This window comes from Pedobacter polaris (assembly GCF_005116505.1).
In the GTDB taxonomy this organism is placed as follows: Bacteria; Bacteroidota; Bacteroidia; order Sphingobacteriales; family Sphingobacteriaceae; genus Pedobacter; species Pedobacter polaris.
In genome coordinates, this window is record NZ_SWBR01000002.1 from 1,211,104 (window position 1) to 1,268,774 (window position 57,671).

The following is a 57,671-nucleotide window of genomic DNA, read 5'->3' on the forward strand; positions in this document are numbered from 1 at the left end:
AGTCCTGGGCGTTGCACTTCTACATAAGTATTAAAACGTTCGTCAATTAGTGGCATTACTTTTAAGGTGTTGATGTCTATTGTACAGATATCAATTCTTTTTAAATCTCTACTGGTACGTGAAAAATAAAATTTACTATTATCTCCCAACCAAATTGATGGTCTAAATTCATTGTCTCTATCTTTTACCAATGATTCCTTACCCCATGTAGAAATGCTCTGATCTTTGAATGCGGTGGTATTTATTGTTTTATAAGTTTTAGTTGCAAAGTTGAATAGGATAAATTCATCGATTGGCGATTCCTTTTCACCTGGCATTTGATATTTGTAGGTTTCTAAAGTTGGTCTACCTGTAGCTGTACTATTAATTACCCATAAATCTTTTACTTTTCTAGAATCTGTTCTGTCTAAAACAAAGTGTTTCGAATCTGGCGACCAAAGTACATAAGCACCACGCCTCTTCTTGTCATTTTTTACAACAATTTCATTGTCTTCACCATCTCCATCACTACCATAAGAATAAAATTTTACACCATCTTTAGTTAACTGGTGTTCTACAATTGTACTATCCTCTTCATTTTTTACAGCTTTTTTGTAGTTCTCTTTATCCATCCAGTATAAATTGTAATTACGAGAGAAAATTATTGCCGATGAATCTGGCGCTACAGAACCCCAAGATGGTTTAGCTTTAGGTTTTTCGTAGTTTTTAACTTCAGTTAATTTGTTAGTAGCCAATTCGTAATTGAAAGAAAAGATTTTCTTTTGCATAGAATCAGCTGCTTTTTTATCTTTTCTATCTTTTTTTAGCTCTTCAATTGTACTTTTAATTTCGAAATTGATGCTTTTTTCATCTTTTGCAAATTTCAGGTTTTCAATAGGTAAATGTTGCGCATCAAAAGGGTCACGGATAATCATGGTAATTTCTGAAGCCAACTTATTATTGTCAAAAAGCACTTTTTTACTTCTCGTTGCTGGCTCAACAATATACCATTGTTTCCCATTTGGTGTTTCGTATTGATACCAAAATCTGTTTGTGAGTTTTAACCAATGTGGGTCTACTGCTGTAGAGTAAATAATTTTTCTCAGTTTAGCTGGTGAGAAACGAGCAGCTGCCTGATAGTTTGCCTTTTCTGGAGTTTGTGTTGTTTCTGTTAATGATATTGTTTTAGTTTGTGCAACAACGTTAGCAGTGCCTAAAATCGAAATCATAGACAAGATAAAGTAGAATTTCTTCATTGATGATTGTTGAATGGTAAATAAAAAGCCTAATTTATTTAATAAAGTGTATTTACTGGCTGATTTATTTGTAATAATGCAGATAGAAAAATTTATAACACTTCTTAAATTAGTGAACATTAAAGAATTTATCCACAGTGTGAAAGATTTCTAACATAAATCTATTGGCTTTTCATAGTTTTGCACAATACAATTTACTATGAACAAGAACTTTTTAACTCTCATTGCAACAGCGTTGATTTTAACACTTGGTTGCCAGTCTAAATCACAATCTCCAAATGGAGAAACCAAAGACAATACAGAAAATGTAGCAAATGCAGAAGGAGAATCTACTCCAAAAGTTGATGCCAGTAAAGTGAAAGTGGCTGATGCAAAAACAATCTTAGCTCGTAAACAAGTACCTATTTTATGTTATCACCAAGTTAGAAATTGGAAAGAAAGAGATGGAAAAGTTGGGAAAGATTATATTGTAGAAGTTCAGAATTTTAAAGATCAGATTAAAATGTTGGCTGATAGTGGTTACCATACTATCTTGCCAGATCAACTTTATGCTTATTTAAATGAAGGAGCTAAATTGCCCTCTAAACCAATTATGTTAACTTTTGATGATACAGATTTAGATCAATTCACAACTGTTAATCCTATTTTGAAAAAACATGGATATAAAGCTGTTTATTTTATAATGACAGTTTCAATTGGAAAAAAAGGAAAATTTGTTGATTACATGTCTTCAGATCAAATTAAGAAACTTTCTGACGAAGGAAATATAATTGGCAGCCATACATACGACCACAAAAACTTCAAAAAATATGCTGGAAAAGATTGGGAAGAGCAATTGGATAAACCAACAAAAAGATTGGAAGAAATTACTGGCAAGAAAATAACAGAATTTGCTTATCCATTTGGGTTATGGAATGCAGAAGGTATCCCACAGCTTAAAAAACGTGGGTTTAGAATGGCTTATCAATTATCAACAAAACGTGATGAAAAAGATCCATTGTTTACTATTAGAAGAATAATTGCTAGCGGATATTGGAGTCCAAAAACTTTAAGCAACAGCATTAAGAATAGTTTTTAGCCGATTTGTCATTCTGAGTAAAACGAAGAATCTATTAAATGAGTTCTAAAAATAGATTCTTAGCAGGCTCAGAATGACAAATAACTTATATCACCTCTTTAATCTGATATTTCTTACCGTTAAAGTCAAAAGAGCTACCTTTCTGTTTACCTAACAGCAGCTTCCCGATAGGAGAAACAGCAGAAATAGCAAAAATGCTCTCATCTTTTAAGTGTAATTGACCTGCACTAATGCTCAAATAGAATTTCCCCTGATCTGTAACTACTAGACTTCCGTTTCTTGCCGAATCTGAATGAGGCATATCTTTTAACGATGCGAGCACTTTCTGGTTTTCTTCAGCATCAATTAACAATCTTTTATTTCGATCAATATCTTGTTGCATCATTTCTCTACTGGTTTCGTACTTATCTCCAGCACTACTTTTCGTATCGTCATTACTAGCTTCACGGGCTTGTTTCAAAGCTGTTTCTGCAGTTTCTATGCGTTCATTAATAAATTTTAAACAGAGTTGATATAAGGAAGATTTAATTTCTTGCATATTTTATTTGGTTGGACTAGCTTAAATATATCAAAAATATTCAATTGTTCAATAGTGGTTTATTGTTTAGTAAATGTTAAGAAGGAATTACTTTTCAAGCCATTTAACTTTTTCGGTAATGGGTGTTCTATTCGCATTTCTTGATTCCTCATTATGATAGCCCATATAAAAAAGTCCAAAACACTTTTCATTTTCGGCAAGACCAAGAAAATCTCCCAAATCATCAATTAATGGTGGCGAGCTCCAATACGCTCCAACACCTAATGCCTCTGCAGTTAATGCCATATTCTGAACCGCACACCCTACTGCAGCAATTTCCTCCCATGCAGGTAATTCATTTGGGTGAAACTGAATATTGATGGCTAAAATGCAATCTGCCTGATTAGCCTTCTCAGAAAAACTAGCATGCTTTTTCTGCAAGAATTGATTTTCAGGAACATTACTTTTGTATAAATCACCTAATGTTGCTCCTAACCTACCTTTTGCTTCTTTTCTCATAACCACAAAGCGCCACGGTTGGGTTAATTTATGAGTTGGGGCATAATTTGCATTTTCTAATATTTGCTCAATTACAGCAACCGGAATTTCTTTTTGAATATAACTTATTGGAAAAATACTTCTCCTATTTTTGATGATGTTTGATAAAACTTCGTAATTACTCATATCCAAAATTAAAACATTAAGATGCTAATTTTGATAAAAGATGGTTTTATTGCTTTACTGTTGCATTGTAATTGCAATTTTAACTGTTGCTACCAACTATTTTAGCTGCTTTCTAATCTGTTTTGCTTTGGCATAAAAAGCAATACTTTCTTTATCCACTAGAAAATCCATGGTTTGTAGCAGTTCATCTTTTATCCAATTATGCTTAGCATTTAAGTTAGCCAAAATATTTAAACAATGAGATTTAATGGCTACAGGAACTTTTTCATCAATTAACCAACTAAAAACTGTTTCTACTAGTTGTTCAGTATTATGCTTTTCGATTAATTCTTTTATAGCTAAAGGACTCCTCCTACTAGTCAGTAAAGCTAAAATTTTACCATAATGCCTGCGACAAGAAAGATTATTTTGAGTTGAGAATACACTTAGGAAATATGCTGTATGTGGTACAAATCTTTCTATATGACTAATATATATGTTTTCTAAAATCCAAGATGCCCTAAAAGCAATTTGATCTTCTTTGTGAAATGTAAGGTCTATTAATTCTTTGATGGAGAAATTATTTTCGGCAGCAATTTTAGTAAGATCGTTAACTTTTGTTTTATTTAAAGTTGTTTTAATTGCTGCAAGAAGTTGTTCCCTTTCCATGCTCAGATTTAACGATTTTGCTTAATGCCCACTTTTAGCGCAGAAACTTTTTTAAATAATTAATTAAACCAAATTGTAAACTAGTTACCAACGTGTATGGCTTTAATTTTCTGGAACGAATACTTTATTCCCGAAAATATCTTTTTTATACGTGCCAATTTTCTTACCGTTTTTATCTTCTATGACTGTGTTCCCGAAAATATCAACTTTTTGTTTTGATATAAGATTACCTCTTTCATCCTCGATGATTATATTTCCAAATGAATCGATTTTTTGCTTACCAATTGTACGGCCATTCCCATCTTCTATAACCAAATTACCAAAAATATCTTTCTTGTGAACACCTATAATATTGCCACGATCATCTTCAATTATAGTACTACCAAAAACATCGATTTTTTGTTTAGTTACTATTTCCTTTTTTCCATTTCCAGGTACTATTCCTCCGAAATGGTCATCTCTATCTTTTTCTAAACTTTGGCCTTTTTCAGTATTGAGTATTGTACTACCATGAAAATCCTTAGTTTGCTTCCCGATAATTTTACCCGCTTCATTTTCTAAAATCGTATTGCCGAAAAAATCTTGTTTTTGCTTGGCGATGGTTTTGCCATCTTTATCAACTACAATGGTATTCCCAAAAAAATCTTTCTTTTGCTTGCCGATGGTATTATCTTTCTCATCAACCAATATGGTATCGCCAAAGAAATCTACTTTATATTTGTATTGAGTAGTTTGGCCGTAAGCCATGGAAATTGTAGACATAATAATGCCTAACATTAATTTTTTCATCTCGTTTTCATTTTGTGTGTACTACTAAATTACAAAAATTACATTGAGTAAAAATCGGTTAACGGTAAATTAGTTTTGCTAATTTAAACTTTGGGTTTAAGCAATTTGCCAAAAGCTTCTCCATTTGTAAAACAAACCCAATTGTAGCGAACATGAACCTGATTTTCTTCGGGCGAGTAAAGCGGTAAGTGGGGCTGCCTAAGCCATAATAAATTGCCAATCGTTTACAAAAAGCCCCAACCTTCTCTTTACTAATGGCATTACCAATTAAAACTATAATCTTAGTTTTTTCCATAAAAATTTGCTCATCAATATTTTAATACTTAACTTTAAGTGAATTTAATTAAACTATTTATTATGAAAACAATATTATATCCAATATTAATATCAGGGGCATTGATCGCTTCGATTATTAATCCAGATAATTCAGTACAAAAAACAAAAATACTTTCGGATAATTCAAGATTAACTTATAACGTTAACGAGAAAAATAAATTAGAAGGAGCTTATTTTGTAGAAAATACTCAAAAGAATGTTTGGATAAGAGGAACTTACAAAGAAGAAAAAAGAAGCGGTAACTGGTACGCATTTAACAGCGATAAAACTGTTTTTATGAGATATAACTATGATTTAAAAAAGATGTTATATCTTGATACTGTTGCTATTAAAAAAGCGGACATTACCATTACGGATAAAAACGAAGAGTTTGCAAAGAATGCTTCTGCGCCATTTCCTATTTGCTCAATAGATCAATATACTTCTTTATTGACTGAGGCGGCAAAGGCTTCATATCCAAAAGAGATTATCATTTACAATCAGCCCATTGATATTACAATTATTGCTACGGTAAAATCTGCAAAAGATGTTAAATATGTTGCTTCTTATTCACATAAAGGAGAGAGATATGCCTATAACATTAATACTAAAAATATTGATTTTGATATTGACTGGATTCCTTCTACCTATAATGGTAAAGATGTAGAGGCTGAATTTAAAGTGCAAGCCAAAATGGAATTTTCATCTAATGGTGCAGGTAAACAAAGATTTGTTTGGAACTACTAACTTCGAATGACTTTTAAAAAGCAATCTTCGGATTGCTTTTTTTTTGTCCTTTATTTTAGCTACTCATGAATAGTTAGCAAAACCAAACCAACTCTTCACAAAAACGTCATTCATTTACCAAAGAAATTAAAACCTTTTTACCTCTACCTTTCTAGCCTCAACCTTTTTCCGTACCTTTGCATTTTATTTCTAAGCAATATGATTTCAGTTTCTAACCTTTCCCTTCGTTACGGCAAACGCACTCTTTTTGAAGATGTTAACCTAAAATTTACACAAGGCAATTGCTATGGTGTAATTGGTGCCAATGGCGCAGGTAAATCTACCTTTCTAAAAATTTTAAGTGGTGAAGTGAACCAAACATCTGGTTCAGTAGCTTTTACACCAGGCGAACGCATGGCTGTTTTAAAGCAAAACCACTATGAGTTTGATGAAAATACAGTAATTGAAACAGTAATGATGGGTCACAAGGAATTGTACGACATCATGATTGAGAAAGATGCAATCTATTTGAAAGAAGATTTTAGTGATAAAGATGGTGAACGTGCTGGCGAATTAGAAAATCTTTTTGCTGAAAAAGATGGCTGGAACATGGAAAGCAATGCAGCTACTTTGTTAAGCAATTTGGGTATTAAAGAAGATTATCACTATAAGCAGTTAAAAGAATTAGATGGTAACCAAAAAGTACGTGTTTTATTGGCACAAGCTTTATTTGGTAACCCTGATATTTTATTATTAGATGAGCCTACCAACGATTTGGACATTGACACTATTGCTTGGTTAGAAAATTTCTTAGCAGATTATCAAGCTATTGTATTGGTAGTAAGCCATGATAGGCACTTTTTAGATGCAGTTTGTACCCATATTGTGGATATAGATTTCAGTAAAATGAACATTTATTCTGGTAACTATACTTTCTGGTATGAAAGTAGTCAGTTGGCGTTAAAGCAACGTAGCGATCAGAATAAAAAACTAGAAGAAAAAGTTAAAGAACTTCAGGAGTTTATTCAACGCTTTAGCGCAAATGCTTCTAAAAGTAAACAAGCAACTTCACGTAAAAAGGCTTTAGATAAAATTGACATCTCTGAAATTAAAGCATCTAGCAGAAAATACCCAGCTATTTTATTTAATAATTTAGGTAGAGAAGCAGGCGACCAAATTTTGCAAGTTGAAGGATTAACTAAAGTTGGTAATGATGGCGAAGTTTTGTTTAAAAATGTAACCTTTATGGTTAATAAAGGTGATAAAGTTGCTGTTCTTTCTCAAAATAGTTTAGCAACTACCGCTTTTTATAATATACTGTCTGGAAGGGATAAAAATTATACTGGAGAATTTAAATTTGGTGTAACGATTAGCCCAGCAGACATTCCGAATGATAACTCTGATTATTTTGAAGGAAAGGATGAAAATTTAGTTGATTGGTTACGTGAATATTCTGGAACTGATGCTGATGAGCAATTTGTAAGAAGCTTTTTAGGTAGAATGCTTTTCTCTGGAGAAGAAGTACTTAAAAACGTTAAAGTACTTTCGGGAGGTGAAAAGATGCGCTGCATGTTCTCTAGAATGATGTTACAACATGCCAATTTCTTAATGTTTGATGAACCAACCAATCACTTGGATTTAGAATCTATTACGGCCCTAAATAACGGAATGAAAGATTTTAGAGGTACAGCATTATTTACTTCGCGAGATCATGCGCTAACTGAATCTGTGGCAACAAGAATTATCGAACTTACACCTAAAGGAAGCATTGATAGAATGATGACTTATGATGATTACATCAATAGTGAAGATGTTGCTAAGTTAAGAGAAGAGATTTACAAATAGAATATACTTATATACAGAAAGCCTTGATGATTAGTCAAGGCTTTTTTTTATGTTCTATCTTTTCAGCAAACTTTTTAAGCTTTTTCCCCCTGTATTCTCTATCATTTACATAGTTATGCCAATGGCGATAGCGATAAATTAATAAAACGATAAGCAATGGAATTGCTGTAATCAATAGCAAGATTTTTAAACTCATATATCTTGGTTCTTATTTTTGTTTTTATCTCCTACCACTTCATTTTTTAAAATTTTGTAATCGTATTCTTTAATTTCAATTTTTTTAAAAGTTCCAAATCTAAAGAGTCTTGAAATGGGATCTTGATTTATTTGCCACTCTAACAAGTCCTTCGATTTATTATATTTTCTTTTTTTACGCAGGATTGTATACCCAATATAAGTACGATACAAGATGTAAAGTATAAAAATTATAAAAACAACTGTTAGCAGAAATACTTTCATTGCCTTGCTTTATGCCAAGTTAAGAAAATGAATTAATATTTAGTAGTAGCAAATACTTTACAAGATAAAATCTTCAAATCATTATCATCTCTTATTTTTGTAAAGAGAAACAAAAAGCAAAATCAAATAGATGATTTCAATCAAATCTGTTGCCCATAGTTACAACAATAATCAACAACTCAGCTTTAAAGACTGGCAAATTAATGATGGTGAACAATGGTTGCTTTTAGGAGAATCTGGAAGTGGAAAAACTACATTGTTACACATATTAACTGGTATTTTAAAACCACAGCATGGTGAAGTTAGCGTTAGTGATACTTCGATCTACAATTTATCTAGCAAAAACCTAGATCAATTTAGAGGCCGTAACATTGGCATTATTTTCCAACGCCCACACTTAATAAAAAGCTTAACCATTGCCGAAAACTTATTGTTAGCCCAAAGCTTTGCCCAATTACCTGAGGACCATAGAAGAATTGATGAGGTTTTAGAATCATTAGACATTCTACATAAAAAAAATGCCTATCCAAATGAGTTAAGCCAAGGGCAATTGCAACGGGTATCTATTGCTAGAGCCGTAATTAATAAACCGGCTTTACTTATTGCAGATGAACCAACTTCTAGCTTAGATGATAAAAATGCAGAATCAGTTCTGCAGTTGTTAATTCAACAATCTGGATTAAATAAGGCTACTTTAATAGTTGCTACGCATGATAAAAGAGTTAAAGATGCCTTCACTAACACTTATAATTTAGTATGAGCCCATTAAAAATAAGTTGGAAAAGTTTATGGTCTAAACCTTTATCGGCATGGCTAAATATCATGTTAATTGCATTTGGAACTAGCATTTTAACAATTTTACTTTTGGCTTCTAGTCAAATTGAAGATAAACTAAACAACAACTCAAAAGATATTGACCTAGTAGTTGGTGCTAAGGGAAGCCCATTACAATTGATATTGAGTAGCATCTATTACATCGATTTCCCAACTGGAAACATTCCATTAAAAGAGGCTAATGAATTGTCGAAAAATCCATTTGTAAAAAGAGCTACTCCTCTAGCCTTAGGCGATAATTACAATGGGGTTAGAATTGTTGGTACGGATAGTAACTTTGTTAGTCTTTATAGCCTAAAAACACAAAGTGGAAAATTTTGGAAAGCTGATTTAGAAGCAACAATTGGTTCTATAGTAGCAAAAGAACAAAATCTAAAAGTTGGTGACACTTTTTATGGAGCACATGGATTAACCGAAAATAAAGATCAGCATAAAGATCATAAATATAAGGTGGTAGGAATATTAGCACCACAAGGCAATGTAACTGACAACCTAATTCTAACAAATATTGCAAGCATTTGGAAAATGCATGAGGAACCTCATGAACAAAAGGAAGACGAAGAACATGACCATGGGAAAGAAGAGGCTGTAGAAATCCAAAACAGAGAAATTACTTCGCTATTAATCCAGTATCGTTCACCAATGTCTGTAGCAATGTTTCCGCGAATGGTAAATCAAATGACAAGTTTACAATCGGCATCACCAGCTATGGAAAGCACGAGGCTTTTCTCTCTAATTGGTGTAGGTGTAGATACTTTACAATGGTTTGCCGTTTTGATTATGCTTATCGCTGCAATTAGTGTTTTCGTAAATTTGTACAATTCATTAAAAGAAAGAAATTACGATTTAGCTGTTATGCGAACCTTAGGAGCATCAAGATCTAAATTATTTGTTATTGTGATACTTGAAGGACTTATAGTAACTATTGCTGGTACAATTATTGGAATAGCATTAGGACATTTTGTTTTAGAGTTAATAGGCAACTATCAAGAAAGTAGCCAGGCAAAATTAAGTGGTAGCATTTTTATTACAAGTGAATTCTACTTATTGCTTGCTGGATTAGGTATTGGTATATTTGCATCAATTATTCCGGCGATACAAGCTTACAGTTCGAACATTTCGAAGATATTAGCTAAGAATTAAATACTATGAAAAAATTAAGTTTAATCATTATACTACTTGCAGGTTTTGGCTTTGGAGCAAAAGCACAGCATGACCCTAGTGATCAAATCCTATCTACCAACTGGGATGTAATAGGAAGCGTAGATTTTAAAACAGTTAAAGAAACTGAAATGTATGCCATTTTTGGCAATGAGATAAAAAAATATGCCAACAAGCCATTTGAATTAGAAGGTTATATTGTTCCAATTAAAGATGGAATGAAGCAAACTAAATTCATGTTGAGCACACTCCCCATCAATCAATGTTTTTATTGTGGTAAAAATGGAGTTCCAATTATGGTTCAAGTAGAATTGAAAGAACCAATTAAATTTACTTACCAAACAGTAAAAATAAAAGGCACATTAAAGCTAAGTACTGCTAATGCAATGGACAACCCTCCAATTAGCTTAGTTGGCGGAAAAGCTTTGTAGTAAATTTTAAGAGGCTTTATGATTAAAATAATGCCTAAAAAATGATTTTGAAAACGTTAGTTGGTGTTTTATAGCTTAGCAAGCTCCGCTTTTCTTACTGCCATTAAAAATGGCATTTATATAATCGGGTTTAAATCACAAAGCTACTGGTTTTTGGCAAATGCAACCCCTCATAGCACCAAATTAGAAGTTTATAAACCCAATAGCAGTGTAAATACTTTTACCAAATACGGCCACAGCGGGATTTAGGGGTAAAAGATTGGAACGGATAGCGGGACCGAACTACACCTATAAAAAACTGGCATTGCTTTCTAAAAAAATTAAGCACAAAAAAAGGCGCTCCGAAAAAAGAACGCCTTTATAGTATTTTTATTAATAACTAGTGACCTGAATGACCATCAGCTCCATGAGCGTGACCATGACTTAATTCATCAGCAGTTGCTTCACGTACTGATAAAACTTTACCAGCAAAAATTAAGTTTTTACCAGCCATAGGATGGTTCAAGTCTACTGAAATATGTTCTGCGTGAACACCAGTTACACCTGCACGGAATTGATTTCCTTGATTATCCTGTAAAGGAATTACATCACCAACATTTGGCAATTCGCCACCAGCCTCACTAAACATACTAAGTGGCAAATCTACATGAGCAGTAGCATCTAATTCTCCATAACCATCAGCAGGAGAAAGTTCAAAACTATATTCATCACCAGCTTTTAAGCCAGCTAAATGTTCTTCAAATTTAGGTAACATCATACCTACGCCGTATAAAAATACTAATGGCTGTTCTTCGTTTGCTTTTTCAACAAAAACTTGCTGACCTTCTGGAGTAGTAGTGTGTAGTTCATAAGTTATAGACACTACCGTGTTAGAATTAATGTTCATCTTAATATTTTAATTGATAAATTTTACTGCCTCGGCAACCGTACTTACTGGCAGTTGGCAAGTTTTATTTCGGCAAATATTGTTGATATTGAATGCTTGCTTTAAATAATTTGTGCAAAGATAGCCTAATTATTAGTTTAACAAAAAACGTGATTAATTGTTGCAAGAAATATTACAAAATTTCACAAAATTGTTTCTTGTATTGTTGATGGCCACCAACAATAAGAGTTTCTGGAAAGAACGCCATCATAGGGTTTGGCAACGAAATAAATTCAGCATGATGAGCTTGATTAAAAGAACTTATCTTCTATTTTTAATTTGCTCATCTATAAATTCGTCCCGAATTTGCGCCAATTCCTTTTGCTTTTCTGCAATTTTAGCAACTGCACTATGTTTTTCAGCTTTATCTCTAATTGTTGAATAGTCTTTTTTAAGTTTAGCTATTTCTTTCACCAAAGATTTTCTCTTTGCAATAATACCTTCTTCTTTTTCTAACATGGTGCAAGCTAACTAAATTTAAACTTATAGTTTTTTACAATCAATTTATAAACTTTATCGCTTCAGCAATTGTGCTAACAGGTAACTGACAGGTTTTATTTACACAAACGTATATTTTTGTTTCCTTGCTTTCTTTACCTTTTAATAAGGGAAGTTCACTTTTCGTTCCGCCCAGTGTAATTTTATTAGGAATATAGAATTTATTAAGCTCATTTTTAACATTTTGCAGGTCTACCCCTACTAAGGCAATTTCATTTATCCCATAAACTTCATTAAGTAGTTGGATACACCAGTTAGAATAAGCAGAGCCATAAGCCTTTATCCTTGGCAAAACAGATTTTAACATGTTTGAAGCTTGATTTCGATAATTCTCATTATCATAAAATAAACCTAATTTTTGTAAATTCTGTGCCATAACGGAGTTAGATGCAGGTATTACGTTATCCATAACTTCATGTTTACGTGCAATTAATTCTTCACCATTACCTGCCGTGTAAAAGAACATATCATTTTCTTCATCTTTAAAATTTGCCAGCACATAATTTGTTAATGATTTTGCTTCTTCTAACCATTCTTCATTAAAATCAACCTCATACAGCGCAATTAAAGCTTCAATCATAAAAGCATAGTCATCTAAAAACCCTATAATCGTAGCTTTACCATTTTTAAAATTGCGATATAAACCACCATCCGGTGTAATCATATTGTTTAAAATAAATTCGGCTGCTAATTTTGCTCTATCATAATATTCTTTGTAATCTAGTACCTGTGACACATCGGCCAAGGCCTTAATCATCATTGCATTCCATGCTGTTAAACATTTGTCATCTAACCCTGGTCTAACTCTTTTGCTACGCTCATCTAATAGCTTTGCTTTAGCCAATGCAACTTTATCATATAATGTTTCAGCATCAAGCTGATGTTTAGCTAAAAACTCTTCATCGCTATAAGTCCTTCTTAAGATATTGGTTTTTTCTTCTTCCCAATTTCCTTCAACTGTAACATTAAAATAATCGCCAATTAAGGTTGCATCATCTCCAACAACCTTATCAAAACTAACTTTATCCCAAACGTAAAATTTACCTTCTACCCCCTCGCTATCGGCATCTAAAGCAGAAAAGAATAAACCATTTTCAGCACTCATTTCTCTAAAAACCCAATCTATGCTATCTACTATTACCTGTACAAATGGTTGAAACTTTAAACATTGGTAGGCTTCGGCATATAAATTTATTAGCTGTGCATTATCATAAAGCATTTTCTCGAAGTGAGGCACATGCCATTTGTCATCTACGGAATATCTTGCAAAACCACCTCCAACTTGATCATAAATGCCGCCCATAGCCATTTGCTCAAGTGTATTGCAAGTTGCCATAAAGGTTGCTTCTTCTGCCGCCAAAAAGCTATATCGAAGCAAAAAACTCCAATTATTTGGCAATGGGAATTTTGGCGAACGATTGTATCCTCCAAGATTAATATCAAAATGACGTTTCCAGGGTTCTATTATTTCTGTTAATTGAGCTTGTTCAAAAGCAACAGCTGTTGTAGATGGAATTATTTTTTCTGATTGGTTGATTCCATCAGTTAATCGCTCTGCATAGTTTTTTGCTTTTTCTGGTTCATTTTTCCAGAGATCTGCTACATTTTCTAAAATGTTAATCCAATCGTTTTTCCTAAAATAAGTACCTCCATAAACCGGCTTTTGATCTGGCAAGCATATTGCATTTAAGGGCCAACCCCCATTTCCGTTCATCAATTGTACGGCCAACATGTAAATTTGATCGATGTCTGGTCGCTCTTCCCTATCTACCTTAATGCAAACAAAATTTTTGTTCATCACTTCGGCCACTTCAAAATCTTCAAAACTTTCATGCTCCATCACATGGCACCAATGGCAAGCAGAATATCCAATGCTCACTAAAATAAGCTTATTTTCATTTTTTGCTTTTGCTAATGCTACCGGCCCCCACTCATGCCATTCAACGGGATTATACGCATGTTGCAATAAATAAGGAGAGGAAGCGTGAATAAGGTTATTAGGTTCTTGCATGGAATTGAGTAGTGAGTGTGAGACAAAATGTAAAGCTATAAATTATCTACAAACCTATTTAGATTTAGTTTTTCATCTGGCTGTAATTTTGTTATTTAACGGTGATGAAGCGATCATGATTAATCTATTTTATTGTGTGATTGAAAATCATGATGGTTTGCTTTTTTAATTAACTTTACGATTAGAATTCATCGCAATACAAATATGAAAATTACACATACAGAAATATATCGCTTTAGCATACCAATGGAACCTTTTGTAATAGCAACAGGTACTATGCATTTTGCTCAAAACGTTTTGGTAAGAATTTATACTGATGCTGGTATTCATGGTGTTGGCGAATGTTCTGCCTTTCCTATGATTGTAGGAGAAACTCAAGAAACCTGTATAGCAATGGCTAAAGATTTTGCTCAAATTCTTAAAGGCAAAAATCCTTTAGAAATACCAGAAAGGATGCAAGATCTGTTAGCTTATGCTGATCATAATGCAACAATTAAGAGCGCCTTTGACATGGCGTTATTCGATATTGCAGCTAAAAATGCTAAGCAACCATTGTATCAGTTTTTAGGTGGGTACAAAAGAACCATAGAAACTGATATGACCATTGGCATTGATACACCAAATGGAATGGCACAAACTGCTTTAAAGTACCAGAAAAATGGTTGCAGGATTATTAAAATTAAACTCGGAAAAAAAGTTGATGAAGATATTGAACGAGTAAAACAAATAAGGGCAGCGGTAGGCGATGAAATGATTTTACGCTTAGATGCAAACCAAGGATGGAGTTTTGATGATGCGCTTTTTGCTTTGGGTGCATTAGAATCGCAAAATATTGAATTCTGTGAGCAACCAATGAGGACTTGGTATGATGATCAATTACCAGAGTTAGCTCTAAATTCTCCTATTAAGTTAATGGCTGATGAAAGTTGCTATAACCACCATGATGCTAGAAAGTTAATTAACAGCAAAGCATGTGAATATTTAAATATAAAATTTGCTAAATCTGGCGGGATATTAGAAGCACAAAAAATACATGAAGAAGCTTTACAACATGGTGTAAAATGTATGATTGGCAGTATGCTAGAGAGTAGAATTGCTTTGAGTGCTAACTTACATTTTGCCTTGGCTAGCCCTAACGTCATCTATTTTGATTTGGATACCTGTTTACTTGGACATTTGGTTGACCCTGTTGTTGGTGGATTAACTTATGATGGTTATTTTTTAGCTGTTCCAGAAACAATAGGAATTGGCGCAGATGCAGATCCTGAATTTTTAAAAACTTGTGAGAGTTGGATTGTATAATAGTGGTAGCCACAGATTTAATTCAAAAAAATAAGTAAAATCATATATAAAATTTTAATCTGTGGTCATCCCTCTTACCTGTGGTTTAATATTTTATAGATTTTTCGTCGTCTTTAAAAACCTGTTCGTCGATAATTACGAAGTTTTCGTATAATACTACCTAGTTGCATGCAACTTTTTTTGATTGTGGTCGTCTTATCTACAAAACACAAACAAATTATAGAAATCATGAAAACTTCAATCAAAACATTATTTGCTACTGGCTTAATCGCGTTAGCACTTTCAACATCAACAGTTTATGCAAACAACGTAGTAAGTGGAACAACTATTTCGGCAAGCGCTGTAAATATTGCATCAGTAAAAAAATTAGTTATAAGTGGCAACGTAGAAGTAACGATTAGCCAAGATCCGCGAGCTAAAGTTTTATACACCAATGATGGAACTGGAAACGTTTCTGTTAAAAAAGTAGGTAGTTCTGTTTATATAGATTCTAAAAATAATGCACACGATGCTAAAATCACTATTTATGTTGATGATATTTATAGAATTGAAGCTTCAGATAATGCTACTGTCTTTACCAATAGTGAATTGACTTTAAAATATCTTCAAGTATTTTTAAAAGACTCTGCTAAATTAGAATTAAACTCTAAAACTGAAAACTTATATACTTCTATCAAAAATACTTCAAAATTAACTTTAAAAGGTGCTACAGATTTATACAAAATTGATATGGATAAATCTTCTAGAATTGCTTTAGAGAAATTTAATTCTAAAAAAACTGACATGACCAGCTGTGATGTGTATGTAGCATCAAGAAACTAAATCAACATCATATTCTATAAAAAAACCTGTCATGACCTGATAGGTTTTTTTTATGGAATTAACATTTGGTGAAACTTTAAGCTGTCGCCATTAAAAGCATTAAAATCTACAACATGGTTGATGCCATTTATCCGAGCTTTATCTGAGTGTTGCCAAAAATTCCAAGCTTTATTAGGCAGTTTAAGCTTTGGTTGATAATAATGAGCTACCCAAAGCGGATAATCATCATAATAACCCATCAAATGGTCTTTATAGAATTTTAAACCAGAATAAATAATAGGTTTAACTTTTGTTTTATGCTCTATCTGTATAATAAAGGCATTTAATTCTTTACGCATCTTTTCTGCTGATACGCCATCTAAACTTTCGATATCAACTACTGGTGGTAAATCTCCTTGTTCGAAACTTGCAGTTTGCAAGAAAAAATTAGCCTGCCATAGGCCAGAACGTTTTGGTCTAAAGAAATGATAAGCACCAACTTTTATTCCCGCTTTTGGAGCTTCTCGCCAGTTACGCTGAAAATATGGATCTACATTTAATAGCCCTTCGGTTGCCTTAATGAAAGCGAAGGTAACTTTAACATCATCCTCCTTCATTGCTTTTACTTTTTGCCAATCTATTTTTCCTTGGTAATAGGAAACATCAATACCATGAATAGTGTGTTTCTTTGGAATTTTGATATTAAAACTCTCATATGTTCTGTAATTTTTGTCTTCGCCTGGATGGCGCACCCAGAACCAAGCAGATGAAGCTACTTTTAATACATAACCATAATAAAATGGAGAAAGTAAAACCAATAATAATCCAGCAATCGCTATTTTCCATTTCGTAGCGCTAGATTTGTTTATTTTTTTACGGGCGCTTGGCTTTCTTATTGTTGGCTTTCTCTTTATTGGAGGCATTTACAAATTTGCTAAAAATTTGTGGCATGGGGCTTTTTGGGTCATTGAAATTTATTGCTTTTTTTTGAAAGCCATGCTCCATAATAACAGATCAATGACAATTGATACAACCATTTTACCGTCGGTATAGGCTCGGTATACCGTCGGTTAACCGTCGAAATAGGCTTTTCGACGGTTAACCGACATCCGATTGACGGTGAAGCGACGGTGAAATGATAAGATTTTAGAGAGAAACCAAAGCTGAAAACCGTAAACTAAAGGTAAATGTTGTGGCTTTGATACATTAACAGCTGTTGAATATCAAATTGAATTTAACATTTGGATATTAAACGTTTATATTCGTTTTTAAATAAAATAGAGTTGCGCTAAGCAGCGAGTTAGGTGTAATATATGGCGCATACCCATAGTTGTGCAACTTGCAAAATTTTTAAGCTACCTGCTGACCTTTACAGCACTGAAAGCTTTTAAAGAATATTATTCAGTGATTGATATTCGCAAATTTCAAACTTTAGCACGATTTTTGTTTTTGTTGTTTAAAATTATTTATATTTGTACCGTTATGAAACCTACTACTGAACAAATAGCAAAAATGAAAGCTGGTTTTATGAAAGCTGTTAAAGAAAAGCAAGCTTTCGTGAAGCACTTTGCTAATGGTGGAAAAGTGGAAGATTTTAAACCACAAGAAAATCGAACAGTTGTCAGACCACTCTGAAATTATCCCCTATACTTTAATAAGCCAAGAAGGCACTGATGTGTCGTACACCTTTATTACTGACCATAATATTCAATATGTTGTGCGCTATGTATGCTCAACTGATTATTACTTTGATGAATCTTCAGACATCGGCGATTCAGAAATTTTAGAATTTCAGTTTGTGCCAATAGATAAGGGAGTAAAAGCTATCCCAGATTTACGTATAGTAGAAACTCTCGTTACTTCGATGAAAGATGTATTGAATTCAAGAAAAAATGCAATCTTATACATCTGTGATGGAAAACAAGCTGCAAGAAGTAAACTTTTTGATAAGTGGTACAAAAATTACTCTTGGGAAACGGTAGTAAAACATGACGGAAAATTGGTCTATCCTGATTCTCCAGAAACAGAATATGTTTCACTTATAGTTAATACCCAAAATCCTTATGCAGATAATATTATTGATGCGTTTAGTTTCATTATGGAATCTGATAAATAATCTTAAAAAATCTATAAATCTGTTATAAAAAAATTTACAAATAGTTTTGATATTATAACCGAAATTGATATGTCACCAATACCAAATGTAGAATAAATGAAAAATACTGCACCTAATAAAGGTTTGGCAAATTAGCGAAATAATCTTTGACCGTTCCAGTTTTTTAGTAAGTTTATCTCAAGCCACTAACTCTATAAAGTTACAAAAGTTGGCGGCGATTTAAAGGAATCGCTTTAATAAAAAAACACTTTGGAATGAAAATTAAGAATATAATCTCATTAATTATTTTTGGCTTATTTAGTTTGTCAATATATTTTTCTATAGTTGCTAATTTTCCTTATGTCTTATATTTTGTTATTCTAGTGCCAATATTGTTTTTTGGATGCGTGATATTATATAGATCTCTGGGACGTGAGGAGCGAAAGTGGGAAAGAGATAATGCCCAAAGAGAATGGTTAAAGAAGCGAAAACAAGATGAATGGGATAAATTGACTCAAGGCAAAAAAGACAAGATTTTTAAAGGAATAAAAACATCGTTAAAAGCAAAAAGAGATAAGGACGCAAAAGAATATAGGCAACGAATAATCGACAACAAGAATGCAGAGAAATTAGTTGAAGAAAATAGACTTATAATAATTAACGAAGAAAACGAAAAACAAGAACGCTTTAGACAAGTATTGGAAGCTAAAGAAAAAGAATCTAAAGAGCTAAAAATTGAAAAATATTTGGTGCATCTACAGGAAGAAAAAGTGGAGATAGACTCACTAGACAAGCATAACAATATTAGTTTAACATACGATGTTGCCTACTTTAAAGCACGATGGGACGATGAAGTTGGATTTGAAATTGTAGTTAGCATCGAGAAAAACAACATTAATAATAAAATTCATTATTTAGAAAATGTATTTGATTTTGGTGTGCATTTACAAAAAATTGATAAAGAATTTCTTACCATTGAGGAAGCACTTAAGCAATTTTATGTAATTAAGGAACCACGTTTCTACTTTTATAAATTAATATATATAGACTCTTCACAAATTTTTTCCTTTACTAAAAAATTAATCAATGCATTAAATATCAACCAACATAAAAAAATTGAAAATTTAAATACGGATTATTTTAAATGTCATTTAGGAATTGAACTAAAGTTAATTGAAGACGCCAACGAAAAAGGATTACAGGTTATAAAGTTGATTAAAAGTAAAAATACACTAAATGAAATTAAATCGTTTTTCATTGGTAATATAAGTATTGAAGGAAGTATGGTAACAATCAATGATGAGAATAATAATATTATTTATCTGACATCAAATGAAAATGTGACTGTCGAAACTGAAATTATTGACGAAAGCTATTATTGGTATTTTAAAAAATAAAAATGTATTGTCAACAATTGCTACACCTAACATCGGTTTGTACAAGGTTCAACAGCAGTAATTCTATTAAGTTTTGTGCTAAAAACCACCACATCGCCAAGCCGCAAAACGTTAGCGGTCATTACAAACTAACTTGATACAAACAACACATCACTTAGTAGACAAATGGAAAGTTTAACAATTAAGCAAATGGTTAATAAATATTCGGTTTTGATATGTTTGGTCATTTCCGTGATTTTGATAGTAATAGCAACCTTATTTTATCCAGGGGGCTCATTGCTCGACAAGAACTCTATAGGGTTTGGCTGGTCAAAAAATTTCTTTAGCAATTTATTTGCACCAAAAGCGATAAATGGTTCAGAAAACCCTGGCAGGATTTGGGCAATTATTGGAATGGCATTCCAATCGGTTGGTTATGGAATTTTTTTTATCAATATGTCAAAAAAAATACCTTCAAAACAATGGGCCAAAATTTTAAAATTTATTGGGGCTACCAACATCTTATTTATTTTCTTAATTGCAACACCCCTGCATGACCTTGGAACAATATCGATCGTTTTAACTTTGGTTGGTTTATTTACCATTACGATATTTATCCTAAAGTCAAAACTTCATTTACTTAAATTCTGCTGTATTATTTGCTTATTGACCTTTTATTGTTTCTTTATCCTATTTGGCTTTGGGTATTTGGAATTAGCAATCATAATGCAGAAAGTATATAATGCAAGCTCGATACTATTAGTTTTAGGATTAGCGTATTTTACCAAATATGAAGACTTTATACAAATTAAATCGGGAGGACAAAAAACATAAGAAGAACTTTCATGTACAAAAAAATCCCTATCTAGCAAAGCTAAACAGGGATTATTGTTAATAGATTATACCAAACAATTATACTTATTTACTTAATTCGGCAAAGTATTTATGGAATAAAGGCAAAGTTTCAATGCCTTTGTAGTAATTATAGATATCGTATTTTTCATTTGGAGAGTGTAATGCGTCGCTATCTAAACCAAAACCAAAAAGAACTGATTTTATACCTAATACATCTTCAAATAAAGCCACAATCGGGATGCTACCACCACCTCTGGTTGGAATTGGTTTTTTACCAAAACTATCTTCAATTGCTTTTTCTGCTGCGCGATAAGCTACGCTATCAGTTGGGGTAACTACTGGTTCACCACCGTGATGAGATGTAACTTTAACTTTTACACCTTTTGGTGCAATACCTTCAAAATGTTTAGTGAAAATCTCAGCAATCTCTTCAGAACTTTGATTTGGCACTAAACGCATAGAAATTTTAGCATTTGCCTTACTAGGCAATACTGTTTTAGCACCCTCACCAATGTAACCGCTCCAAATACCATTAACCTCTAACGTTGGTCTAGTTCCAGTGCGTTCTAAAGTAGAATATCCTTTTTCTCCCCAATCTTCATCAATTGCTAAATCTTCTTTGTATTCATTAAGATCAAAAGGTGCTTCATTTAATGCCTTTTTCTCAGCATCTGTTAATTCAATAACTTTATCATAAAATGCAGGAATAGTGATATGGTTATGCTCATCATGTAAAGAAGCAATCATTTTACATAAAATTGTTGCCGGATTTGCTACTGCACCACCGTAAACCCCAGAGTGCAAATCTCTATTCGGACCAACAACTTCAACTTCCATATAGGCTAAACCACGTAAACCAGTTTCTATAGAAGGATTTTCCATGCTGATCATAGAAGTATCAGATATTAAAACTACATCAGCCTTTAATCTCTCAGCATTAGCTTTAACAAAAATACTTAGGTTTGCAGAACCAACTTCTTCTTCACCTTCAATCATAAACTTAACGTTACAGGCTAAAGTATTGGTTTTCATCATTAATTCGAATGCTTTAACATGCATATAGAATTGACCCTTATCATCACAAGCACCACGAGCATAGATTTTTCCATCACGAACAGTCGGCTCAAAAGGAGGAGTTTTCCATAATTCTAATGGGTCTGCAGGTTGCACATCATAATGCCCATAAATTAAAACCGTTGGCAAACTTGCATCAATCATCTTCTCTCCATAAACTATTGGATAACCAGCTGTTTCACAAATTTCTACTTTATCTGCACCTGCATCTTTTAACTTCTGCGCTACAAAATCTGCAGTTTTTAATACATCGCCTTTATATTTTGGATCGGCACTTACCGATGGAAAACGTAACAATTCAAACAACTCATCTAAAAAGCGTTGTTTGTTTTCTTCTACATATTTCTTGATTTCTTGCATAACATTAATATTTTAAACAAATATAGGAAACTGTTTAAAAATGAAACCATATACACACAGAGGATTTTGTTTAGTTTGATATATAGAAACAAGTAACATTAACAAACATACCCTCTGAGAATTTTGTATCCATCACTTAAACTTATTTAACTATGTGCCTATGTGGTAAAACGATATTTAAAAAAATCGTAAATCCTGTCCTTGCAAAATGATTGATTAGTATATTTAACCAGAAATCATAACTATGCAAGAATTTACTAACGAGACAATCGATTTAGAAAACCTTCCAAAATATCAAGATGTTGTACTTACAGCTCCAAATCCGAAATATTGGAATGTAATTGTTATTAACCTTAGTATTATATTATTACTGGTTGGTGGCGGATTAGCAACACTTTTCTATCTTGTTGATGACGAAAAACCTAACCCACTTTATTTACTTGCAGGATATTTACTCTTTTCTGCCTTATTATTTACAATTCACAGGCTAAGTTTCAAAAAAAGAGGCTATGCCTTACGTGAAAAAGATATTATATATAAACATGGCCTAATTGCAGAAACAACAACAATTATTCCTATACACAGAATACAACATGTCGCATTAGACGAAGGAATTACCTCTAGAAGTTATGGATTAGCAACTTTACAAATCTTTACAGCTGGCGGCCAAACTGGGCATATACATATTGCAGGTATCGAAGTAGAAAAAGCCAAAATTATTAAAGAAGCTTTGGTAAAGAGATTGGATTTATTAGAAAATCTTACAGCAGAACAATAATGGAAAACGATTTTAGCAAGCCACAAAGGCAGTCTGCAGCTGGAATTATAATAATGGCCGGATATTCTATTCAGCAAGTAGTTAGAGCGCTCATCATTCCTTTTATTGTTTTTGCCGTAAAGGCAGAAAGGGCACATTTGCTTTATTTTTTTGCAGGTGCTGGTGTTCTTGTACTCCTCACACTAATCTATTCTTACTTTAACTACTTGAAGTTTACATTCTTTCTGGATGATAAAAAGCAAGAATTTATAATTAACAAGGGTGTATTTAATAAGACGCTACTGACCATACCTCTTGAAAAGATTCAACAAGTGAATATTAATCAATCTCTTTTGCAAAAAATAATTGGGGTTTATAGTTTACAAATTGACACAGCTGGTGGAGCTGATAAGGAAGTAAGCATTAAGGCAATAAATGAGGCTTCTGCCTATATATTAAAAGAGCATTTATTGAATGGGAAAAAGGCCGAAGGCACCCCATCATTAGATGAGGAACTGCCTAAGTTAAATACTGAAATTCCGTTCTTATCGATCAGTCCTGCTACCTTATTAAAAGTTGGTTTAACTTCAAATTATGGCAGTAGTGTAGCACTTTTAATAGGTTTTGCCTATGCTTTGTTTCACAATACCAAAGAGATATTACGAGCTTTTGATACTGACAATGGTCAAGTAGAAGCTGCTATAGAAAAAGGTTTTACAATTGCTTCGATAGGATTTTTAGTTATTGCTGTAATATTCATTCTTTTGATCATCAACATCATTAGAACTTTTGTAAAATATTATGATTTTAAAATTAGCAAACACAAACACTCACTATTAATTTCTACTGGGTTATTGACTAAAAAGAACACTTTGCTAAGTCCAAACAAAGTTCAAATTACAACTTACAGTCAGAATTATTTCCAAAGGAAGTTTAACATGCTTAACCTAAGTTTGAAACAAGCAGATTCAGGAAATCCGAAAGATCCTAAAGATTTAGAAAAGTCTAATCTGAGTATTCCAGGATGCAGTCCGGCTGAAAAAGATGAGATTTTAAAAATGATTTTAGGTAATATCCCTAACCACGCAAAAACCTTTGCTCCTAACTTTAGGTTCATAAATCTTCCAATCATATTTAGCGCAATTTTGCCTGTTGGAATTTATATCGGTTTGTGGCTCAACATACCAGAAGTAAAGCCTTTTTATCCTTTGGCAATCGCTTATTTTGTAATTTCAATTATCATGATTTATTTTAGTTACAAAAGGCATCGTTTAATGGTTAACCAAGAATTTATCATTAAAAAATCTGGTATTTGGGATGTTTCTTTTGAACATATTTTCCCTCATAAAATACAAGCCATTACTACTTTTCAATATCCTTGGCACAAAAATGTAGATGTTGGACATGTTAATTTACATACTGCTGCAGGTGTAATTCATTTTAAGTATGGGAGTTATACTGAAATTAAAAACCTGGTTAATTACTGGTTGTATCAGGTAGAAAGTAGTGATGAAGATTGGATGTAACCTAGAACAAGGATTAAAGAGCAAGGAACAAGGATTAAGTTGCAGCTTAGAATGTAACTTAAGTGCACAAGCCAAACCATTCTAAACCTTGGCGAAGCGGTTATGAAGCTGTTTTTCACAGCGAAATTTGAGTGGAGCAAAGGGCTAACATTCCTATAATTCACTGTCCTTGCTTTTCTAAAACCTCATCCGTCCTTCGGACACCTTCTCCTTGAGGAGAAGGAATAGAAATAGGTCAGTTATTTACCAACACCTTTTCATAACAGCGCATAATTTCTTATTTTTGAAGCTCAAAAAGATAGGAACGGATTTGGATTATTTAGCAGGATTAAACCCACAACAGAGAGCAGCAGTAGAAAACACCCAAGGACCAGTAATGATTGTTGCTGGTGCTGGTTCGGGCAAAACAAGGGTTATTACTTACAGGGTAGCACATTTAATAGAAAAAGGCGTAGATGCCTTTAATATTTTAGTCCTCACATTTACCAACAAAGCAAGTAAAGATATGCGTGAGCGTATTGGAAAAGTTGTGGGTAACGAAGCTAAAAACATTTGGATGGGAACTTTCCACTCTGTTTTTGCAAAAATTTTACGTGTTGAGGCTGAGAAAATTGGTTATCCAAGCAACTTTACTATTTACGATACCGACGACAGCAAAAGTTTAATTCGTACTATTTTAAGAGAAATGCAGTTAGATGATAAATTGTATGCTGCAAACGTAGTTTACAATCGTATTTCATCAGCTAAAAATAATTTAATTTCTGCTACTGAATATTTAGAAAACGACCAAATTCAGGCTGAAGATGCTGGTAATAAACGTCCGCTTTTAGGTCTAATTTACGATACTTACGCTAAACGTTGTTACAAAGCTGGCGCAATGGACTTTGATGATCTGTTATTTAAAACCAATGTTTTATTAAAAAATCATCCAGAAGTTTTGAATAAATACCAACACAAGTTTAAATATTTGATGGTAGATGAGTACCAGGATACTAACTTTTCTCAATATACCATTGTTAAAAAATTAGCTGCAGCACATCAAAACATTTGTGTAGTTGGTGATGATGCACAAAGTATCTACGCTTTTCGTGGAGCAAATATTCAAAACATATTAAACTTCGAACGCGATTATCCTGATTTGAAGGTTTACAAACTAGAGCAAAATTACCGTTCAACGCAAAACATTGTTGAGGTTGCGAATAGCATTATTGCAAATAACAAAAATCAGTTGGAGAAAAATGTATTCTCTGAAAATGAAAAAGGTGATAGAATTAAGATTTCGAGAGCTTTTTCTGATAATGAAGAAGGAAAATTAGTTGCCGAAGCAATTGTACAAGACAGGGCAAACGCTGGTTTAAGCTATAAAGATTTCGCCATTTTATACCGTACCAATGCGCAAAGTAGAGCGATGGAAGAAGCTTTAAGAAAGCTAAATGTACCTTATAAAATATACGGAGGTCTTTCATTTTATCAACGTAAAGAGATTAAAGATTTAATTGCTTATTTCCGCTTAACATTTAATCCGGCAGATGAAGAAGCCATAAAACGTGTAATAAACTATCCTCGTCGTGGTTTAGGAGATACTACAGTTGAGAAAATCTCAGCTGCTGCCGGCCAACACGACATTACAATGTGGCAGGTCATTTGTAATCCGCAGCAATATATACAAGGTAGAATTGCGAATCAATTGAATGATTTTGCAGTAATGATTCAGAGTTTTGCAGCTGAATCTAAAAAGTTAGATGCTTATGAAACTGCCTTATATATTGCACAGCATTCTGGAATTTTAAAAGAACTACATACAGACGATAGTGTTGAAGGGCGTTCGCGTTATGAAAACATACAAGAGTTGTTAAATGGTATTAAAGAATTTGCCGAGCGTGAAGATATAGAAGACAGAAGTTTGGCAATTTTTATGCAAGACATCGCTTTGCTAACTAATGATGATAATGATAAAAACAAAGACGCTGATACAGTTTCTTTAATGACCATTCACTCTGCAAAGGGTTTGGAATTTAAGAATGTGTTTATTGTTGGTTTGGAGGAAAATCTTTTCCCTTCACAAATGTCATTAACTTCTAGGGTTGATTTAGAAGAAGAACGCAGGTTATTTTATGTAGCAATTACCCGTGCAGAAAAGAAATTAACCATTACCTATGCTACTTCTCGTTACCGTTGGGGAACACTGACTTCATGTGAACCAAGTCGGTTTATAAATGAGATAAATCCATCTTACCTTGAATTAGAAGTTGTTAAACCAGCTAAAAGTAGCTTTGGTGAAAATAGTTTCGACAATGAACGAAAAACTTGGAGTCAACAACGGGAGTTTACACCCAAACCTACAACGAGCACGACAGTAATAAGACCGAAGACAACTTCAATTTTACCGAAGGCACACGTTCCAACACCCGGCTTTGCTCCTAACGCAGCAAATGAGTTTCAAAATGGTATGGATGTAGAACATGAGAAATTTGGTTTTGGCAAAATTGTGAACCTAGAAGGTACTTTACCAGATGTAAAAGCAACAGTGTTTTTTCAGGGTTTAGGGAACAAACAGCTATTACTAAAATTTGCTAAGTTGAGGATTGTTAGATAGATTTTAACCGCAAAGAAACTAAGAACGCAAAGTTTCTGAGATCTCGTCATGCTCAGCTCGACTGGGCATCGTAATGTAAAAGCAGGGTTATTGTAAAGTTCTACTATCGCATTAAGAATTCCGTGTTCACGGGATGACGAACTTTCTAAATAATTTTATATATCTTTGATTTATTAAGGGCTTCAGCATTTCGATGAATTCTTAACCAAAATTTCTTAATTAAAATATGTTCGTTTTTCAACTACCTATTTTTATTGTTTTGGTTATTTCATAATGTGCCCAACAATAACTAATTTTCAATAATTAATTTATTCAATGAATTTCGATTATAATACAACTCGTAGCGATTTGATTTTGGCAGAATATGGTCGTAATGTACAAAACATGGTAAAGTACATTATAGATTTGCCTACAAAGGAAGAACGCAATAAATATGCACAGGCAGTTATAGATTTGATGGGCTTTTTAAACCCACATTTACGTGATGTTGCCGATTTTAAACATAAACTTTGGGATCATTTACACATCATTTCTGATTATAAGATTGATGTAGATAGCCCCTATCCAAAACCTACACCAGAAGCAGCTCAGTTTAAACCTGCACATATGGGTTATCCGCAGCAAAAAATTACCTATAAACATTATGGTAAAACTGTTGAAAAACTGATTGAAAAAACAATGGAAGAAGAAAATCCAGAACGTAAATCAGCTATGGTTCAAGGCATTGCAAACTTTATGAAAATGGCTTATGTGCAGTGGAACAAAGACAATGTAGCGGATGAAGTCATTCTAAAAAACTTACGCGAACTTTCTGGCGGCAATTTAGAATTGGAGGAAAATGTGAATTTACAAAAGGTTGAATTTAGACCTCAAGTAAATCGTCCGAACAACAATAACCGTGGTCGTAATAACAATAACAAAGGCCGCCAAAATAACAATGGTGGTCGCCCACAACAAAAGAACAATAACCCAAAACAAAGATACTAATCAAAACAAAACGTTATTGCGAGTTAATAATAACTATAAATTGCAATAACGATCTTATTTATAAAACATGAATGCATTCGAAATTATAGGTGGTAAGAAACTAAAGGGAGAAATTACTCCACAAGGTGCCAAAAACGAAGCCTTACAAATTTTATCAGCCGTTTTACTAACGGATCAAAAAATCACTATTAGTAATATCCCTGATATTAAGGATGTAAATAAACTTATAGAATTATTAGGGGATTTAGGGGTAATTGTTGAACGCCTAAATAAAGACACCTACACTTTCGAAGCAAAAAATATAAACTTAGAGTTTTTCTCGTCTGATGTTTTTAAAGCAAAAGGTGGTGGTTTACGTGGCTCGATTATGATAGTTGGTCCATTACTTGCACGTTTTGGTAAAGCTGCAATACCTAAGCCAGGAGGAGATAAAATTGGCCGTAGACGATTAGATACCCACTTTTTAGGTTTCGAAAAGTTAGGTGCAAAATTTATTTATGATTCTAAAAAAGCGTTCTTTAATGTAGATGCTACAAACTTAACTGGTGCTTATATTTTATTAGATGAAGCCTCAGTTACCGGAACAGCAAATATTGTAATGGCTGCTGTTTTAGCAAAAGGAACAACAACAATTTACAATGCTGCATGCGAACCTTATTTACAGCAATTATGTAAAATGCTTAATCGCATGGGCGCAAATATTTCTGGTATTGGATCTAATTTATTAACAATTGAAGGTGTTAAGAAACTAGGTGGCACCGAACATAGAATGTTACCTGATATGATTGAAATTGGTTCTTTCATCGGTTTGGCTGCAATGACTGAATCTGAAATTACCATTAAAAACGTTTGCTATGATGAGTTAGGTGTTATTCCAGAAGTTTTCAAAAAACTTGGAATTAAACTGGAACGTAGAGGTGATGATATCTATATTCCTTCTCAAAAGCATTATGAGATTGATACTTTTATTGATGGTTCAATTTTAACTATTGCAGATTCTCCTTGGCCAGGTTTTACACCAGATCTTTTAAGTATTGTTTTGGTAGTAGCTACTCAAGCTAAAGGAAACGTTCTTATTCATCAAAAAATGTTCGAAAGCCGCTTATTCTTTGTCGATAAATTGATAGATATGGGTGCTCAGATCATTTTATGTGATCCGCACCGTGCAACAGTTAATGGTATTGATAAAAAATATCAACTTCGCGGTATTAGTATGACTTCTCCAGATATTCGTGCAGGAGTTTCATTGCTAATTGCAGCTTTATCTGCTGAAGGAACATCAACAATATATAACATTGAGCAGATTGAACGAGGTTACCAAGATATTGATATACGATTAAGAGCACTAGGTGCACAGATTAAGCGTGTTGAGGGGAATGGGCCAAGTCATTAATCAATGATGCATAAAATGATCCAAAAGCCATTGAATAATTTAGCGTTAAAGGTTATTTATTCAATGGTTTTTTTGTGTACAATCGGCTGTAGTAAAAACACCTCAGATGATGATGGTAAAAGAATAGACCAGCTCTTTAATGTTCAAGAACCAGAAGCACGGCAAAAGACTTATTTCAAAAAAATTGATTCAATTAGAACGGACATTGGAGCAAATGATATTCCGAGGTTAAAACGATTTTATGCGATTAAAACTTGGCAGTATCAATATCATTTTATTAACTATAATTCCGCACTTACTTATGCAGATAGTGCGTTAGCACTTTTTAATGATAAAAAAATAATTAATTCACACAAAAACCTTTACTTCGATGCACTCTTATTAAAAGGTGATGTACTATTTGCGGCTAGTAAATTTAATCAGGCAACCCTATCTTATTTAGAAGCTCGTTCTTTTCGGGAAAAAAATCTGGATAGCTGCGAAAACAATTACTTAGCCGGGCGAATTGGTAATGTATACTTCATTCTAGGTAAATTCTTTAAAGCCGCCAGTTTTTATAAAGAGAGCTATAATCTCGAAAATAATTGTAAAAATGAGAGAGATCCAACTCTAAAATTTTACAATATGCAGGCCCAGTTAAACAATGCTGGATTTTGTTATGAACGTTTAAACTTACTAGATAGTGCTACCTATTTCTATCTCAAAGACCTAGCTTTTATTGAGGAATCCAAAAAAAATAAAAAAATTAGTGCACATGTATTCACTGATGCTGCTGCAGTAGTTTATGATAATTTAGGAAGCATTTACCTCAAAAAAGGAAATCTTACTAAAGCCGAGGAATTCTTAACCAAGAGCATTAATACGCCTTACTACGAGACTAATAATAGCGTTAAAATTCCCCCATTAATCAAATTAGCAACTTTATATACACTGAAGAAAGACTATTCCATTGCGCAAAAAATGTTCGACAAATCTGCGCAGTTGCTTAAAGTGAAACCAAGTGCAGAACTTGAGTCAAGATGGTTTAAAGCGAAATCTCAATTCTATTTTCAACAAGACAAATATGCTCAAGCCCATCAGCAACAACAAAGGTTTGATGTTTTAAAAGATTCCATAGCAAAAGAAAATAGGAAACTTTCTTCGATCAATGTTGAAAAAGATTTTGCTAATCTTGAACAGAGATATAAGCTACAAGAACTCAAAAAAAGAGATTCAATAAAAAGTATATACCTTCTTTTTGCTTCTTTCTTTCTGATCATGATTTTGGTAATAGCTTTTCTGTTGCTCAGAATAATAAAGCAGTCTAAAAAAAACCTGCTCATCTCCCAGCACCACAACCAGCAGTTACAAGAAACCTTATCTAAATTAGAAGATGCCAATCAAAATTATGCAAGAGTGATGAGAGTTATGGCGCATGACCTTAAGAATCCATTAAGTGGTATTACAGGAATTTCTTCGAATTTATTGGAAGAAATTCCTAGACAAAAAGAGAAAGAATCTATTGAAATAATAAAAACTTCTGCCGATAATGCGCTTGGGATGATCAATGAAATATTAAACTCATCACACGTTGAAACGGAAAAAACCTATTTGGAAAGAGAAAAAATAGACATTCAATTGGTTTTAAAGCAGTGTGTATCGCTACTTAATTTTAAAGCAAGAGAAAAAGAGCAGAATTTAACTATCACTTTTAATAAGCCTTTAATAGTACACGCCAACAAAGAAAAATTATGGCAAGTATTTAATAATATCATCGTAAACGCTATTAAGTTTAGCGAAGAAAAAACAGAAATTAAAATTAGCATTGAAGATGCTACACATGATGTAATTATTTCAATTGCTGGTCGTGGTAATGGTATTCCTCCTGAAATTGCGCCAAAAATCTATGATATCTTTACTGAAGGAAAACACCTTGGCATCATTGGTGAAAAAGCTCATGGATTAGGCCTTTCAATCTCTAAACAGATTGTAGAAGCACACAATGGTAAAATTTGGTTCGAAGATAACCCAGAAGGCGGCACAATCTTTTACATTAAGTTGCCTAAATAATATTGAAGTTGACAACTATAGTTTGCAATAAGTTGCTCAAAAAATTTCTAATAGCCACAGATTTAAGAATGATGTAATCTGTGGCTATTATTTTTCGCATTAATATTGAATTTTCTTATCGGCCTGAGCTTATCGAAGATTATCCGGAAATAGCCTCAATAATATCATATTGAGTGATGATTTCGAATTTACCCAATTCGTCTTCAACCAAAACAGCACTATTGTCTTTATTGATCATAGAAGAAATTTTATCAATTGAAGTATTTAAATCAACAAACGGAAGTGACGCTGTCATGATTTCCTTTACAGGACTCGATTTTAAAGAAGGATTTTCTAGAAGAGAATCTAAAATATTACTTTCCGTAATCTTGCCAATCACCATGCCCTGTTGTGTAACAGGCAATTGAGAAATACTTAATGTTTTCATGATATTAATAGCTTCTGAAATCGTTTTTTCACAATCTAAAGTAATCACTTCTTGATTAGTACGTTTTGCTAAGATAGATCTGGCCGTTAGCTTTTCATCTTTTAAGAAGCCACGTTCACGCAACCAATCTTCATTATACATTTTACCCATATAACGACTTCCGTGATCATGAAAGATAACCACTACAACATCTTCAGGTTTTAATTTATCTTTTAATTGAATTAATCCAGCAATTGCAGAACCGGCAGAATTACCAGCAAAAATGCCTTCTTTACGAGCAATATCCCTCGTCATTAACGCGGCATCTTTATCTGTTACTTTTTCAAAAAGATCAATTACATCAAAATTTACATTTTGGGGTAAAAAATCTTCCCCAATACCTTCAGTTATATAAGGATAAATCTCGTCCTTGTCTAAAATACCCGTTTCCTTATATTTTTTAAATACAGAGCCGTAAGTATCAATTCCCCAAATTTTAATATTAGGGTTTTGCTCTTTTAAATATTTTCCAGCTCCAGATATGGTACCACCAGTACCAACACCAACTACTAAATGCGTAATCTTACCTTCAGTTTGTTTCCAAATTTCTGGACCAGTTTGCTCATAATGGGCCTGGCTATTCGATAAATTATCATATTGATTTGGCTTCCAAGAATTTGGTACTTCACGCTCTAAACGAGATGAAACGGAATAGTACGAACGTGGGTCTTCGGGATCAACATTTGTTGGACAAACAATAACTTCAGCACCAAAGGCACGCAAAGCATCTACCTTTTCTTCAGATTGTTTATCTGTTGTGGTAAAAATACATTTATAACCTTTTATAATAGCAGCCATTGCCAAGCCCATTCCAGTATTACCAGATGTGCCTTCAATAATTGTCCCCCCTGGTTTTAGCTTCCCACTTTTCTCAGCATCTTCAATCATTTTAACGGCCATACGGTCTTTAATTGAATTACCAGGATTAGTTGTTTCGATTTTTGCCAAAACAGTTGCCGAAATTTCTTTAGTAATGTTGTTTAATTTAACCAAAGGCGTATTGCCAATAGTTTCTAAAATATTATTGTACCACATGATGCAAAAATACAAAATGGCGATTAGTATTTTATAAATTAATATTTATTCGAAACTTAATTTTAAAAATCAAATAAAAAAAGAATGATATTCTTTAATCTACCTAATAAGTCGGCATTTTATACTATAAATTAGGAAAGCCTGTACATTTTCCCTGGTAAAGAGATCAAAACACCTTGCATTTCTAAAGTAAGTAAAATAATGGCAAGCTTACTTTGGAGTAAATTTGTTTTTAAACTTAAATCATCAATTGCCATTGCGCCATCTTGTAAAATCTCGACGATGCATTTTTCATCTTTCGTTAAGTTAAGTGGTAATTGAACCTGAATTTTTTCTTTTTTAAGTACTTCGTCATCCCAACCTAAATAATAGATCAAGTCTTTCGGATTATTGATCAGTCCGGCTCTATTGGTTTTAATCAAAAAATTACATCCTTCAGAAAATTCATCATTTACTCTTCCTGGGAAGGCATATACGTCTCTATTATATGAATTTGCTATCTCTGCAGTAATTAAGGCACCGCCTTTAAAAGAAGCTTCTACAACAACAGTTACATCAGAAATACCAGCAATAATCCTATTCCTTTTTGGGAAATTCTCACGATCGGGATTTGTTCCAGGCAAGAATTCAGTTAATAATCCACCATTGTGAACCATCTTTGTAGTTAATTCTTTATGTACTGCCGGATAAATACGGTCTAAACCATGACCTAATACCCCAACAGTTGGAATTTCTAAATTTAGACTTTCTTTATGTGCAGCAGCATCAATGCCATGTGCCAATCCACTCATAATAATTACATTATAAGGTTTCAAAACCTCAGCCAATTGCTTACAAAGCTGTTTACCGTAAACTGTAGCATTTCTAGTACCCACTATGCTTACTATTCTGTTATGGTTCAAATTTGCTGTACCCTTATAATAAAGTATTAAAGGTGCATCGTAACAATTTCTTAAACGTTTTGGATAATTCTCATCAGCATAAAACAAAACTTGAATGTCATGCTTTTCTATAAATTCTAAATGCAATGCTGCCTTCTCAATTGCATCAGTGTTCATAATTGATACGGCAGTCTTTTCTCCAATCCCATCTACTTTCATCAATTTTTCTTTGTTTGCAGTAAAAACTTTCTCGGCACTACCAAAGTGAATCAATAATGTTTTTGCATGCATCGGGCCTATACCTTTAATCAAAGTAAGGGCAATTTTATGTACTAAACTCATTAAATCTAAAGTAATAAATTTAATGTTCGATTAAATAATAAATTTTAATTATCTGAAAATCAATATATTAAAAAGAAACTATAAAAATAGTTTGTTAACTATAAAAATAGTAGTAAATTTAATTAACATATAAGAAAATAATAGAATGAGAGAGTTAACAAAAGCAGAAGAACAAGTGATGCTAATCTTATGGGAAATGAAAGAAGGCTTGGTAAAAGAAGTAATCGAAAAGATGGAACCTCCAAAACCTGCATACAATACAGTATCTACAGTGATTAGAGTTTTAGAAGGTAAGGGTTTCATCTCACATAAAGCAGTAGGTAATACTCATATTTATTTTCCAGTAATAACAGAAGAACAGTACAAACACTTTGCTTTTGATAAAGTGATGAATAACTATTTCGAAAATAACTACCAGAGCCTCGTTTCATTTTTAGTAAAAGAAAAGAACATGGATATGAATGAGCTAGACGAGTTAATTGCATTGGCTGAAAACCTTAAAAACAAAAAATAATGGATTGGTTATATTACTTATTGGAAGCAAATTTGTATTTACTTCTATTCTATGGATTCTATCTTTTGCTTTTGCAAAATGAGACTTTTTATAGCAGCAATCGATATTATTTATTGATCTCTACCTTACTTTCTTTTGCATTACCAGTAATACAATTGGGATCATTAAGACTATCTATTAAACAAAATTTAAATCCGATTAGCCCTACTAGCAGTAACGTTGAAACCTCAGAAATAAATTGGTTTTATATTTTTTATTTGTTTATCGCTTTTTGTTTCGCCATTAAATTAAGTTTAAGCATATATAAAATTATTAGTTTATGGCTTAAAGCGAAAAAACATACTGCTGGCGATATTACCTTAATTGAATTAGATGGTGAATCGACTGCATTTTCATTTTTCAATCTTTTATTTATCCATCCAATATTAGCTAATCAAGTTGCAGTTATTAAACATGAAATGGTTCATATTAAACAGAAGCATAGTTTAGATATACTATTTTTTGAAGTCCTTCAAATTATATGCTGGTTTAATCCAATTCTCTATTTTATTAAAAAAGATATCAAGCTATTGCACGAATATATCGCTGACGAGCTAAGTACAAATAATGGGATGCAAAAACACGAATACGCCATGTTTTTAATAGAAAACTCATTTGGTGTTATCCCTACCCCCCTTACCAATCAAATATTCAATCAATCAATATTAAAAAGGAGAATTAACATGTTAAACAAAAAAAGAACGGCAGGCTGGGCAAGGCTCAGACTACTGCTAGCTTTGCCATTAGTCGGGGCCATGCTCTGCGTATCTACAATGGCATTTACAAAAGATTATGGTTATGTAGACTTGCTTCCGGAGAAAAGCAAAACCGCAGAAACTGTACAAGAAGAAGCGCCACAAGTAGACACTAAAAAACAAGAGGAGCCTAAAGTAGAAACCCTAAAAAAAGATCAAGTAAAATTTCCACCACCAATTGTAAAGGCTGACAAACAAAGTAAATCACTAAAAGCTCCACCACCACCAAAACAAGATCAAATTAAATTTCCRCCACCAATTGTAAAAGCTGATAAACAAAGTAAATCACTAAAAGCTCCACCACCACCAAAACAAGATCAAGTTAAATTTCCACCACCAATTGTAAAAGCTGATAAACAAAGTAAATCACTAAAAGCTCCACCACCACCAAAACAAGATCAAGTTAAATTTCCACCACCAATTGTAAAAGCTGACAAACAAAGTAAATCATCAAAAGCTCCACCACCACCAAAACAAGATCAAATTAAATTTCCACCACCAATTGTAAAACCAGATGGCAAGAACTTAAAATCTCCTCCAAATAGAGCTACTGCTCCTGGCGCAAAAACTATATCACCTAAAATAATTGAAGGAGATCCTATAAAAGATCCTTCAACGGCTAGTAAAAACTAACTTACTGCAGAATATAAGTCATAAACTTAGTTTCAAAACTCTTCTACACAATAAGCTGAAAGCGGATATAGTTCTGCTTTCAGTTTAATGGGGATTATATCATTTTTAACTAAGATTTTACAGCAAGCCCATTACTCTAGTTTTGGCTTATGGTTCTTAGTTAACAAAATATTACTACACAAATCGGGAATTGAATGTCATATATGCTAAATAAAACATATAAAGCATTAATATTAGGTAACTACTGTGGTATATAAACCACGAATTTAGTCTCAAAAAACTCTTCTTCAAAATAAGCTGAAAGCGGATATAATTCTGCTTTCAGTTTTGATTCTTTAATCTCTTCTGTTAAATCTCCACCTTTTAAATATAAAATTCCATTACTAATGGCGTTTTTATTCTCTTTAGCAAACTTATTCTGGATCCAAGGATAGAAATCGATTAATCGAGTAACTGCTCTAGACACTACAAAATTATATTTATCTGTAACCTGTTCAGCCCTTAAATGACTTGCCGTTACATTTGTTAAACCTAGTGCCGAAGCAACTTCAGTAACTACTTTTATCTTTTTTCCGATAGAATCTACCAAATGAAATTGTGTTTCTGGAAACAAAATTGCCAAAGGAATACCCGGAAAACCTCCACCTGTACCTACATCTAAAACCTTCTCTCCAGCCTTAAATTCACAAAATTTGGCGATACCTAAAGAGTGTAAAATATGCCTTTCGTATAGTTCATCAATATCTTTTCTAGAAATTACATTGATTTGCGCATTCCAGAAACTATACAATTCATACAATTGAGCAAATTGGGCAATTTGCTCTTCGGTAAGCTTCTTAAAGTACTTTAAAATAATATCAGGTTTAACTTCAGACATATATAACAAATATAAAGCCCCTTAGGGGTTGGGGTGGCTATTTCCACTCCACTTTTTTAACAAATATAGACAGAATGCCGTTAAGCACTAAAAATACAAATAAAATGATATCTAATACGGGAAACCACCAACTTAATCCACCATAATTTAAGCGTTTGAGTAGTCTGGGATAAACAAAACTTCTAATCAATATACTTAAGGCAAAAATGCCTAAAGATATGTACAGTGTTGCTGGAAAAAATAATAACGTAATTATAAATGCATAAAATAAAAACTGTACAATTATTTGCATCGATAAGATAAACTTATGTTTAGGCTTATACAGCTTACCTGCTCCAAAATGTCTTTTCTTTTGTCTTAAATAAGCTAAAAATGAAATTTTTGGCTCACTCCAAACATGAGATTCTTTATGTATTCTTATTTCTGTATTTCTATTATTCGCATTTGCGTTTACAAACAAATCATCATCCCCAGAAGGAATATGCATGTGTGCTGCAAAACCTTTGTTTTTAAAAAACAATGATTTCTTATAAGCCATATTTCTGCCGACACCCATATACGGCATCCCTTTTAGCGCAAAAGAAAGGTAATTCACAGCAGTAAAAAATGTTTCAAAACGAATTAAAGCGTTTAGCAGTCCAGGTTTTTTAAAATAGGGAGAGTAGCCCAATACAATCTCAGTGCTATCGTTTAGTGGTTGTTGCATTTGTGCCAACCAATTTGAAGAAGCGGGCTCGCAATCTGCATCTGTAAAAACCAACCACTCATTACTGGCTGCTTTAATTCCCATTGTTACTGCAAACTTTTTTCCTGCAATAAATTTATCTCCATCAGCAACAGTAACCACTTTTAAATGCGCATATTTTTTTTCGAGCTCCTTTAAAAAATCGGCAGTACCATCCCATGAACGGTCATTAACCACTATAACTTCAAAATCTGGGTATTCTTGGTGGAGGATACTTGGCAAAAACTGTTGCAGGTTTTCTGATTCGTTACGGGCACAAATTACTACACTAATTGGATTCTTTTTGGTTTCAGGAATCACCTTAATGGCAATTAAAGCAAGTTTTAAGTGTACAAACAGACTAAAGTACAATTGAACAAAAAAGCAAAAAACTAAGGCCCCAAGCAGGCAAATTTCTAATATATTTAATTCCACTACTGTATTATTGAAAGCTAGCAAAGCTCTCATTTTTAATCTGTAATGTGGCTTTATGTTGATAAAAAATTCAAGAGCCTGATAAAAGGAATATTCTTCCTATTTTTGACAGATTTTTTGAAGAGGATTAAACACACATATGAAATTTAATTTACAGGCTAACGACCCACTATCTAAAGCTAGAGCTGGAACAATTACAACAGCGCATGGCGATATAAAAACCCCTATTTTTATGCCTGTTGGCACTGCAGGAACGGTTAAAGCAGTGCACCAAAGAGAGCTGATAGATGATATTAAGGCTCAGATTATATTAGGAAATACATATCATTTATATTTAAGACCAGGTTTAGATATTTTAGAGCCCGCAGGTGGCTTACATAAATTTATTGGTTGGGATAAGCCTATCTTAACAGATAGCGGTGGTTATCAAGTATATTCTCTTAGTAAAGTTCGAAAAATCAAAGAAGAAGGTGTAACCTTCCGATCACATATTGATGGCTCCAAGCATCTATTCACACCAGAATATGCAATGGATATTCAAAGAACTATTGGAGCAGATATTATTATGGCTTTTGATGAGTGTACGCCTTATCCTTGTGATTATAAGTATGCTGCAAATTCGATAAATATGACACACCGTTGGTTAAAACGTTGCTGCCATCGCTTTGATACCACTGAACCCAAATATGGTTTTGACCAAACTCTTTTTCCTATTGTTCAGGGTTCTGTTTACAAAGATTTAAGGGTAAAATCTGCAGAATTTATAGCCTCTATGGGCCGTGAAGGAAATGCAATAGGTGGTTTATCTGTTGGCGAACCTGCAGAAGAAATGTATGGAATGACCGAAGTTGTTTGTAATATTTTACCTGTAGACAAACCTAGATATTTAATGGGCGTTGGTACACCAGTAAATATTTTAGAGAATATTGCGTTAGGTGTAGATATGTTTGATTGTGTAATGCCTACCAGAAATGCTAGAAATGGAATGCTCTTTACTAGAAATGGCATGATTAATATTACCAACAAAAAATGGGCAAATGATTTCTCTCCTATTGATGCAGAAAGTGATTTACATGCTGACAAAGTCTATTCAAAAGCATATTTAAGACATTTAATGCATTCTAAAGAAATGTTAGGTTCACAAATTGCTACGTTACATAACCTACATTTTTACCTATGGTTAGTAAATGAAGCAAGAGAAAAAATCATTTCTGGAGAGTTTTACGCTTGGAAGAACAAAATGGTAACTATATTAGGGAATAAATTGTAAATGAACTTCATAAAGCAACGTTTAAAGATTGTTGATAGTTTTATTATAGGCAAATACCTAGGTACGTTCGTTTATACGCTAGTTTTGTTTGTAATCATTATTGTCATTTTCGATCTATCTGAAAAATTAGACGATTTTTTAGAAGCGAACCTTACAATTTGGCAAGTTCTTACTAAATATTATGCGGGTTCTATTCCATTTTATGTGAATATGCTGTCCCCATTAATTAATTTTATTGCGGTAATATTTTTTACCGCTAAAATGGCTGATCAAACTGAGATTGTACCAATTTTAAGTGGTGGAGTTAGCTTTAATCGTTTTTTAAGACCTTATTTCATTTCGGCTTTTATCATTTTCTCTGCTAATTTATTATCTAATCTTTATGTTTTACCTTATACCAATCGAATTAAAAATAAGTTCGAAAATGAAGTAGTAAACAAGAACGATCCCTATACCAAAGCTAATATCCACATGAAGATTGATAGCAATACGTATATATATATTGAAAATTTCGACAATAAGACGAATATAGGATACAAATTTTCGTTAGATAAATTTCAAGGTGATGGATTAAAGAAAAAGCTAGTAGCAGATCAAATTGCTTGGGATTCAGTAAAACGTGTTTGGAAAATGACTAATTATTCTGTTAGGCATATTAATGGATTAAAAGAAGTAATGGTATACGGTAATTCTTTACAAAAAGATACCATTTTAGACATGAGACCAGACGATTTTTCTGCTTACCAAAACGTATTTGAAAGCATGAGTAATCGTGAATTGTCTGATAAAATTACCAAGGAAAAGATTAGAGGATCAGGGATAATGAGCGATCTTTTATTTGAGCAATATAAACGATGGTTTCATCCATTCTCGGCCTTTATTTTAACTTTAATAGGTGTCGCCCTATCTTCACGTAAGGTTCGGGGTGGTGTTGGCTTACCTTTAGGGGTAGGTATCATTTTAAGTTTTGCCTACATTGTTTTCAATCAGTTTGCGAAAATGTTCTCTACAAAAGGCGGATTTCCTCCTTTATTGGCCGTTTTATTACCTACTCTTCTCTTCGGTATTCTCGGTCTGTATTTACTAAGAAGAGCACCAAAATAATGGAATTAAATCCAGGCAATTCAGTAAAACATACCAATAGAAACTTAGTTATATTGCATGTAACTGTTTTTATTTGGGGCTTCACAGGCATTCTTGGGGCTTTGATTAGCATCAATGCAGTTCAAATGGTATGGTATAGGGTTTTAATAGCTAGTATAAGCTTATTTGCTTATTTCATTCTAAGCAAGACTAATATTAAAATTACCAAAAAACAATTTCTACAATTTTTCTTTACAGGAAGCATTGTTGCCATGCATTGGATCTTCTTTTTTCATGCCATAAAGGTTGCAAATGTTTCTGTTAGCTTAATTTGCCTATCTTCTGTAACGCTATTTATAGCCATACTTGAACCATTAATTAAAAAACAAAGCATCTCTAAAGGTGATATTTTTATCGGTCTAGTGATTATTTTAGGGATCTATCTCATCTTTAAATTTGAAACAAAATACACAACTGGCATTATTTTCGGTCTCTGTGCAGCGGTTGCCGCTAGTGTATTTTCTACAATAAACTCTACACTTGTACAAAAAACAGAGCCTAGTATTATAGGTTTTTATGAACTTTCTGGTGCATTTTTTTGGATTACAATATACCGTCTATTTGACAAAAGTTTACTTACAGAGAACTTTAATTTAAGCCTTTTGGATTGGTTTTACCTAATAGTTTTAGGCACCATTTGTACTGCGTTAGCTTATGTTGCAGGTGTTGGAGTTATGCGAACACTCTCTGCTTTTAGAGTAGCTTTAATAACCAATCTTGAACCCGTATATGGCATCGTTTTAGCCTATATTTTATTCGGTACAAAAGAACAAATGACTGGTGGTTTCTATTTAGGATCATTGTTAATATTAGCAGCCGTATTCATTTATCCCATCTATAAAAAGCGTAAAAATCGCAGTTAGTCTGTCTGCACTCCCATAGGGTAGGGGATAGAAATTCAACCTAATAATACCATTAAAATAGTGGTAAAAAAACACCCCTAAATCCATCCAAAAAACCACCAGATAGGAACGTAAAAGCACTGCATTTTTTCTATTAAATTCATATGTTAAAACACTATTAAAAGCAGGGGTTAAATAGGTTAAAATTACCGAAAAATTCACCTAGTTTACATTGAATATTGAGTTCAAGAGTTTCCGAATTATCAACACATATCGCATACATTTTAAAATTGTGAAGAAAAAATTTACTTAGAATTCAATGGAATTAGTGTATCTTAACCTCGTTATTCATACACAAAGCTTAGCGAAGTAAATTTTAAGATTTATCAGCTAAAAAACGAATAAACATTATGAATATAAGAAAGATTACCCCATTTATATAATTAATATATAGCATTACAAATCAATAATTTATATGTTTTAAATTAAATAAATAATAGACTTAAAATATCAAATTTAAAATATAAAAAACTAACAATTTTAGCACTCTTCAGTTATGATATTAAATAACTACTATAGTAAATTGAAAATCAGTATTTTAACTATCATATCATTAAGTTTTATTTCAATAAGCAGTTTTTCACAAATTTTCGATAGTGAGCAAAGCCCACTTAGTGTAAAATGGAAACAAATTAAGGCAAATGGCTTTACCATCATCTACCCTACCGAATTCGAAAATGAAGCTCAAAGAACGGCCAATACCATTAACAAAATTTACCCTTCTGTTGGGCAGAGTTTAGGTAGTAAAAAAACAAGCATCCCAATCGTACTTCAGAACCGCGGATCAATTGCAAATGGCTTTGTTCAATTGGCTCCAAAAAAGTCTCAATTTTACACCACTCCTCCGCAGCAATTCGACAGTCAAGATTGGCTTAATAATTTGGCTGTTCATGAACTTAGACACGTTGCCCAGTTTGACAAAATAATCGGGAACAAAGCTCACCCCTTTCCAGAAGAAATTTATTTTGCATACCTAGGCGCCGCTATCCCAACTTGGTTTTTTGAAGGCGATGCGGTAAGCATAGAAACTTCGTTAACTAATGCGGGTCGCGGCAGACAACCTTCATGGATTATGCCTTTCAGAACTTCCCTACTTAGTGGCAAAAACTTCAGCTATTCAAAAAGCTATTTTGGCTCAAACAAAGATGTAACTGCCGGCTATTATCAGCTGGGATATTTAATGGTTTCTAAACTTAGGGAAGAATTTGGAAGAAATATTTCAGACAGCCTTTTAACAGATATCAACAAAAGACCTTTAAGATTGTATCCTTTCTCGCAAAGCCTAAAAAAGTACACCGGCAAAAATACAAAAACTTATTATGAGCACACGGCTATGCAACTTAAAAATGAATGGCAGAAACAAGCTGGGCAAACTGAAAGCGAAAACTATTTAAGTTTAAATCGCTCTGCAAAATATGCCAGCAATTACTTTTTACCTACAGAAATTGAAGAAGGCAAAATCCTAGCCTTAAAACAGACCAAAGGAGAAGCCCCGGGCTTTGTATTGGTTAATGCCGACAAAAGCGAGGAGAGGCTGTTTAAAATCGCTTATCAAGAACAACCTTGGTTTAGTTATAACAACGGAATTTTAATTTGGGATGAAATTAGATATGACCCTAGATATAAGCAAAGGAGTTACAGCGTAATTTGCAGTTATAATTTTGCAACAAAGGCAAAAACACAAATAACTTTCAAAACTAGACTTTTCTCTCCTAGCATTTCTGGAGATGGAAAAAAAATAGCTGCAGTTCAAATCGACTTAAGTAATAAATCAAACCTTGTCATTATAAATCCGAAAGATGGAAAAATTACACAAACCATTCCAAATCCAGGAAATTTAATTTTACAAACCCCAGCTCTAAATATTGATGGTTCTAAAATTTCCTACATCAGCGTTAGCGAAAAAGGAAAAGCATTATGGCTCGTTGAAAATGAGAAATTGACCAAATTGGTTCCAGAAACAAATCAACAATTAAGTAGACCGATATTTTTTAATGATAAAATTGCATTTAACGCCCATACAAGCGGAGTTGACAATATTTATGAAGTAGATGTTGTAAATAAAAAGATAAGCGCTCTCACGGCGTCAAAATTCGGCGCTTTTAATCCAAGTTTAGCCCTTGATGGAAAATCTATTTTGTTCAATAACTACGGGCTAATGGGGTATGATATTGCCAAAACAATCATCAATCCAAAAACAATTCAAGAAAACAACTTTGTTTATTTTGGAGCGGCGGCAGAAAGACAAGAAAATACAGGTAACGTTTTCAATGACATCCCTAGCAAAGACTATACTTCAAAATCATACAGACCATTAGCTCACCTTTTCAATTTCCATAGCATTAGTCCAACAGTTGACGACGACGATAGAGTGGGATTACAACTTAAGTCTAATGACTTACTAAATACCATGGACTTTTTTACTGGGGTGAGCTACCATAGCAATTTAAGGAAATTCGAATACAATGCTGGCTTTACCTATAAAAGCCTCTATCCGATATTAAGTGCAGTTTTTAGAAATCGGCCAAGGATGGGTTTCTATAGATCGGGAAGCAACATTAATGAAGCTAGCTGGCGCGAAAACTTTATTGACTTAAAAGCAATTTTACCTTTGAGCATTAACGCCTACAATCATAATTATGGTTTTTTAGGTGAGATAGGAACAAGCTATACCCAAAGAAATTTCGCCCCAAAAGAAGCACTCTTATTTAGCAAAACTTTAAAATTTCCCATGAGCTACAAAATTAGCTTTAGCCATAGCGTTCGTATGGCAGAAAGAGATGTGGCGCCAAAATGGGCACAATCCATAAGTTTCAGCTATTTTAATCAACCTTTTGACAAAAGATTAACTGGAGATCTAATGGCATTTGAAAGCACGTTCTATTTCCCTGGTATTGCCAAAAACCATTCATTAACTGCAAGTTTTAATTACCAAGAAAGTAGTGGTTCATTAGGATTTAACAACGAAATAAGCACAGTTTACGGCTATGGACAGATTAAAGCCAAAAGTTTATTAAGAAACACATTATTGCTCAATTACCGTTTCCCAATTGCTTTTCCAGATGCTGAGATTGGCTCTCTAGCTTACATCAGAAATTTTAGAGGTGGTTTTTTTAGTCATTATGAAAACATAGGTAATGAAACAAATTTAACTGAACCTAAAACTTTTGGACTAGAATTACGTAGTAATGTAAACTTATTGCGCTATCAACCTGTTATAGATTTGGGTGCGCGATTGGTTTTTGTAAATAAAATCTATAATCAAAATCCTATCTTAGAATTTACATTTAACTACAGTTTTTAACCCCGAAGGAAACTAAAAGCATATAAAATGAAAGCAAAAACCATAATCATCATTGTAATTACTGCATTATTAACCACTTTTTTAGTCATTAATAATGACGCAGTAGATTTCGATTTCCTTATTGGCGCTCCAGTTCCTGTCTCTAAACTTTTAGTAATAGGAATTTGTGTGCTTGTGGGTTTTATTTTAGGATTTATAGTAGGCAGACCTAAAAAAACTGTAAGCAGTTACGATACAGAGATTGAAAAAGGTTACCAAGCACCAGAAAACAAAAGCTCATTGAGTGATGAGGATAGGGATTATATCAGTTAGTTTTCTAGTATTTAGAAACTCTAGTCTTAGCGAGACGCTAAGACTTATCAAGTATTCCCAAAGGGCAAGGTTAAAATCGTCCCTTTACATTAATTTCAAAAGTGCCATTACTGTATGAATTTAATGACGATGTCTGCGTAGTATAAAAGCCATTGATAAGATACTTCCTCTTGTAATCAAGACCTAGCCCAAAACTTGCAGATTTTACACTGTGATATATTCCTGTTAACATGATTTGTCTGTTGGCTAATGTCAATTGAGTTCCCAAGTCCCATATATTATCAACCCCTTTAAAGCCACGATAAGCAAATTTTGGTTCTAGTTCCATTCCGTCTATTCCCTCACTTAATTCTACCTTATAACTCACTGCAGTATAAAAAGTACCTACATTTGCCAATTGGATTTCCTCTCTCTTAAAAAATGTTTTCAAGTTGGGTACCGCAGCCTCAACCTTAAATCTTTGTGTTGTGTAGGCTACTCCAAAATCACCATCTATGTAGGTTTGGCGTTGATTATAAGCCATAGCGAGAGGATCATTGCCATTTCCTATGATATCACTATTTGCAAGCCTCTGGTTCATAAAGCCCAAAGAAACACCAAAATGCATTTCGCTGTTTTGGCTATTGAGGGGAAGATGGTAGGCATAGGTACCTACTACCCTTGATTGACGCTGTAGCCCAGCCCTATCAAAATTAACATTCAATCCCATTGCAGCCTTCTTCTTGCTATAATCTACAGTTAAATTCTGTACTATTGGAGCACCCGGAATACTTCCCCATTGCCTTTTATAGGCAGCGTTAACCGTAAGCCCTTTTTCGTAACCAGCAAAAGCCGGATTAGCAAGGTAAAGGTTATTATAATATTGGGCCGATAGCGGATTTAATTGAGCTTTTGAAATTTGAAATGACAGCATTATTAATGTCATAACATGTACAATTATTCTATATTTTTTCATCTTACTCTCTAATTAAAGTGATATAACCTTTTTGTTTTAATTTGTTTGTGCCAAAATCTATGACATAGTAATAGGTGTTTTCGGCTAATGAAGAACCATTTACGGTTCCATCCCAAGTATTTTGATAACCTTTTTGCGTAAATAGGATTCTTCCAGCCCTATCAAAAATGGTAACCACGTTGTTTGGGTACATGTCAATGTTTTTAACAACCCACAAATCATTTATTCCATCACCATTTGGTGTTAGTATATTTGTCGCAGAAATCGCTTGGAAATCGTCTCTTACTTCTACCGTGTAATTCAATGCTTCGCTACATCCGTTGGCATTACTCACAGTCACAGTATAGGTTGTTGTTACTGTTGGACGGATGGTAAGTGCCGCCGTATTTCGGCCAGAAACAATTCCCTCGGTATTAGCCCAAGTATAAGATGTGCCACCATTGGCCGTTAACACTAGGGTCTCACCTTTACTTACATTGTTCGTTGTATTGTTTGTTATGGATGGAACCGGCGTTGGAAAAACAATAAAGCTTCCGTTAACATAGTTGAAATTATAATTAGCAGATAATCCACCAGTTGGTGTTAGAAGGTAATTACCGGCAGGTGAATTGCTATTTGCAGCTGTTGAGACTGTAGGTTTAATACTTAAGTTATTTGCGTTATCTCCAAACTTAAAGCCAGTATACAATACTGTAAATACTGGAAGGCCATTGTTTTGACAGATCTGTTTATTTTCGGCAGTTACTGTTAAAAGTGCTTTTATAATTGTTAGGTTAGCACCATTATAGCTTATTGTATAATTCGGACTTGCAGATAACGAACCCATATTGATTGCATAATCACCAACGTTTTCACTTGGAACCCTAGCTAAAGAACCAGAAATCGCATCCGTTCCAACTAACCCTGTAACTGCGTAGGTTAAAAACGGATCCGCTTCTCCGTAGATTTTAGATTTGGCCTGAGCAATGATATTTAAACTTGCCTTTGTAATGGTTAGACTTCCACTTTGATAAGTTATGGCATAATTATTTGAGGCATAACCGCTTGGAACAATAAAATAGCTATTTACGTTTTTAGCCCCTTGTGCTGTACCCAAATAAGATAAGCTACCTTGAAGCGATTGCTCGTTTTCACCGTGTACAAAACCAAGGTAACTGATACCATTGCCTCCAGTAAAAGCAATTCCATCATAGATTTTACTGGTATTATTAGCCGTTATGATTAATGCCTTTTTCTGAATATTTAGCGTAAAATTGATTGATGTGGCTGGCTGGTGATTTGCATCTCCCAGTTGGCTTGCCGTTATAATCGATGTTCCAGCACCAAGAATCCTAACTAATCCATTTACATCAACCGAAGCCACTAGAGGATTACTGCTTGCATAACTTACCCCCAAACCTGATGTGGCAACTGCTTTAGCATTGATTGCCACATCACCATAAATAGCACTTACTGTACCGCCCGCCGTTTGGCTGTTAAAGGTGATTACGTTATTACCTGATGCTTCGATACTCAATGTACCTGCTACATAATTAAAGTTATAATTGTTAGCACTTAATCCCGCTGGAATAATGGTATAAGTACCCTTGTTTAGTGCACCTTGAGCAGTGCCTGTATAACTTAAACTACCATTTAATACTGTTGTGCCTTCACCATTTACAAAACCCGAATATAATACCCCATTTCCACCGTTATAGGCATTGCCATCATATATCTTAGTAAAATCATTGGCACTAACAGTCAGTACTTTTTTGATCACTATAATATCAAAACTGATTGATGTTGCTGCAATATAATTGTTATTACCTGGTTGACTTGCTGTAATGGCAGCAGTTCCCACGCCAACAATGTTTACTTGCCCATTGGCACCCACTGTTGCTACAGCTGTATTGCTGCTTTGATAACTCGCTGGTAAACCAGAGCTCGCCACCGCTGATGCATTGATACTCGCATCTCCGTAGATTTTATTAATTATTGAACCAACAGTTTGTGCATTAAAGCTAAGCGTATTATCTAAACTGTTGCCAATAGTAAGTGTTCCATTTGCAAATGCTATGGCATAGTTTACGTTGCTTAACCCTGATGGAATAATGGTATATGTACCTGTATTTATAGCTCCCTGTGCTGTACCACTGTAAACTATTGCACCTTGTAAATTGGTTTCATTGTCGCCATTGGCAAAACCTGCAATGCTCAACCCGTTACCACCAATATAAGCTGTTCCATCATAAGTTCTGAACTGATTGTTTGCTGTGATGGTTAAGGTCTTTTGACCGATGCTTAAGTTTGCTGGCGTATAATTTATTGAATAATTGCCTCCAGCAGTCAAGCTACCGAGGTTGATTGCATAACTACCTACATTTTCACCTGCCGTTCTTACCAGAAGCCCGGTTACTCCATCTGTACCAATTAACCCAGTAACTGTATAGGTAAATGCAGGCTCATTGTCACCGTATGTTTTGTTCTTTGCATCTGCGGTAATTGTTAAACCAGCCTTAGTTATTGTTAAACTTCCATCCTGATAAGTAATAGCATAATTATTTGAGGTATAGCCTGTCGGACTGATGAAATAACTTCCAACAGTTGTTGCCCCTATTGCCATGCCTGTGTAACTTAATACGCCTTGCAAGTTTATCTGGCTCTCACCTGTTACAAAACCTGTATAGCTTACACCATTGCCACCTGCATAAGCCTGTGCATTGTAAACCTTGTTGGCATTGTTTGCAGTAATCGTCAACCCTTTTTTAGCCACGTTAATAGTAAAACTGATTGGCGTTGCCGCAGCTTGATTGGAATCGCCTGGTTGAGTGGTCGTTATCATGGCTACTCCTGCACCTAACACTGTAACTGTTCCATTGGCTGCCACCTGTGCTACAGCTGGGTTATTACTTTGGTAGCTTACTGTTAAACCAGATGTGGCAACTGCCGATGCATCAATGTTTCCATTGCCATAAGTTACATTTAAATTTGAACCCGCTATTTGGCTGTTAAAGGTGATTACATTGCTACCAGATTGAATGATATTTAATGTTCCGGCTATATAGTTCAAATCATAATTGTTAGCCGTTAATCCCGATGGGATAATTTGATAATTCCCAGTATTCACCGCACCTTGAGATGTGCCAGTATAAATTACAGTACCTCCAAGCACAGTACTGCTCTCTCCGTACACAAAACCTGTATAACTTAAACCATTTCCACCAGAATATGGTATTCCGTTATATGTTTTACTATAATCATTTGCCTTTACATCAAGTGTTTTCTTATTTACTTGTACCGTAAAACTGATTGTGGGTGCAGGCTGAAAATTGATATCTCCAGCTTGGCTAGCTGTAATCAAAGCGGTTCCTGTTCCCTTTATTTCCACTTGACCCTGTGCATTAATACTAGCAACTGCGGTATTGCTACTTCCGTAACTTGCCGCAAGGTTAGAACTGGCCACCGCTGATGCATTGATACTACCATCTCCATAAGTTTTTAATATTGTAGTACCTCCCGTTTGTGCATTAAAGCTGAGCACATTTGCAATACTGGCAGTTACCAATAGATTTCCGTTTGTATAGGTAATGTTATAATTATTAGAAGTGTAACCCTTTGGTACAATAGTATAGTTGCCAGTGTTTATTGCACCTTGTGATGTGCCCTCATATTCCAATATGCCATTTAGTGCATTAATTTCATTATCTCCAAGGGCGAAACCAGTATAGGCAACGCCATTGCCACCACTATAAGGTGCACCATCATAAGTTTTAGTTTGGTTGTTGGCTTTAACAGTTAAAGCTTTTTGTGTTATTGTGCCAACATTTGCAATGATATTTGTTGTGTTGGCAATGTTGTAATTGCCTGCGCTTGTTCCGTTTAAATTTAAATTACCCAGTGGGATGTTTACTACTTTGTTAACACCCACATTTTTATCATCATAATTAGCTGTGGTACTGGTTAATAAAATAGATAAATCATCCGTACCTACAATACTGCCCGTAACAAAACTCAAATCACTTGTTGTAATAGTAGCATTAATATTGCCATCGTATTCTTTGCTTATCGTGACTGAAGTTAAAGCTAAGGTTACTGGTTTTTTGTTGGCGATTAGGTTAAAAACCACAGGTGTTGCAGGGTCGTAGCTACCATTGCCAGCCTGGGTTGCTGTAATGTTTACTGTACCCGCTTTTTTAATGTTGATTTTCCATTTGTTACCATCTACTGCATCTTGAAAGGCTTCGGCTATGCTGTTATCTGCAGAGGTATAACTTATGGTTAAACCAGAGGTTGAAGTTGCACCTGGTTCAAAATTGGCATCGCCGTAGGTTTTGGTAATATTAGCTGTTGGATTGATGGTTTGCGGTTGGCTTTGCAACTCGTAAGCACCTAGGTCTATATTTGTTCCTTTTAAACGTGAGTTGCCTGCTAGGTCTTTATTAGTGGTCAGACTGCTGTTCCCAGTATTGCCATCGGCAGCTTCGTACAAACTGTTACTACCTGCACCTATGGCTGGGCTGTTAAATTTGAGGCTGTAATCGCCATTGATGGCATCGGTAAAAAGTTGAGCAGTGGTAATGCCTGTGGCACTAATGTTCCCATTGACCGTGTTGGTCTTACCATCAATAAGGTTATTATTTAGAGTGATGATAGCAACTCCCGCAGTTAAGTATTGTAACCCTTGGTTTGCCCAAAGTAATGAGTTTTGCACAATAAATCTACCATTTTCTACGTACAGTCCTCCTGTATTGCCACCATTGGCACTATTGCCATATATAGTACAATTTTGTAATAGCGCACTTACACCGTCGTTATGCCATATTGCCCCTCCACTGGTATTTGGTGAGCTATTTTTAGCAAACAAACAATTGAACAATTTGGGCGAAGAAACAGAATTATACATCCCTCCGCCTCTATTATTAGCTATATTACCAGAGAAAATGTTAAGAGTAATAATTGGAGATGAATCCGAATTATACATCCCACCACCATCACTAATAGCGCTGTTACCAGAGAAGTTGCATTGGTCTATAATTAGCGAAGAAGTGATATTAAGCATCCCGCCACCATAATTAGCATTATTGCCCGAGAAAGTGCATTGATTAATGTTTGCAGAAGAAAGATTGTTATACATCCCGCCACCGCTAAATTTACTGATGGCTTGACTGTTAACGTTTATTAAACCACTGAATCCATTTGCATTACCGCCATTAACCGTAAAGCCATCAAGTTGCGCCGTACCCACCGTACCTGCACTAATAAGGACATGGTAAGCGTTTTCGCTATTATTTATAATACTCAGTGTACTGCCAAACCCTGAAATTACATCATCACCATTAAAATCTCCAGAAAGCGTTGTAATTGCCAATTTTGGATTGCGGTTTGCCAAGTTGTTAATACCATTGTCTGGGTCGAAACCGCCATAAATTTTTACATCTTTTACTAAAAGAAACGAATTATCTCTAGTAGCCGGGTTACCGAAATTGTTATCCGCTGGGCTATATAGAGGTTTGTAAGTCCCTTTCGCTACCCAAATCTGGGTTACTTGTGGATTCGTAGCTACCGCATTGTTGGTCTTGACAAATTTAAGTGCATCGGCTAATTCAGGAACTGCATTAGCCCAACTGCTACCATTAGCACTTCCGCTATTTATAGCTCTATTAACATATACAATGTTTGCATTTGGAGCAATTAGAGGAGTATAGGGAACTGCTTTTTCCTCTACTTTAACATCATCAATCAATAGCAGAAACTTATCCACCGAGTTATTTCGAAAGGCAATGCGAATCTTCTGACCTTTATACGCATCAAGTGCAATTTCACGATTAGTCCAAGAAGAATTTTCTTCTGCAATAGAAAATACCCGAACAGAAGCGCCCAAAAGATTACTATAACTTCCGGTAGGCACATTAGGGCTTGCCATGATCCTTACTTCATATCCATCGCGATAAACTGGATCTTGGGCAACTGCATTCCAATTTAATCGGATTGTACCTGATGTAAGGGGAATTGTTATTTCAGGCGTCCACATCCAATCATCTGCTTGCCCTATCGGCGAGTAGTAAGATGTACTGAAAGCCGCTGAATCAAGTACAGAATGAGAAAAATCATCTCTTCTTTCCCAAGCTTGATTTACATAATTCACCGTTGGGTTAGGAGTGCGCCCATCAAGATTAAATAATAGCCAACCGCTTGGGAAAACATAGGTTCCAGCACCTCCTGCTGTTGGCCCGTTGGTATGATCAAAGTCTTCGAAAAAAATAACCTGTCCATATGCAGGAAGCATACCTAGCAAAAAAGAAATGAGCAAAATGAGCTTCCGTAAGGGATTAAGAAAACCACTAGACATGTGTGTTTGCATCTTCAAAGTTATTGGTAACAGTTTTTTCATAGCGTTTCAGATTTGAGTAATGCGTCGTTCAAAAAACCACCACACTATGCACATTGCAATTAATGCAATAAGCATAATGATGATTATCCATTTGTAGTTTTTTGATTGGGGCATAGGATAAAATTGACCACTTCTAGCTTTAAAACCAAGATTTTAGGGCGGACAAAAAGCGGACAAAGAAAGTGGAAGCTGAAAGACTAAAGACCAAAGAAGAAGAAGAAGAAGAAGGTTGAAGGAGCAGACAATTCAGTTGGCAGTTCTTAGTTGGCAGTTTGCTTTTAACCGATGAGCACAGGTTTTTACTTTTTAAACACGATAGTAGCGGTATCCTTTTCACCAAGTCCCTTTAGGGGTAAAAGATTTAGCGGATAGCGTGACTGAAACAAACGAAGAATTACTGTCTCTGCTTTTCAAAAAAATCAGCACACAATTTTCAACTTACAGTTTTAGGTGTCTTAAACCAACCTACAAATAAAGTCTTCTAGTACGCTTTCGGTACCTAGACTTAATCTTTGTTTTAACCTGCGCTTGCTCCTACCTACACTATCTTTGCTGATACCTAAAGTATTTGCAATTTGATTAGTGGTTAGTTTTAAGCATAAAAGTGTGGCTAAGCGTTCTTCTGCTGGGCTAATAGAGGGCAACACTTTTTGCAGTGATGGTAAAAAATCAGGATAAGCTTTTGAAAACTCCAACCTAAATTTTTCCCATTCCGTATCGGTTACGAGTGTGTATCTTAATAGACTTTCATTCAATTGTTCATAACCATCAGCCAATTGTTTTTGTAGGTTAAAAATTAGATTTTCTTTTTCAATAATATTTTCTGTAAAGCTTAGTATTTGCTCTTTTGCTTGATTTGCTTCTTGTTCGGCCAGTTTTTGTTTGCGCGCTAATGTTTCTGCTAAATGTTTTTGTTGCAACATTTTACGGTTGTAAAACAACAACGATATCACAGTTAAAAGTACAATGGCTATTAATATAAAATTTCTGGTTAAACGTTGGTTACTGATTGTATTGTTTGCTTCTTGCAGATTATCTTGCATATCATCAAAAGCTATACTGGCATTAATTGCAGATAATTTACCGTTATTTACATTTTCTGTTAAGCTATCGCGGTATTTTTGGTGTAGCGCATAATATGCAAATGCACTATCTATTTCTTTAGTTACCTTAAATACATCTGCTATACCTTTAGAGGCCAAAGCCTTTTCTTTTAACAAGTTAGATTTTATGGCATAGCGATAGGCGTTTTTAAATTCATTTAATGCTTTGCCATAAGCTTTGTTTTTTAAATATATGTTGCCCAAGTTGTTTTCGGCTATTGCCACATTATTAAAAGATTTTAACCTTAAACTGGTTTCCAAGTGCTCTTTTATTAATGGTATGGCTTTATCTTCTTGATTTTGCAAGGCTAAAATCCTGCCAATATTGCCTTTTGCAATAGCTATCCATAATTGTTGGTTATCTAGCTCTGTATGAGGTTTTTTAATTAAGGTATCTAATAATTTTTGATAATAATACTTTGAGTCGTCTATATTGCCCAATCTAAAATAAGCAGCACCAATTATGTCTATTTGCAAAATATGCAAGTTTGGGTCAGTGCCATTTTTTTCTTTGCTATCGAAAGATAAAAATTTACGTCCATAGTTAATGCTTTGCTTATAATCTTCATTTAAATATAAGCCAAGACTAACATTATAGTAACGATTGGCCACATAAACAAAATGGGAAACGCCTATCTTTTTCTGTAACTCAATGGCTTTTAAATTATATAATACATAGCTACTTGCATAAGGTGATAATTCTGCATACTGTGCATATAGCTCTGCCATTAACTGGTCATCCTTTAGTTTGCTGGCTATTTTTATGCACTTAATTAATAATGGGCCTCCTTTTGCGAATTCTGATGATTTCCAAACGCCAAGTTCAATTCTTCCATAAACATCAAACATTGTGGTTCTAATCCATAACCTATCATCTGGATTATCTTTTAAATAGGCGTACATCTGATTGATGATTTGATGGTATTCGTTTACATCTCTCTTACTTTTTAATAAACTATAGGTTTTTTCTGCCTCGTGGGTTTGAGAAGTATCGGAAACCTCCCAAGCTTTTATATATGGGACTATCAATTTACTTTGTGCTTTAACTTTAAAGCTACAGAGAAAAATGCATAGAAATAGAGAGAGCGGAAGCCGCATTTTAAATGGGTTGATTATAATAGTATTATAACTAAATATACTCCTAATGATTGTAAACTTAATATTTTAGTTTCAAAATCACAAAAGGACTCTACATCCAGGCAAAAAACTAAGAAGCTGTCAAAAAATTAAAAATTTCTCACAGATGTTCGCAAATTTAAAAGCGTAGATATCTAGTCTTAGCGTCTCGCTAAGACTTATCAATTATCAAGGCTTAGAATTTTGGTCTTAGCGAGACGCTAAGACCAAGTATGTTTAGCTATTTAAAGCCCCTTCAATATCTTTCAAGATATCATCAATATGTTCTAAACCAATTGATAAACGAACGGTTCCTTGCTCAATTCCAACTTCTAAACGTTGTTCTTCGGTAAGTTTCGAGTGCGTACTTGTTGCTGGGTGAGTAGCAATTGAACGTGTATCTGCCAAGTTTGCAGAAATAGAAAACATTTTCAATCCATCCATGAATTTACGGGCGCCTTCTACTCCATTTTTAACAACAACAGTAACAATTCCTCCACCCTGTTTCATTTGCTTTTTAGCAATTTCATATTGAGGGTGAGATTTTAAAAATGGGTACTTCACTAATTTAACTTGTTCGTGACCTTCTAAATATTCGGCAACCTTTAGGGCATTTTCACAATGACGATCCATACGAACTGCCAATGTCTCTAAACTTTTAGATAATATCCAAGCGTTAAAAGGCGATAAAGATGGACCGCTGTGACGAGCAAAGTTCATTACTTCGGTAATTAAATCTTTACTACCTAAAATGATACCCCCAAGCACACGTCCTTGCCCATCAATATATTTTGTTGCCGAATGAATAGAAATATGTGCACCTAATTTAATTGGCTGTTGCAGATATGGCGTTGCAAAACAATTGTCAACTACAAATAAAACGTTATGTTTTTTAGCTAAACCAGCTAAAAATTCTAAATCAATAATATCAATACCCGGGTTGGAAGGAGTTTCTACAAAAATGATTTTAGTATTAAGTTTAATTAAACCTTCCCAATCTTGTGGTTTATCTAAATCTGCATAATCGAAAGTAACACCCCATTTTGAGAAAACATTGGTTAACAACTGATGAGTTGAACCAAAAACTGAACGACTTGAAACAATATGGTCGCCACTTTTAAGGAAGGCCCCAAACGTGGTGAAAATAGAAGCCATACCTGTTGCAGTTGCAAATCCGTCTTCTGCGCCCTCCAATAAACACATTTTCTCTATAAATTCAGATGTGTTTGGATTAGAATAGCGGCTGTATACATTCCCCTCCTTTTCATTTGCAAATAAGGCACGCATTTCTTCTGCATCGTCAAATTTATAACTTGAAGTTAGATAAATAGCTGTAGAATGTTCTTTGTGGCTACTTCTTTCTGTTTGGGTACGGATAGCAATGGTTTCAAAATTTTCGGACATTTTATTGGGTATCTAGATATGAGTATAAAGTATCAAGATTTAGGTATTGAGTAATAAGAATTCATCTTGCTACTCGATACTGCCACTTGTTACTATTTGTTTATTGTATAGGTAAAGTTAATTTTTGTAGAACGACCTAAGATATTTGCAACTGAGCAGTATTTATCGAAAGTTAAAGCCAAGGCACGTTCTACTTTTTGTTCATTCAAATTTCCGGTTAGGTTAAACTGAATATTAATTTCTTCAAAAATAGATGGTTCTTCAGTTCTTCTTGCAGCGTTAATGTTGATTTTAATATCAACTAGATCTTCTTTTTGCTTGGTCAATATATTAACCATATCAATCCCACTACAACCACCCAAACCAATCAGTAGTGTTTCCATTGGCCTAAAGCCTTTACCTTCACCGCCAATTGCTGGATTTGCATCTAGCTCAACAGTAAAACCACCTTCGTTACTAGCTTCAAAATTAAATTTCCCGCTTTTGCGGATTAGATTTATTTCCATTATTTATGTTTTTCACCATCTAAGAAATCTTAGAACAGCTTAGTTTTTTCAAGTAGAAGGAAACGAAGCATACAAAACTAGTAAGCAATTCTTCCCCTTGAATATTTCTCCTTTATTTCATTATTTAAGCAATCCAAACCTCAATTTATTAGATTTCCTTAGCTGTCTTAGATGGTAATGTTTTTATAATCCGTAAAAAACCATATTATCTTTTTCCAATTCAGGTAGTTTAACTGCTTTTTCAAAAATGGCATATACGGAAGATCCGCTACCACTCATAAGTGCAAAAATAGCTCCTGCAGCATAAAGCTTTGTTTTTATTTCGTCAATTTGTGGATATTTTACAAAAACTGAAGTTTCAAAATCGTTTACAATATTAGCTTTCCACTCGCTTAAAGGCAAATGTATCAATTCTTTTAGGGATGTACTAGGATGTTTTACATTTACTTTGCTATAAGCCTCAGCTGTAGAAACATGGATCTCAGGTTTTACCAGCACGATATAATAGGCAGACAAGTCTATTTTAATATCTGCAAATTCATCACCTTTGGCGAATGCAAAAGCAGGTTTATTTTCAATAAAGAACGCACAATCGGCCCCTAAAGCCTTTGCATATTCTTGCATTTTGGCAACCGACAAGTCTAATTTGAATTTTTCATTTACCAATTTGATGAGGAATGCAGCATCTGCAGAACCTCCGCCTAAACCAGCGCCAACTGGAATGTTTTTAAGTAACACGATTTTTTGATGTGGTAAATTGAAATCGCTTTGCAAGATTTTAAATGCCTTCAAACAAATATTATCATCGACATTGCCTGGAATATGAATTCCTTTGATTATACAACTAGTTTCAGCTGCGTCAATTAGCTCAACAACATCATACAGGTTAACAGGATAAAAAACAGTTTCTAAGTTATGGTATCCATCACTTCGTTTCTCTGTTAAGAATAGTCCTAGATTTATTTTAGCGTTAGCAAAAGCAAGCATTTTTTAATTTATTATGTCACCCTGAGCTTAGTCGAAGGATTGGATTGGCGAAATTACGATTTCAGTTAGCTAAATCTTGTATTGTAGAATTTTAAATTGGGCAGAACTAAAGCAAGAAAGAGCTAGAACAAAAAGTATTAAGTTTTTCAAACCCTATGTTAAACCCGTTATGTCCTTACACTTTGTATTGATAGTGACCAATAATTTTCCATGAAAAAAGACAATCTGCCAAAACTTGACCACCACCAATGTTATGCACAATTAGAAAACG

General features: G+C 34.0%; 48 protein-coding genes (2 of these 48 only partly in view). 25 read left to right on the forward strand and 23 right to left on the reverse strand.

Annotation, left to right across the window (positions count from 1 at the left end):
- Positions 1 to 1,235, reverse strand: the start of a protein-coding gene (locus tag FA048_RS11250; protein WP_136840867.1) for a S9 family peptidase. 1,273 nt of this gene lie to the left of the window's left edge; only the first 1,235 of its 2,508 coding nucleotides appear in the window; it begins with the start codon at positions 1,233 to 1,235; the stop codon falls past the left edge of the window.
- A 199-nt stretch (positions 1,236 to 1,434) separates the two neighbouring features.
- On the opposite strand from FA048_RS11250, the gene FA048_RS11255 reads away from it, so the two are divergent.
- Complete coding sequence (locus FA048_RS11255; RefSeq protein ID WP_136840869.1) at positions 1,435 to 2,313, forward strand: polysaccharide deacetylase family protein; 879 nt, start codon at positions 1,435 to 1,437, stop codon at positions 2,311 to 2,313.
- 85 nt (positions 2,314 to 2,398) lie between these two features.
- Here the strand turns inward: FA048_RS11255 and FA048_RS11260 are convergent, their stop codons facing one another.
- The 5 genes from FA048_RS11260 to FA048_RS11280 all read right to left on the reverse strand — a co-directional run bounded on the left by FA048_RS11260 (position 2,399) and on the right by FA048_RS11280 (position 5,246).
- Positions 2,399 to 2,851, reverse strand: a complete 453-nt coding sequence (locus tag FA048_RS11260; protein ID WP_136840871.1) for a GreA/GreB family elongation factor — start codon at positions 2,849 to 2,851, stop codon at positions 2,399 to 2,401.
- An 87-nt stretch (positions 2,852 to 2,938) separates the two neighbouring features.
- Entirely contained in the window at positions 2,939 to 3,514 is a 576-nt protein-coding gene (locus FA048_RS11265; RefSeq protein WP_136840873.1) for a nitroreductase family protein, read from the reverse strand.
- Between the two features lie 96 nt (positions 3,515 to 3,610).
- The gene (locus tag FA048_RS11270) at positions 3,611 to 4,162 is read right to left on the reverse strand and encodes a hypothetical protein (protein ID WP_136840875.1); all 552 of its coding nucleotides are present in this window, start codon (positions 4,160 to 4,162) and stop codon (positions 3,611 to 3,613) included.
- A 102-nt stretch (positions 4,163 to 4,264) separates the two neighbouring features.
- Positions 4,265 to 4,951 (reverse strand): hypothetical protein, encoded by a 687-nt coding sequence (locus FA048_RS11275; protein ID WP_136840877.1) that lies wholly within the window; start codon positions 4,949 to 4,951, stop codon positions 4,265 to 4,267.
- Positions 4,952 to 5,009: 58 nt separating this feature from the next.
- A complete protein-coding gene (locus tag FA048_RS11280) occupies positions 5,010 to 5,246 on the reverse strand; it encodes a hypothetical protein (protein ID WP_136840879.1) in 237 nt (78 codons plus the stop codon).
- A 62-nt stretch (positions 5,247 to 5,308) separates the two neighbouring features.
- On the opposite strand from FA048_RS11280, the gene FA048_RS11285 reads away from it, so the two are divergent.
- Positions 5,309 to 6,013 carry a hypothetical protein gene (locus FA048_RS11285; protein WP_136840881.1) on the forward strand — a complete coding sequence of 235 codons (705 nt, stop codon included), beginning with the start codon at positions 5,309 to 5,311 and terminating at the stop codon, positions 6,011 to 6,013.
- Positions 6,014 to 6,211: 198 nt separating this feature from the next.
- The gene (locus tag FA048_RS11290) at positions 6,212 to 7,837 is read left to right on the forward strand and encodes an ABC-F family ATP-binding cassette domain-containing protein (protein WP_136840883.1); all 1,626 of its coding nucleotides are present in this window, start codon (positions 6,212 to 6,214) and stop codon (positions 7,835 to 7,837) included.
- A 34-nt stretch (positions 7,838 to 7,871) separates the two neighbouring features.
- Here the strand turns inward: FA048_RS11290 and FA048_RS19735 are convergent, their stop codons facing one another.
- Positions 7,872 to 8,033, reverse strand: a complete 162-nt coding sequence (locus FA048_RS19735) for a hypothetical protein (RefSeq protein WP_169306861.1) — start codon at positions 8,031 to 8,033, stop codon at positions 7,872 to 7,874.
- A gap of 393 nt (positions 8,034 to 8,426) precedes the next feature.
- Between FA048_RS19735 and FA048_RS11295 the strand changes: the two genes are divergently transcribed.
- The 3 genes from FA048_RS11295 to FA048_RS11305 are packed head-to-tail and all read left to right on the forward strand — an operon-like array spanning position 8,427 to position 10,722.
- On the forward strand, positions 8,427 to 9,056 hold the full coding sequence (locus FA048_RS11295; RefSeq protein ID WP_136840885.1) for an ABC transporter ATP-binding protein: 630 nt from the start codon (positions 8,427 to 8,429) through the stop codon (positions 9,054 to 9,056).
- Positions 9,053 to 10,273, forward strand: a complete 1,221-nt coding sequence (locus FA048_RS11300; RefSeq protein WP_136840887.1) for an ABC transporter permease — start codon at positions 9,053 to 9,055, stop codon at positions 10,271 to 10,273. The genes FA048_RS11295 and FA048_RS11300 overlap by 4 nt, the downstream gene beginning before the upstream one ends.
- Positions 10,274 to 10,278: 5 nt before the next feature.
- Complete coding sequence (locus FA048_RS11305; protein ID WP_136840890.1) at positions 10,279 to 10,722, forward strand: hypothetical protein; 444 nt, start codon at positions 10,279 to 10,281, stop codon at positions 10,720 to 10,722.
- 379 nt (positions 10,723 to 11,101) lie between these two features.
- Here FA048_RS11305 and FA048_RS11310 read toward each other — a convergent pair whose 3' ends face one another.
- The 3 genes from FA048_RS11310 to FA048_RS11320 form a co-directional block, all read right to left on the reverse strand.
- Positions 11,102 to 11,608 carry an FKBP-type peptidyl-prolyl cis-trans isomerase gene (locus FA048_RS11310; RefSeq protein ID WP_136840892.1) on the reverse strand — a complete coding sequence of 169 codons (507 nt, stop codon included), beginning with the start codon at positions 11,606 to 11,608 and terminating at the stop codon, positions 11,102 to 11,104.
- Positions 11,609 to 11,908: 300 nt separating this feature from the next.
- Entirely contained in the window at positions 11,909 to 12,106 is a 198-nt protein-coding gene (locus FA048_RS11315) for a hypothetical protein (RefSeq protein ID WP_136840894.1), read from the reverse strand.
- A 40-nt stretch (positions 12,107 to 12,146) separates the two neighbouring features.
- A complete protein-coding gene (locus FA048_RS11320) occupies positions 12,147 to 14,156 on the reverse strand; it encodes a thioredoxin domain-containing protein (RefSeq protein ID WP_136840896.1) in 2,010 nt (669 codons plus the stop codon).
- A 204-nt stretch (positions 14,157 to 14,360) separates the two neighbouring features.
- Between FA048_RS11320 and FA048_RS11325 the strand changes: the two genes are divergently transcribed.
- Positions 14,361 to 15,458 carry a mandelate racemase/muconate lactonizing enzyme family protein gene (locus tag FA048_RS11325; protein ID WP_136840898.1) on the forward strand — a complete coding sequence of 366 codons (1,098 nt, stop codon included), beginning with the start codon at positions 14,361 to 14,363 and terminating at the stop codon, positions 15,456 to 15,458.
- Positions 15,459 to 15,686: 228 nt separating this feature from the next.
- Positions 15,687 to 16,280 carry a GIN domain-containing protein gene (locus FA048_RS11330; protein ID WP_136840900.1) on the forward strand — a complete coding sequence of 198 codons (594 nt, stop codon included), beginning with the start codon at positions 15,687 to 15,689 and terminating at the stop codon, positions 16,278 to 16,280.
- A gap of 50 nt (positions 16,281 to 16,330) precedes the next feature.
- On the opposite strand, the gene FA048_RS11335 is transcribed toward FA048_RS11330, so the two are convergent.
- Positions 16,331 to 17,182 carry a glycoside hydrolase family 25 protein gene (locus FA048_RS11335; protein WP_136840902.1) on the reverse strand — a complete coding sequence of 284 codons (852 nt, stop codon included), beginning with the start codon at positions 17,180 to 17,182 and terminating at the stop codon, positions 16,331 to 16,333.
- A 409-nt stretch (positions 17,183 to 17,591) separates the two neighbouring features.
- On the opposite strand from FA048_RS11335, the gene FA048_RS11340 reads away from it, so the two are divergent.
- The 4 genes from FA048_RS11340 to FA048_RS11355 all read left to right on the forward strand — a co-directional run bounded on the left by FA048_RS11340 (position 17,592) and on the right by FA048_RS11355 (position 20,564).
- Positions 17,592 to 17,894, forward strand: a complete 303-nt coding sequence (locus tag FA048_RS11340; RefSeq protein ID WP_136840904.1) for a hypothetical protein — start codon at positions 17,592 to 17,594, stop codon at positions 17,892 to 17,894.
- The gene (locus FA048_RS11345; RefSeq protein WP_136840906.1) at positions 17,878 to 18,375 is read left to right on the forward strand and encodes a DUF6169 family protein; all 498 of its coding nucleotides are present in this window, start codon (positions 17,878 to 17,880) and stop codon (positions 18,373 to 18,375) included. The genes FA048_RS11340 and FA048_RS11345 overlap by 17 nt, the downstream gene beginning before the upstream one ends.
- Positions 18,376 to 18,629: 254 nt before the next feature.
- Positions 18,630 to 19,751 carry a hypothetical protein gene (locus FA048_RS11350; RefSeq protein ID WP_136840908.1) on the forward strand — a complete coding sequence of 374 codons (1,122 nt, stop codon included), beginning with the start codon at positions 18,630 to 18,632 and terminating at the stop codon, positions 19,749 to 19,751.
- A gap of 165 nt (positions 19,752 to 19,916) precedes the next feature.
- Positions 19,917 to 20,564: a hypothetical protein gene (locus tag FA048_RS11355; protein ID WP_205943472.1), complete on the forward strand. Its 648-nt coding sequence runs from the start codon at positions 19,917 to 19,919 to the stop codon at positions 20,562 to 20,564.
- A gap of 84 nt (positions 20,565 to 20,648) precedes the next feature.
- Here FA048_RS11355 and FA048_RS11360 read toward each other — a convergent pair whose 3' ends face one another.
- Entirely contained in the window at positions 20,649 to 22,019 is a 1,371-nt protein-coding gene (locus FA048_RS11360; RefSeq protein ID WP_136840910.1) for a dipeptidase, read from the reverse strand.
- Positions 22,020 to 22,263: 244 nt separating this feature from the next.
- On the opposite strand from FA048_RS11360, the gene FA048_RS11365 reads away from it, so the two are divergent.
- The 6 genes from FA048_RS11365 to FA048_RS11390 all read left to right on the forward strand — a co-directional run bounded on the left by FA048_RS11365 (position 22,264) and on the right by FA048_RS11390 (position 31,327).
- Positions 22,264 to 22,797, forward strand: a complete 534-nt coding sequence (locus tag FA048_RS11365) for a PH domain-containing protein (protein WP_136840912.1) — start codon at positions 22,264 to 22,266, stop codon at positions 22,795 to 22,797.
- Positions 22,797 to 24,302: a PH domain-containing protein gene (locus FA048_RS11370; protein WP_136840914.1), complete on the forward strand. Its 1,506-nt coding sequence runs from the start codon at positions 22,797 to 22,799 to the stop codon at positions 24,300 to 24,302. The genes FA048_RS11365 and FA048_RS11370 overlap by 1 nt, the downstream gene beginning before the upstream one ends.
- 310 nt (positions 24,303 to 24,612) lie before the next feature.
- Positions 24,613 to 26,898 carry an ATP-dependent helicase gene (locus FA048_RS11375; RefSeq protein ID WP_136841320.1) on the forward strand — a complete coding sequence of 762 codons (2,286 nt, stop codon included), beginning with the start codon at positions 24,613 to 24,615 and terminating at the stop codon, positions 26,896 to 26,898.
- 315 nt (positions 26,899 to 27,213) lie between these two features.
- Positions 27,214 to 27,885: a DUF4290 domain-containing protein gene (locus FA048_RS11380; RefSeq protein ID WP_136840916.1), complete on the forward strand. Its 672-nt coding sequence runs from the start codon at positions 27,214 to 27,216 to the stop codon at positions 27,883 to 27,885.
- A 67-nt stretch (positions 27,886 to 27,952) separates the two neighbouring features.
- Positions 27,953 to 29,278, forward strand: a complete 1,326-nt coding sequence (murA, locus tag FA048_RS11385; protein WP_136840917.1) for a UDP-N-acetylglucosamine 1-carboxyvinyltransferase — start codon at positions 27,953 to 27,955, stop codon at positions 29,276 to 29,278.
- 3 nt (positions 29,279 to 29,281) lie between these two features.
- Entirely contained in the window at positions 29,282 to 31,327 is a 2,046-nt protein-coding gene (locus tag FA048_RS11390) for a tetratricopeptide repeat-containing sensor histidine kinase (RefSeq protein ID WP_136840918.1), read from the forward strand.
- 139 nt (positions 31,328 to 31,466) lie between these two features.
- Here FA048_RS11390 and FA048_RS11395 read toward each other — a convergent pair whose 3' ends face one another.
- Together FA048_RS11395 and dprA are read right to left on the reverse strand one after the other, a co-directional pair.
- Entirely contained in the window at positions 31,467 to 32,828 is a 1,362-nt protein-coding gene (locus FA048_RS11395) for a pyridoxal-phosphate dependent enzyme (RefSeq protein ID WP_136840920.1), read from the reverse strand.
- Between the two features lie 131 nt (positions 32,829 to 32,959).
- Complete coding sequence (dprA, locus tag FA048_RS11400; RefSeq protein ID WP_136840922.1) at positions 32,960 to 34,051, reverse strand: DNA-processing protein DprA; 1,092 nt, start codon at positions 34,049 to 34,051, stop codon at positions 32,960 to 32,962.
- A 145-nt stretch (positions 34,052 to 34,196) separates the two neighbouring features.
- Here dprA and FA048_RS11405 point away from each other — a divergent pair, with 145 nt between their 5' ends.
- Complete coding sequence (locus tag FA048_RS11405) at positions 34,197 to 34,565, forward strand: BlaI/MecI/CopY family transcriptional regulator (RefSeq protein WP_136840924.1); 369 nt, start codon at positions 34,197 to 34,199, stop codon at positions 34,563 to 34,565.
- On the forward strand, positions 34,565 to 35,992 hold the full coding sequence (locus FA048_RS11410) for a M56 family metallopeptidase (RefSeq protein WP_136840926.1): 1,428 nt from the start codon (positions 34,565 to 34,567) through the stop codon (positions 35,990 to 35,992). The genes FA048_RS11405 and FA048_RS11410 overlap by 1 nt, the downstream gene beginning before the upstream one ends.
- Before the next feature lie 241 nt (positions 35,993 to 36,233).
- Here the strand turns inward: FA048_RS11410 and rsmG are convergent, their stop codons facing one another.
- Both rsmG and FA048_RS11420 read right to left on the reverse strand, forming a co-directional pair.
- Entirely contained in the window at positions 36,234 to 36,869 is a 636-nt protein-coding gene (gene rsmG, locus FA048_RS11415; RefSeq protein ID WP_136840928.1) for a 16S rRNA (guanine(527)-N(7))-methyltransferase RsmG, read from the reverse strand.
- A 37-nt stretch (positions 36,870 to 36,906) separates the two neighbouring features.
- Positions 36,907 to 38,061: a glycosyltransferase gene (locus FA048_RS11420; RefSeq protein WP_136840931.1), complete on the reverse strand. Its 1,155-nt coding sequence runs from the start codon at positions 38,059 to 38,061 to the stop codon at positions 36,907 to 36,909.
- Between the two features lie 106 nt (positions 38,062 to 38,167).
- Between FA048_RS11420 and tgt the strand changes: the two genes are divergently transcribed.
- The 5 genes from tgt to FA048_RS11445 all read left to right on the forward strand — a co-directional run bounded on the left by tgt (position 38,168) and on the right by FA048_RS11445 (position 44,959).
- On the forward strand, positions 38,168 to 39,298 hold the full coding sequence (gene tgt / locus FA048_RS11425) for a tRNA guanosine(34) transglycosylase Tgt (protein ID WP_136840933.1): 1,131 nt from the start codon (positions 38,168 to 38,170) through the stop codon (positions 39,296 to 39,298).
- A complete protein-coding gene (locus FA048_RS11430; protein ID WP_136840935.1) occupies positions 39,299 to 40,402 on the forward strand; it encodes an LptF/LptG family permease in 1,104 nt (367 codons plus the stop codon). It begins immediately after the preceding gene.
- Positions 40,402 to 41,304, forward strand: a complete 903-nt coding sequence (locus FA048_RS11435) for a DMT family transporter (protein ID WP_136840937.1) — start codon at positions 40,402 to 40,404, stop codon at positions 41,302 to 41,304. Before FA048_RS11430 ends, FA048_RS11435 begins: the two co-directional genes overlap by 1 nt.
- A 535-nt stretch (positions 41,305 to 41,839) precedes the next feature.
- Positions 41,840 to 44,647 (forward strand): hypothetical protein, encoded by a 2,808-nt coding sequence (locus FA048_RS11440; protein ID WP_136840939.1) that lies wholly within the window; start codon positions 41,840 to 41,842, stop codon positions 44,645 to 44,647.
- Between the two features lie 27 nt (positions 44,648 to 44,674).
- Positions 44,675 to 44,959, forward strand: a complete 285-nt coding sequence (locus FA048_RS11445; protein WP_136840941.1) for a LapA family protein — start codon at positions 44,675 to 44,677, stop codon at positions 44,957 to 44,959.
- Positions 44,960 to 45,029: 70 nt separating this feature from the next.
- Here the strand turns inward: FA048_RS11445 and FA048_RS11450 are convergent, their stop codons facing one another.
- The 7 genes from FA048_RS11450 to FA048_RS11480 form a co-directional block, all read right to left on the reverse strand.
- Positions 45,030 to 45,914 carry a PorP/SprF family type IX secretion system membrane protein gene (locus tag FA048_RS11450; RefSeq protein WP_136840942.1) on the reverse strand — a complete coding sequence of 295 codons (885 nt, stop codon included), beginning with the start codon at positions 45,912 to 45,914 and terminating at the stop codon, positions 45,030 to 45,032.
- A gap of 1 nt (position 45,915) precedes the next feature.
- On the reverse strand, positions 45,916 to 52,284 hold the full coding sequence (locus FA048_RS11455) for an MBG domain-containing protein (RefSeq protein ID WP_136840944.1): 6,369 nt from the start codon (positions 52,282 to 52,284) through the stop codon (positions 45,916 to 45,918).
- Between the two features lie 455 nt (positions 52,285 to 52,739).
- A complete protein-coding gene (locus FA048_RS11460) occupies positions 52,740 to 54,485 on the reverse strand; it encodes a tetratricopeptide repeat protein (protein ID WP_136840946.1) in 1,746 nt (581 codons plus the stop codon).
- A 255-nt stretch (positions 54,486 to 54,740) separates the two neighbouring features.
- Entirely contained in the window at positions 54,741 to 55,907 is a 1,167-nt protein-coding gene (locus FA048_RS11465) for a trans-sulfuration enzyme family protein (RefSeq protein WP_136840948.1), read from the reverse strand.
- Positions 55,908 to 55,999: 92 nt separating this feature from the next.
- On the reverse strand, positions 56,000 to 56,413 hold the full coding sequence (locus FA048_RS11470; protein ID WP_136840950.1) for an OsmC family protein: 414 nt from the start codon (positions 56,411 to 56,413) through the stop codon (positions 56,000 to 56,002).
- 183 nt (positions 56,414 to 56,596) lie between these two features.
- Positions 56,597 to 57,400, reverse strand: coding sequence for a 4-(cytidine 5'-diphospho)-2-C-methyl-D-erythritol kinase (gene ispE, locus FA048_RS11475; protein ID WP_136840952.1), 804 nt, complete (start codon positions 57,398 to 57,400; stop codon positions 56,597 to 56,599).
- A 175-nt stretch (positions 57,401 to 57,575) separates the two neighbouring features.
- Positions 57,576 to 57,671: the final stretch of a DUF1287 domain-containing protein gene (locus FA048_RS11480; RefSeq protein ID WP_136840954.1), read on the reverse strand. Its footprint extends 489 nt past the window's final position; only the last 96 of its 585 coding nucleotides appear in the window; its start codon lies beyond the right edge, outside the window; it ends in the stop codon at positions 57,576 to 57,578.

Coding starts and splice junctions, on each gene's coding strand:
- FA048_RS11255 (WP_136840869.1), top strand. CDS start 1,435: ATGAACAAGAACTTTTTAACTCTCATTGCAACAGCGTTGATTTTAACA.
- FA048_RS11260 (WP_136840871.1), bottom strand. CDS start 2,851: ATGCAAGAAATTAAATCTTCCTTATATCAACTCTGTTTAAAATTTATT.
- FA048_RS11265 (WP_136840873.1), bottom strand. CDS start 3,514: ATGAGTAATTACGAAGTTTTATCAAACATCATCAAAAATAGGAGAAGT.
- FA048_RS11270 (WP_136840875.1), bottom strand. CDS start 4,162: ATGGAAAGGGAACAACTTCTTGCAGCAATTAAAACAACTTTAAATAAA.
- FA048_RS11275 (WP_136840877.1), bottom strand. CDS start 4,951: ATGAAAAAATTAATGTTAGGCATTATTATGTCTACAATTTCCATGGCT.
- FA048_RS11280 (WP_136840879.1), bottom strand. CDS start 5,246: ATGGAAAAAACTAAGATTATAGTTTTAATTGGTAATGCCATTAGTAAA.
- FA048_RS11285 (WP_136840881.1), top strand. CDS start 5,309: ATGAAAACAATATTATATCCAATATTAATATCAGGGGCATTGATCGCT.
- FA048_RS11290 (WP_136840883.1), top strand. CDS start 6,212: ATGATTTCAGTTTCTAACCTTTCCCTTCGTTACGGCAAACGCACTCTT.
- FA048_RS19735 (WP_169306861.1), bottom strand. CDS start 8,033: ATGAGTTTAAAAATCTTGCTATTGATTACAGCAATTCCATTGCTTATC.
- FA048_RS11295 (WP_136840885.1), top strand. CDS start 8,427: ATGATTTCAATCAAATCTGTTGCCCATAGTTACAACAATAATCAACAA.
- FA048_RS11300 (WP_136840887.1), top strand. CDS start 9,053: ATGAGCCCATTAAAAATAAGTTGGAAAAGTTTATGGTCTAAACCTTTA.
- FA048_RS11305 (WP_136840890.1), top strand. CDS start 10,279: ATGAAAAAATTAAGTTTAATCATTATACTACTTGCAGGTTTTGGCTTT.
- FA048_RS11310 (WP_136840892.1), bottom strand. CDS start 11,608: ATGAACATTAATTCTAACACGGTAGTGTCTATAACTTATGAACTACAC.
- FA048_RS11315 (WP_136840894.1), bottom strand. CDS start 12,106: ATGTTAGAAAAAGAAGAAGGTATTATTGCAAAGAGAAAATCTTTGGTG.
- FA048_RS11320 (WP_136840896.1), bottom strand. CDS start 14,156: ATGCAAGAACCTAATAACCTTATTCACGCTTCCTCTCCTTATTTATTG.
- FA048_RS11325 (WP_136840898.1), top strand. CDS start 14,361: ATGAAAATTACACATACAGAAATATATCGCTTTAGCATACCAATGGAA.
- FA048_RS11330 (WP_136840900.1), top strand. CDS start 15,687: ATGAAAACTTCAATCAAAACATTATTTGCTACTGGCTTAATCGCGTTA.
- FA048_RS11335 (WP_136840902.1), bottom strand. CDS start 17,182: ATGCCTCCAATAAAGAGAAAGCCAACAATAAGAAAGCCAAGCGCCCGT.
- FA048_RS11350 (WP_136840908.1), top strand. CDS start 18,630: ATGAAAATTAAGAATATAATCTCATTAATTATTTTTGGCTTATTTAGT.
- FA048_RS11355 (WP_205943472.1), top strand. CDS start 19,917: ATGGAAAGTTTAACAATTAAGCAAATGGTTAATAAATATTCGGTTTTG.
- FA048_RS11360 (WP_136840910.1), bottom strand. CDS start 22,019: ATGCAAGAAATCAAGAAATATGTAGAAGAAAACAAACAACGCTTTTTA.
- FA048_RS11365 (WP_136840912.1), top strand. CDS start 22,264: ATGCAAGAATTTACTAACGAGACAATCGATTTAGAAAACCTTCCAAAA.
- FA048_RS11370 (WP_136840914.1), top strand. CDS start 22,797: ATGGAAAACGATTTTAGCAAGCCACAAAGGCAGTCTGCAGCTGGAATT.
- FA048_RS11380 (WP_136840916.1), top strand. CDS start 27,214: ATGAATTTCGATTATAATACAACTCGTAGCGATTTGATTTTGGCAGAA.
- murA (WP_136840917.1), top strand. CDS start 27,953: ATGAATGCATTCGAAATTATAGGTGGTAAGAAACTAAAGGGAGAAATT.
- FA048_RS11390 (WP_136840918.1), top strand. CDS start 29,282: ATGATGCATAAAATGATCCAAAAGCCATTGAATAATTTAGCGTTAAAG.
- FA048_RS11395 (WP_136840920.1), bottom strand. CDS start 32,828: ATGTGGTACAATAATATTTTAGAAACTATTGGCAATACGCCTTTGGTT.
- dprA (WP_136840922.1), bottom strand. CDS start 34,051: ATGAGTTTAGTACATAAAATTGCCCTTACTTTGATTAAAGGTATAGGC.
- FA048_RS11405 (WP_136840924.1), top strand. CDS start 34,197: ATGAGAGAGTTAACAAAAGCAGAAGAACAAGTGATGCTAATCTTATGG.
- rsmG (WP_136840928.1), bottom strand. CDS start 36,869: ATGTCTGAAGTTAAACCTGATATTATTTTAAAGTACTTTAAGAAGCTT.
- FA048_RS11420 (WP_136840931.1), bottom strand. CDS start 38,061: ATGAGAGCTTTGCTAGCTTTCAATAATACAGTAGTGGAATTAAATATA.
- tgt (WP_136840933.1), top strand. CDS start 38,168: ATGAAATTTAATTTACAGGCTAACGACCCACTATCTAAAGCTAGAGCT.
- FA048_RS11430 (WP_136840935.1), top strand. CDS start 39,299: ATGAACTTCATAAAGCAACGTTTAAAGATTGTTGATAGTTTTATTATA.
- FA048_RS11435 (WP_136840937.1), top strand. CDS start 40,402: ATGGAATTAAATCCAGGCAATTCAGTAAAACATACCAATAGAAACTTA.
- FA048_RS11440 (WP_136840939.1), top strand. CDS start 41,840: ATGATATTAAATAACTACTATAGTAAATTGAAAATCAGTATTTTAACT.
- FA048_RS11445 (WP_136840941.1), top strand. CDS start 44,675: ATGAAAGCAAAAACCATAATCATCATTGTAATTACTGCATTATTAACC.
- FA048_RS11450 (WP_136840942.1), bottom strand. CDS start 45,914: ATGAAAAAATATAGAATAATTGTACATGTTATGACATTAATAATGCTG.
- FA048_RS11455 (WP_136840944.1), bottom strand. CDS start 52,284: ATGAAAAAACTGTTACCAATAACTTTGAAGATGCAAACACACATGTCT.
- FA048_RS11460 (WP_136840946.1), bottom strand. CDS start 54,485: ATGCGGCTTCCGCTCTCTCTATTTCTATGCATTTTTCTCTGTAGCTTT.
- FA048_RS11465 (WP_136840948.1), bottom strand. CDS start 55,907: ATGTCCGAAAATTTTGAAACCATTGCTATCCGTACCCAAACAGAAAGA.
- FA048_RS11470 (WP_136840950.1), bottom strand. CDS start 56,413: ATGGAAATAAATCTAATCCGCAAAAGCGGGAAATTTAATTTTGAAGCT.
- ispE (WP_136840952.1), bottom strand. CDS start 57,400: ATGCTTGCTTTTGCTAACGCTAAAATAAATCTAGGACTATTCTTAACA.